Source organism: Mesorhizobium sp. M5C.F.Ca.ET.164.01.1.1, assembly GCF_004792125.1.
Classification (GTDB): domain Bacteria; phylum Pseudomonadota; class Alphaproteobacteria; order Rhizobiales; family Rhizobiaceae; genus Mesorhizobium; species Mesorhizobium wenxiniae.
On sequence record NZ_SRTG01000001.1, the window covers coordinates 1,790,525 to 1,846,456 of the forward strand.

At 62.3% G+C, this 55,932-nt stretch carries 57 protein-coding genes and 1 pseudogene (2 of these 58 only partly in view); 37 read left to right on the top strand and 21 right to left on the bottom strand.

Annotated features, from left to right (window positions below; translation table 11 throughout):
• The 3 genes in view from EN807_RS08815 to phnG are tightly spaced (at most 1 nt apart) and all read right to left on the bottom strand, a layout consistent with a single transcriptional unit that may run on beyond the window.
• Positions 1 to 487 carry the beginning of a carbon-phosphorus lyase complex subunit PhnI gene (locus tag EN807_RS08815; RefSeq protein ID WP_135934638.1) on the bottom strand. Its footprint begins 626 nt before the window's first position, so only the first 487 of its 1,113 coding nucleotides appear in the window; its start codon is at positions 485 to 487; its stop codon lies off the left edge, out of view.
• A gap of 1 nt (position 488) precedes the next feature.
• Positions 489 to 1,100 carry a phosphonate C-P lyase system protein PhnH gene (gene phnH, locus EN807_RS08820; protein ID WP_135934639.1) on the bottom strand — a complete coding sequence of 204 codons (612 nt, stop codon included), beginning with the start codon at positions 1,098 to 1,100 and terminating at the stop codon, positions 489 to 491.
• Positions 1,100 to 1,561, bottom strand: coding sequence for a phosphonate C-P lyase system protein PhnG (gene phnG / locus EN807_RS08825; protein ID WP_135935818.1), 462 nt, complete (start codon positions 1,559 to 1,561; stop codon positions 1,100 to 1,102). Before phnG ends, phnH begins: the two co-directional genes overlap by 1 nt.
• A gap of 122 nt (positions 1,562 to 1,683) precedes the next feature.
• Between phnG and phnF the strand changes: the two genes are divergently transcribed.
• Positions 1,684 to 2,433: a phosphonate metabolism transcriptional regulator PhnF gene (phnF, locus tag EN807_RS08830; RefSeq protein WP_127317938.1), complete on the top strand. Its 750-nt coding sequence runs from the start codon at positions 1,684 to 1,686 to the stop codon at positions 2,431 to 2,433.
• A gap of 122 nt (positions 2,434 to 2,555) precedes the next feature.
• Here phnF and EN807_RS08835 read toward each other — a convergent pair whose 3' ends face one another.
• The 6 genes from EN807_RS08835 to EN807_RS08860 all read right to left on the bottom strand — a co-directional run bounded on the left by EN807_RS08835 (position 2,556) and on the right by EN807_RS08860 (position 10,208).
• Positions 2,556 to 3,572, bottom strand: coding sequence for a zinc-binding alcohol dehydrogenase family protein (locus EN807_RS08835; RefSeq protein ID WP_135934640.1), 1,017 nt, complete (start codon positions 3,570 to 3,572; stop codon positions 2,556 to 2,558).
• Positions 3,573 to 3,639: 67 nt separating this feature from the next.
• Positions 3,640 to 4,605: an ABC transporter permease gene (locus EN807_RS08840; protein WP_135934641.1), complete on the bottom strand. Its 966-nt coding sequence runs from the start codon at positions 4,603 to 4,605 to the stop codon at positions 3,640 to 3,642.
• A complete protein-coding gene (locus tag EN807_RS08845; protein WP_135934642.1) occupies positions 4,602 to 6,155 on the bottom strand; it encodes a sugar ABC transporter ATP-binding protein in 1,554 nt (517 codons plus the stop codon). The genes EN807_RS08840 and EN807_RS08845 overlap by 4 nt, the downstream gene beginning before the upstream one ends.
• A gap of 149 nt (positions 6,156 to 6,304) precedes the next feature.
• Entirely contained in the window at positions 6,305 to 7,300 is a 996-nt protein-coding gene (locus EN807_RS08850; RefSeq protein ID WP_135934643.1) for an ABC transporter substrate-binding protein, read from the bottom strand.
• A 342-nt stretch (positions 7,301 to 7,642) separates the two neighbouring features.
• On the bottom strand, positions 7,643 to 8,641 hold the full coding sequence (locus EN807_RS08855; RefSeq protein ID WP_135934644.1) for an aldo/keto reductase: 999 nt from the start codon (positions 8,639 to 8,641) through the stop codon (positions 7,643 to 7,645).
• A gap of 61 nt (positions 8,642 to 8,702) precedes the next feature.
• Positions 8,703 to 10,208 carry an altronate dehydratase family protein gene (locus EN807_RS08860; RefSeq protein WP_135934645.1) on the bottom strand — a complete coding sequence of 502 codons (1,506 nt, stop codon included), beginning with the start codon at positions 10,206 to 10,208 and terminating at the stop codon, positions 8,703 to 8,705.
• Here EN807_RS08860 and EN807_RS35450 point away from each other — a divergent pair.
• From EN807_RS35450 to gndA, 7 genes are all read left to right on the top strand, one after another.
• A complete protein-coding gene (locus EN807_RS35450) occupies positions 10,189 to 10,371 on the top strand; it encodes a hypothetical protein (RefSeq protein ID WP_135934646.1) in 183 nt (60 codons plus the stop codon). The genes EN807_RS08860 and EN807_RS35450 overlap by 20 nt on opposite strands.
• A 90-nt stretch (positions 10,372 to 10,461) precedes the next feature.
• Positions 10,462 to 11,364, top strand: coding sequence for a GntR family transcriptional regulator (locus EN807_RS08870; RefSeq protein WP_135934647.1), 903 nt, complete (start codon positions 10,462 to 10,464; stop codon positions 11,362 to 11,364).
• Between the two features lie 118 nt (positions 11,365 to 11,482).
• On the top strand, positions 11,483 to 11,836 hold the full coding sequence (locus tag EN807_RS08875; RefSeq protein ID WP_135934648.1) for a DUF2946 family protein: 354 nt from the start codon (positions 11,483 to 11,485) through the stop codon (positions 11,834 to 11,836).
• A gap of 105 nt (positions 11,837 to 11,941) precedes the next feature.
• Positions 11,942 to 12,481 (top strand): copper chaperone PCu(A)C, encoded by a 540-nt coding sequence (locus EN807_RS08880; protein ID WP_135934649.1) that lies wholly within the window; start codon positions 11,942 to 11,944, stop codon positions 12,479 to 12,481.
• 41 nt (positions 12,482 to 12,522) lie between these two features.
• On the top strand, positions 12,523 to 13,041 hold the full coding sequence (locus tag EN807_RS08885) for a YcnI family protein (protein WP_135934650.1): 519 nt from the start codon (positions 12,523 to 12,525) through the stop codon (positions 13,039 to 13,041).
• 56 nt (positions 13,042 to 13,097) lie between these two features.
• On the top strand, positions 13,098 to 14,723 hold the full coding sequence (locus tag EN807_RS08890) for a copper resistance CopC/CopD family protein (RefSeq protein WP_135934651.1): 1,626 nt from the start codon (positions 13,098 to 13,100) through the stop codon (positions 14,721 to 14,723).
• Positions 14,724 to 14,888: 165 nt separating this feature from the next.
• On the top strand, positions 14,889 to 16,316 hold the full coding sequence (gene gndA / locus EN807_RS08895) for an NADP-dependent phosphogluconate dehydrogenase (RefSeq protein ID WP_135934652.1): 1,428 nt from the start codon (positions 14,889 to 14,891) through the stop codon (positions 16,314 to 16,316).
• Here gndA and EN807_RS08900 read toward each other — a convergent pair.
• Positions 16,313 to 17,359, bottom strand: a complete 1,047-nt coding sequence (locus EN807_RS08900) for a LacI family transcriptional regulator (protein WP_135934653.1) — start codon at positions 17,357 to 17,359, stop codon at positions 16,313 to 16,315. The two genes, gndA and EN807_RS08900, sit on opposite strands and share 4 nt — an antisense overlap.
• Before the next feature lie 406 nt (positions 17,360 to 17,765).
• Between EN807_RS08900 and EN807_RS08905 the strand changes: the two genes are divergently transcribed.
• The 11 genes from EN807_RS08905 (at position 17,766) to EN807_RS08955 (ending at position 30,156) form a co-directional block, all read left to right on the top strand.
• Positions 17,766 to 19,004 (top strand): ABC transporter substrate-binding protein, encoded by a 1,239-nt coding sequence (locus EN807_RS08905; RefSeq protein WP_135934654.1) that lies wholly within the window; start codon positions 17,766 to 17,768, stop codon positions 19,002 to 19,004.
• A gap of 103 nt (positions 19,005 to 19,107) precedes the next feature.
• Entirely contained in the window at positions 19,108 to 20,001 is an 894-nt protein-coding gene (locus EN807_RS08910; RefSeq protein WP_135934655.1) for a sugar ABC transporter permease, read from the top strand.
• Positions 19,994 to 20,929, top strand: coding sequence for a carbohydrate ABC transporter permease (locus EN807_RS08915; RefSeq protein WP_127318026.1), 936 nt, complete (start codon positions 19,994 to 19,996; stop codon positions 20,927 to 20,929). The genes EN807_RS08910 and EN807_RS08915 overlap by 8 nt, the downstream gene beginning before the upstream one ends.
• A gap of 2 nt (positions 20,930 to 20,931) precedes the next feature.
• Positions 20,932 to 22,029 (top strand): ABC transporter ATP-binding protein, encoded by a 1,098-nt coding sequence (locus tag EN807_RS08920; RefSeq protein WP_127318032.1) that lies wholly within the window; start codon positions 20,932 to 20,934, stop codon positions 22,027 to 22,029.
• 51 nt (positions 22,030 to 22,080) lie between these two features.
• Complete coding sequence (locus EN807_RS08925) at positions 22,081 to 22,827, top strand: sugar phosphate isomerase/epimerase (protein WP_135934656.1); 747 nt, start codon at positions 22,081 to 22,083, stop codon at positions 22,825 to 22,827.
• A gap of 12 nt (positions 22,828 to 22,839) precedes the next feature.
• Positions 22,840 to 24,003, top strand: coding sequence for a Gfo/Idh/MocA family oxidoreductase (locus EN807_RS08930; RefSeq protein ID WP_135934657.1), 1,164 nt, complete (start codon positions 22,840 to 22,842; stop codon positions 24,001 to 24,003).
• A 150-nt stretch (positions 24,004 to 24,153) separates the two neighbouring features.
• Positions 24,154 to 25,200 carry an L-glyceraldehyde 3-phosphate reductase gene (gene mgrA / locus EN807_RS08935; protein WP_135934658.1) on the top strand — a complete coding sequence of 349 codons (1,047 nt, stop codon included), beginning with the start codon at positions 24,154 to 24,156 and terminating at the stop codon, positions 25,198 to 25,200.
• 229 nt (positions 25,201 to 25,429) lie between these two features.
• Positions 25,430 to 25,834 carry a Fur family transcriptional regulator gene (locus tag EN807_RS08940; RefSeq protein WP_126034730.1) on the top strand — a complete coding sequence of 135 codons (405 nt, stop codon included), beginning with the start codon at positions 25,430 to 25,432 and terminating at the stop codon, positions 25,832 to 25,834.
• Between the two features lie 265 nt (positions 25,835 to 26,099).
• Positions 26,100 to 26,435 carry a Rid family hydrolase gene (locus EN807_RS08945; protein ID WP_246684038.1) on the top strand — a complete coding sequence of 112 codons (336 nt, stop codon included), beginning with the start codon at positions 26,100 to 26,102 and terminating at the stop codon, positions 26,433 to 26,435.
• A 336-nt stretch (positions 26,436 to 26,771) separates the two neighbouring features.
• A complete protein-coding gene (locus tag EN807_RS08950; RefSeq protein WP_135934660.1) occupies positions 26,772 to 27,128 on the top strand; it encodes a hypothetical protein in 357 nt (118 codons plus the stop codon).
• An 811-nt stretch (positions 27,129 to 27,939) separates the two neighbouring features.
• Positions 27,940 to 30,156 carry a tetratricopeptide repeat protein gene (locus tag EN807_RS08955; RefSeq protein WP_135934661.1) on the top strand — a complete coding sequence of 739 codons (2,217 nt, stop codon included), beginning with the start codon at positions 27,940 to 27,942 and terminating at the stop codon, positions 30,154 to 30,156.
• Positions 30,157 to 30,219: 63 nt separating this feature from the next.
• Here the strand turns inward: EN807_RS08955 and EN807_RS08960 are convergent, their stop codons facing one another.
• The 5 genes and pseudogenes from EN807_RS08960 to polA all read right to left on the bottom strand — a co-directional run bounded on the left by EN807_RS08960 (position 30,220) and on the right by polA (position 35,664).
• The gene (locus tag EN807_RS08960) at positions 30,220 to 30,729 is read right to left on the bottom strand and encodes a YHS domain-containing (seleno)protein (RefSeq protein WP_135934662.1); all 510 of its coding nucleotides are present in this window, start codon (positions 30,727 to 30,729) and stop codon (positions 30,220 to 30,222) included.
• Positions 30,730 to 30,754: 25 nt separating this feature from the next.
• Positions 30,755 to 31,417 (bottom strand): ankyrin repeat domain-containing protein, encoded by a 663-nt coding sequence (locus EN807_RS08965; RefSeq protein WP_246684040.1) that lies wholly within the window; start codon positions 31,415 to 31,417, stop codon positions 30,755 to 30,757.
• 367 nt (positions 31,418 to 31,784) lie between these two features.
• Positions 31,785 to 32,009: pseudogene (locus tag EN807_RS08970) on the bottom strand (IS481 family transposase); the annotation flags it as partial.
• Between the two features lie 57 nt (positions 32,010 to 32,066).
• The gene (locus EN807_RS08975) at positions 32,067 to 32,696 is read right to left on the bottom strand and encodes a LysE family translocator (RefSeq protein ID WP_210239970.1); all 630 of its coding nucleotides are present in this window, start codon (positions 32,694 to 32,696) and stop codon (positions 32,067 to 32,069) included.
• 1 nt (position 32,697) lies between these two features.
• Positions 32,698 to 35,664, bottom strand: coding sequence for a DNA polymerase I (gene polA / locus EN807_RS08980; RefSeq protein ID WP_135934664.1), 2,967 nt, complete (start codon positions 35,662 to 35,664; stop codon positions 32,698 to 32,700).
• 403 nt (positions 35,665 to 36,067) lie between these two features.
• Between polA and EN807_RS08985 the strand changes: the two genes are divergently transcribed.
• From EN807_RS08985 to EN807_RS09020, 8 genes are all read left to right on the top strand, one after another.
• Complete coding sequence (locus tag EN807_RS08985) at positions 36,068 to 37,453, top strand: M20/M25/M40 family metallo-hydrolase (RefSeq protein WP_135935820.1); 1,386 nt, start codon at positions 36,068 to 36,070, stop codon at positions 37,451 to 37,453.
• A 93-nt stretch (positions 37,454 to 37,546) separates the two neighbouring features.
• Positions 37,547 to 38,167: a ribonuclease D gene (locus EN807_RS08990; RefSeq protein ID WP_127318010.1), complete on the top strand. Its 621-nt coding sequence runs from the start codon at positions 37,547 to 37,549 to the stop codon at positions 38,165 to 38,167.
• 51 nt (positions 38,168 to 38,218) lie between these two features.
• Positions 38,219 to 38,467 carry a hypothetical protein gene (locus EN807_RS08995; RefSeq protein WP_135934665.1) on the top strand — a complete coding sequence of 83 codons (249 nt, stop codon included), beginning with the start codon at positions 38,219 to 38,221 and terminating at the stop codon, positions 38,465 to 38,467.
• A 105-nt stretch (positions 38,468 to 38,572) separates the two neighbouring features.
• A complete protein-coding gene (locus EN807_RS09000; RefSeq protein ID WP_095488341.1) occupies positions 38,573 to 38,827 on the top strand; it encodes a GlsB/YeaQ/YmgE family stress response membrane protein in 255 nt (84 codons plus the stop codon).
• A gap of 24 nt (positions 38,828 to 38,851) precedes the next feature.
• Complete coding sequence (locus EN807_RS09005) at positions 38,852 to 38,998, top strand: hypothetical protein (protein WP_135934666.1); 147 nt, start codon at positions 38,852 to 38,854, stop codon at positions 38,996 to 38,998.
• Between the two features lie 206 nt (positions 38,999 to 39,204).
• Entirely contained in the window at positions 39,205 to 39,594 is a 390-nt protein-coding gene (locus EN807_RS09010; RefSeq protein ID WP_127318004.1) for a hypothetical protein, read from the top strand.
• Between the two features lie 470 nt (positions 39,595 to 40,064).
• Entirely contained in the window at positions 40,065 to 42,320 is a 2,256-nt protein-coding gene (locus EN807_RS09015) for a transglycosylase domain-containing protein (RefSeq protein ID WP_135934667.1), read from the top strand.
• A 104-nt stretch (positions 42,321 to 42,424) separates the two neighbouring features.
• Positions 42,425 to 43,177 (top strand): SDR family oxidoreductase, encoded by a 753-nt coding sequence (locus tag EN807_RS09020; RefSeq protein WP_027153080.1) that lies wholly within the window; start codon positions 42,425 to 42,427, stop codon positions 43,175 to 43,177.
• A gap of 185 nt (positions 43,178 to 43,362) precedes the next feature.
• Here the strand turns inward: EN807_RS09020 and EN807_RS09025 are convergent, their stop codons facing one another.
• Positions 43,363 to 43,812, bottom strand: coding sequence for a host attachment family protein (locus tag EN807_RS09025; protein WP_135934668.1), 450 nt, complete (start codon positions 43,810 to 43,812; stop codon positions 43,363 to 43,365).
• Positions 43,813 to 44,128: 316 nt separating this feature from the next.
• On the opposite strand from EN807_RS09025, the gene EN807_RS35455 reads away from it, so the two are divergent.
• Together EN807_RS35455 and EN807_RS09030 are read left to right on the top strand one after the other, a co-directional pair.
• Complete coding sequence (locus EN807_RS35455) at positions 44,129 to 44,299, top strand: hypothetical protein (RefSeq protein WP_156768434.1); 171 nt, start codon at positions 44,129 to 44,131, stop codon at positions 44,297 to 44,299.
• Positions 44,292 to 44,765, top strand: coding sequence for a cupredoxin domain-containing protein (locus EN807_RS09030; RefSeq protein ID WP_135934669.1), 474 nt, complete (start codon positions 44,292 to 44,294; stop codon positions 44,763 to 44,765). The genes EN807_RS35455 and EN807_RS09030 overlap by 8 nt, the downstream gene beginning before the upstream one ends.
• Positions 44,766 to 44,848: 83 nt before the next feature.
• Here EN807_RS09030 and EN807_RS09035 read toward each other — a convergent pair whose 3' ends face one another.
• Positions 44,849 to 45,043 carry a hypothetical protein gene (locus EN807_RS09035; protein ID WP_135934670.1) on the bottom strand — a complete coding sequence of 65 codons (195 nt, stop codon included), beginning with the start codon at positions 45,041 to 45,043 and terminating at the stop codon, positions 44,849 to 44,851.
• Here EN807_RS09035 and cysG point away from each other — a divergent pair.
• The 6 genes from cysG to EN807_RS09065 all read left to right on the top strand — a co-directional run bounded on the left by cysG (position 45,042) and on the right by EN807_RS09065 (position 50,573).
• Complete coding sequence (cysG, locus tag EN807_RS09040) at positions 45,042 to 46,493, top strand: siroheme synthase CysG (RefSeq protein WP_135934671.1); 1,452 nt, start codon at positions 45,042 to 45,044, stop codon at positions 46,491 to 46,493. The two genes, EN807_RS09035 and cysG, sit on opposite strands and share 2 nt — an antisense overlap.
• Positions 46,490 to 46,795, top strand: coding sequence for a DUF2849 domain-containing protein (locus EN807_RS09045; RefSeq protein ID WP_135934672.1), 306 nt, complete (start codon positions 46,490 to 46,492; stop codon positions 46,793 to 46,795). Before cysG ends, EN807_RS09045 begins: the two co-directional genes overlap by 4 nt.
• Before the next feature lie 46 nt (positions 46,796 to 46,841).
• The gene (locus tag EN807_RS09050) at positions 46,842 to 48,512 is read left to right on the top strand and encodes a nitrite/sulfite reductase (protein WP_135934673.1); all 1,671 of its coding nucleotides are present in this window, start codon (positions 46,842 to 46,844) and stop codon (positions 48,510 to 48,512) included.
• Positions 48,487 to 49,251: a phosphoadenylyl-sulfate reductase gene (locus tag EN807_RS09055; RefSeq protein ID WP_135934674.1), complete on the top strand. Its 765-nt coding sequence runs from the start codon at positions 48,487 to 48,489 to the stop codon at positions 49,249 to 49,251. The genes EN807_RS09050 and EN807_RS09055 overlap by 26 nt, the downstream gene beginning before the upstream one ends.
• A 27-nt stretch (positions 49,252 to 49,278) precedes the next feature.
• The gene (locus tag EN807_RS09060) at positions 49,279 to 49,815 is read left to right on the top strand and encodes a DUF934 domain-containing protein (protein WP_135934675.1); all 537 of its coding nucleotides are present in this window, start codon (positions 49,279 to 49,281) and stop codon (positions 49,813 to 49,815) included.
• 137 nt (positions 49,816 to 49,952) lie between these two features.
• Positions 49,953 to 50,573 (top strand): DJ-1/PfpI family protein, encoded by a 621-nt coding sequence (locus EN807_RS09065; RefSeq protein WP_023797428.1) that lies wholly within the window; start codon positions 49,953 to 49,955, stop codon positions 50,571 to 50,573.
• 44 nt (positions 50,574 to 50,617) lie between these two features.
• Here EN807_RS09065 and EN807_RS09070 read toward each other — a convergent pair whose 3' ends face one another.
• Together EN807_RS09070 and EN807_RS09075 are read right to left on the bottom strand one after the other, a co-directional pair.
• On the bottom strand, positions 50,618 to 51,640 hold the full coding sequence (locus EN807_RS09070) for a fatty acid desaturase (protein ID WP_135934676.1): 1,023 nt from the start codon (positions 51,638 to 51,640) through the stop codon (positions 50,618 to 50,620).
• Between the two features lie 149 nt (positions 51,641 to 51,789).
• Positions 51,790 to 52,026 carry a hypothetical protein gene (locus tag EN807_RS09075; RefSeq protein WP_135934677.1) on the bottom strand — a complete coding sequence of 79 codons (237 nt, stop codon included), beginning with the start codon at positions 52,024 to 52,026 and terminating at the stop codon, positions 51,790 to 51,792.
• A gap of 238 nt (positions 52,027 to 52,264) precedes the next feature.
• Here EN807_RS09075 and grpE point away from each other — a divergent pair, with 238 nt between their 5' ends.
• A complete protein-coding gene (gene grpE, locus EN807_RS09080) occupies positions 52,265 to 52,900 on the top strand; it encodes a nucleotide exchange factor GrpE (RefSeq protein ID WP_127319844.1) in 636 nt (211 codons plus the stop codon).
• A gap of 113 nt (positions 52,901 to 53,013) precedes the next feature.
• Positions 53,014 to 53,646 (top strand): trimeric intracellular cation channel family protein, encoded by a 633-nt coding sequence (locus tag EN807_RS09085; RefSeq protein ID WP_095520339.1) that lies wholly within the window; start codon positions 53,014 to 53,016, stop codon positions 53,644 to 53,646.
• A gap of 78 nt (positions 53,647 to 53,724) precedes the next feature.
• Here the strand turns inward: EN807_RS09085 and EN807_RS09090 are convergent, their stop codons facing one another.
• Together EN807_RS09090 and EN807_RS09095 are read right to left on the bottom strand one after the other, a co-directional pair.
• A complete protein-coding gene (locus EN807_RS09090; RefSeq protein WP_135934678.1) occupies positions 53,725 to 54,612 on the bottom strand; it encodes a GNAT family N-acetyltransferase in 888 nt (295 codons plus the stop codon).
• Between the two features lie 164 nt (positions 54,613 to 54,776).
• Positions 54,777 to 55,932, bottom strand: the 3' portion of a protein-coding gene (locus tag EN807_RS09095; protein ID WP_135934679.1) for a PAS domain-containing hybrid sensor histidine kinase/response regulator. The gene runs 1,133 nt beyond the window's last position; only the last 1,156 of its 2,289 coding nucleotides appear in the window; its start codon lies off the right edge, out of view — the gene reads right to left on this strand; the stop codon is at positions 54,777 to 54,779.

Genomic DNA, 55,932 nt, shown 5'->3' on the forward strand with positions numbered 1-55,932 from the left:
CCTCGCGGGCGAGGATCGCGGAGACGCGCGGCATGGCTTCCGCCTCGCTGGCACGCTGCAGCGGCTCGGCGACATCGCCGCCCGCGGCGAGTTCGGGATCGAGCAGCCGGTGAGTGTAGTCGAAGGTCGGGCCGAGCAGCTGGCCGCCGGGTAGGTCCTTGTAGGTCGCCGAAACGCGCCGCTCGACCAGCATCGCGCCGGTGTCGATCGCGTTGGTGTAGCCAAAGCGTGGCAGCGTCGTGCGATAGGCGCGGACCAGGAAGATCGCCTCGATCATGTCGCCGCGCGCCTGAACGATGGCTAGTGCCGCCAATTCCCGGTCGTAAAGCGAACCTTCGCTCATCACTCGGTCGACGCCGAGCGCCAGCTGCTCGACGATCTGGTCGAGGCGAAGCGCCGGCACGGAACGGTCGCCGCGTCGGCGGTCGGCGAGCAGGGAGTGGGCGTTGGCAATGGCCGCTTCGCCGCCTTTTACCGCGACATACATATCACGCCTCCATCGTCTTGATGCGCGTCGTGCGCGGCAGGCAGGCAACGCCGTCGGGGGTGGCAAGGATGATGTCGACGCCACGCGGAAAGCGCTGGTTGTTCTGCTTCCATTGTTCGACGAAGTGGCGCGGCATCTGCGCCGGCGCGATGGTTGCAGTCTTTTCGATGCCGGGACCTTCGAGCAGCAGAGGGGCGCCTGAAACGAGATCGCTCACCTGCAGGATCAGCGTCGTGGAGCGGTCGGGATAGTCCTGGGTGCCTTGTGAAAAGCCGTCGAGCGCCATCATCTCGGCCGGCGTGGCGATCAGCGCGAAATGCGCATCGGCTGGCGTGTTGGCCAGTGGCGTGCCGGTGTGGAAGCCGAGCCAGAATTTCACCGCTGCTGGGGCCTGCAAAACGAGGTCGAACCAGAGCGGCGTGTCGTTGTCGCACAGCGCCAGCGCGATAGCACCCGCGGTGGCCGACAGCGGCGCCGGCGGGCGGGCAAAGACCGGGAGGGGCTGCAGGGTGCCCGGCCGCGCCATCGCGTCCATCACGGCGCGGAATACCGTCTGGGCGTCGAATACCGGATCGGCAAAGCCGCCCTCGATCGCTTGCGTTGCGATGTCCATCAGTCTTCTCCGCGTACCATGGTGAAGAAATCGACCTTCGTTGCCGCCGTCTCGGCGCGCCGCCGTTCACGTGCGCTGGCCAGTGCGGCCTGCAACGGCGCAATGAGTTTGGTCTCGACCTCGTTACGGCGGGTGGGATCCTGCCAGAGCGCGTCGGCTATCGCCGCCAGCCTTGCTTTGTGCTTGTCACGGCCGAGCGCGTAGCAATGGCCGATTTCTCCTGAGGCAAGCCGCACCGTCGCGCGGGTGACCGTCGCTTCGCCGACATTGAACGGCGCGCCGCCGCCGCCGATGCGGCCACGCACGGTGACCAGGCCGGTTTCGGGACCGCGCAGGAGTTCCGCTTCCGAAGGCAGGCCGGCTTGGTTCCAGAGGCGGACGATATCGTCGCCGGTCGATTGCGCTAGGGTCGCCATGACGGCCTTGCGCTCAGCCTGATCGCGCGCTTCCTGTCCTCGCATGGCAGCCATTCCTTCTCGTTCCGAATTTGTATAATGATGTAGACAATTATACAAATTATACCTATTCTCTAAAGCGTGTCCATGACGGATCGATGACAGGGGCGAAAAGATTGGGGCAAGAGATGATCGGTCAGCAGATGGCCAGCAGCTTAGAGCGGCGCACCGGCATCTCGCTGTGGCGGCAGATAGCCGACCAGATCCTCCATTCGATCGCCGTCGGCGACTTTGCCGAGAATGCTGCGCTGCCACCGGAAGTCGCACTGGCCGAGCGCTATGGCGTCAACCGCCATACGGTGCGCAGCGCCATTGCAGCACTGGTGCAGGATGGCGTGCTCAGGGCCGAACAGGGGCGCGGCACTTTCGTGCTTTCGCGCAAGCGCCTGTCCTATCCGATCGGCGCCCGCACCCGTTTTTCAGAGGGCTTGCAAGGGCAGGCGACGGAGCGCCGCAGCGTGCTGCTGGAATCGGCGGTCGAGCCGGCCAGCCGGCGTGTCGCAGAAGGCTTGGGTCTCGCCAAGGGTTCCAGCGTCATCCGCCTCGAAACACGCGGCGAAGCCGACGGACAGTCGGTCTCGCGCGCCACCGGCTGGTTCGATGCGAAACGCTTCGCAGGCATCGAGACCGCTATCGCGGAAACTGGATCGGTGACCGCCTCGCTCCAGCGTTTCGGCATCAGTGACTATCTCAGGCAATCGACAGTGCTGTCGGCGCGCCACGCAGATGCCGCCGATCTCGCCGATCTCGATCTGCAGTCCGGCGCCATCGTGCTGGTCACGGTCGCCGTCAACGTCACGCCGGACGGCCAGCCGATCCAGTTCGCCGAAACGCGCTTTCCGGCTGAGCGCGTCGAGCTCAAATTATCGGCGCGGTAGGTAGGTGCGCGTCTAGCGGTTCATCGTTTCACGGAAACGCTGAACCGCTCTATCTCTTTGTTTTTACGCAATTCCGGACGGAAAACTGTTCACACTTTTCCTGGAATTGCGCTAGCCCGGTCTCATCCGACCTGAATGACCGCCTTGATCAGGCCGGATTTCTCATGCGCCCAGCGGGCAAGGTCGCGCGGCGTGTCGCCAAGCGTCGTGCGATGGGTGACGAGCTTTGCCAGCGGCACAGCACCATCGCGGATCGAAGCGGCGACATGGTCGAAGTCGGCGCGCAGCGCGTTGCGGCTTCCGATCAGCGTCATCTCGCGCTTGTGGAATTCGGGATCGGAAAAGACGATATCGTCCTTGACGACGCTGACCAGGACCAGCGTCCCGCCATGCGCGACATGGGCGAACGCCGAGTGGACGGACTGGGTGTTGCCGGTGGCATCGAAAACCACGTCGAAGCCTTCGCCGCCGGTCGCCTCCCGCACCAGATCGATTGCCGATCCCTTCGAACCGTCGAGGGTGGCAAAGCCGAGTTCGCTTGCGGCGAAATCCAGCCTCTCGGCACTCGTGTCGAGCAGCGTCACGTGGAGACCGGCGATGCCGGCAAACAGCGCCGTGCCGAGCCCGATCGGCCCGGCGCCGATGACCAGCGTGCGCGCGCCGGGATCAGCCAGCGAGCGCCGCACGGCATGCGCCCCGATCGCCAGGAATTCGACGGCGGCGGCATCCGCCAGCGACAGGCCGTTTGCCGGATAAAGATTTCGCGCCGGCACCAGGATCCGTTCGCACATGGCGCCGTCGCGGTGGACGCCGAGCACCTCGATCTTCACGCAGCAATTCGGCTTGCCTTGCCGGCAGCCGATGCATTTGCCGCAAGCGAGATAGGGATTGATGATCACCGGTTCGGCGCCGGCGAGATCGACGCCTTCGCCGGCCTCGATCACAGTGCCGGAAACCTCGTGGCCCATGATGCGGGGATAGGCGAGGAACGGATGCTTGCCCTCGAAGATATGATAGTCGGTGCCGCAGATGCCGACATGACTGACCGCGACCAGCGCCCAGCCAGAGGGCGGAGTGCCTGGCGCCGGGCGGTCTTCCAGAACAAGCTCACCGGGCGAGCGGCAGACGACGGCTTTCATACTTCAATCCAGTCTGTTCATGAAACCGCCGGCCCGCTAGCGCCGGGCCGGCGGTTGTTAATATGGACTACTTGCCGCGGCGGCGCAGGCCGTCGAAATAGACGATGACGATAATCAGCACGCCGGTAATGATGCGCTGCCAGAAGGCATTGACGTTCAAGAGATTGGCGCCGTTGTTGATGGTGGCGAGGATGAAGGCGCCGAGCAGCGGTCCGTGCACCGAGCCGACGGCGCCGAACAGCGAGGTGCCGCCGATCACCGACGAGGCGATCGCCTGCAATTCCCAGCCCTCGGCCTGCGTCGGATTGCCGATGCCGATGCGCGACGCGAGCAGCACGCCAACGAAAGCCGCGCACAGGCCAGACAGCGTATAGGCCATGTAGATGGTGCGCTGGACGTTGACACCGGACAGACGCGATGCCTCGGCATTGGAGCCGACCGAGAACAGATAGCGGCCCCAACGGCTGTGATGCAGGAAGACATAGGCCGGGATACCGACGAGGATCACCATCCAGAACAGGTTGGGGATGCCGAGGAAGGAACTGCGCGAGAAAAGCTGGAAGGCATCGTTGTTGAGCGAAATCGAGTTGCCGTTGGTCATCAAAAGGCCGATGCCGCGCAAAGATGTCAGCGTCGCCAGCGTGATGATGAAGGGCGGCAGGCCCATCTTGACGATGCCGAAGCCGTGAAACAGGCCGATGGCGACACCGACCAGCAAGGTGAGCAGGACGGCGAGGAAGATCGGCACGCCGGCATTGATCAGCATCGCAGCGATGACGGTTGCAAAGCCAACGACGGCGCCGACGGAAAGGTCGATGCCTCCGGTGATGATGACAAAGGTCTGGCCGACCGCCAGGATCGCGATCATCGAACCTTGCCGCAACAGGTTCGAGATGTTGTTGGCGGAGGCGAAGCTCGGCGTCGCCACCGACAGGATGACCCACAACAGCACCAGCAGCGCCAGCAGCGTCAGCCCGAACAGGGCGTTGTAGTTGTGTTTCGGCCTTTCGGCCGGGATCGCCTCGGTGCTCATATCTGTCCTCCCGGTTTTTCTTGTTTCTCGGCCAGCGCTTGGGTGAGGATCTCCTCATGGTCGGCAGTGCGGAAACCATGAGTGGCCACCAGTTTGCCGCGCCGGAACACATGCAGTGTGTCGGCCAGTTCATAGACCTCGGGCAGATAGGACGAGATGAGGATGATGCCGGCGCCATTGGACAAAAGCGCACTGAACAGGCGGTAGATCTCTGCCTTGGTGCCGACATCGACGCCAACTGTCGGCTCGTCGAAGATGAACAGCTTGGCACCGTGAGCCAGCCACTTGCCGATGACAATCTTCTGCTGGTTGCCGCCGGACAGGCTGGAGGCGAGCGCGTTGCGCGTCGGCGTCTTGATCCTGAGATTGGCGATCTGGCGGTCCGCCTCGGTCCTCTCCTGTGCGCCGGAGATCAGCAGATTGCTGGAGATGCGCTTGTAGATCGGCAGATTGAGATTGAGGCCGACCGGCAGGTTGAGGCAGAGGCCCTGGTCGCGGCGGCTTTCCGGCGCCAGCGCCATGCCGAGCCTGATAGCGTCATGCTCGGAGTTGACATGAACCTCCTTGCCCTCCCAGAGGATCTGGCCGGCCGACTTGCGATGACGGCCGTAGAACGTGGTGACGAACTCGCTGCGCCCGGCGCCAATCAGGCCGTAGAGCCCGACGATTTCGCCGGCACGGACCGTCATCGAGACATTTTCGAAGCCGTTGCCGGAGAGATTTCTGGCTTCGAGGAGCGTCGCGCCCGGGGTAAAATGCTCCTTGTGATAGACTTGCTCGATCGAGCGGTTGATCATCATTTTGACCAGCTCGGCGTCGTTGGTCTCGGCGATGTTCCTGGTGCCGACAAGCGTGCCGTCGCGCAGCACCGAGACGCGGTCGGCGAGCTCGAACACCTCTTCCATGCGGTGGCTGATGTAGATGATGGTGACGCCTTCGCCCTTCAGCCGGCGGATCAGCGTGAACAGCTGGGCGGCCTCCTTGCGCGTGAGGTAGGCTGTCGGTTCGTCGAAGATGAGGAATTTGGTGCCGCGCACGGTGGCTCGGGCGGCGGCGATCAGCTGCTGCTGGCCTATGGTCAGGTCACCCAGCACGACATGCGCCGGCAGATCGAAGCCGAGATCGTCGATGATCTTCTGCGCTTCCCTGACCATGGCACGTTGCTGCAGGATGCCGAAGCGGGAATCCTCCTCGCCGAGGAACATGTTGGCCGCGACAGTGAGATGGCGGCACAGAACGACCTCCTGATGCACGGCATTGATGCCGAGCGCCATCGCCTCATGCGGCGTCGCCAGCGCTGCCGGCTTGCCCTCCCAGATGACGTCGCCGGAGGTGCGCGGCATGACCCCGGTCAGCAGCTTGATCAGGGTGGATTTGCCGGCACCGTTTTCGCCGACAATGGCGTGAATTTCGCTGGCCTTGAAGGCGAGGTTAACCGGCTTCAGCGCGTGCGTGCCGGGATATCGCTTCTCCAAGCCCTTGAGTTCGAGGATCGTCCTGCCCGGTTCCAGCGTTGGGGCCGGATGCAGTTCCTGCGCCGTCGACGTCATGACAATCCTCCCAGATTGGCCTCACGATTGGCACGTAGCGATGCTGGCCGAGTCCATCGTCAAGGGTATTGAGGCCGGCTGATTTCGAAGCACTTTCAGGGTGTTTCCGGGGCAACGAGGCCCCGGAAACGGGGCGCCAATGCCGGTGCTCAGTCGAGCTTCGGATTGAGCAGCGCGTCGATCTTCGGATCCTTCATATTGGCCTTGGTGACGAGGTTGGCGCCGGTGTCGACATTGGCCTCGACCTTTTCGCCTTTCGAGGCCGCGAGCGCCGTCTTGATGCCGTCATAGCCCATGCGGTACGGATCCTGGACGACGAGACCGGAAATGACGCCGTCGTTGAGGAACTTGACCAGCTTCTCGTCGCTGTCGAAGCCGATCAGTCCGACCTTGCCGGCAAGGCTGTTCTCGGCGATCGCCTGACCGACGCCCTGCGCCATGATCAGGTTGGAGGCGAAGATGCCCTTGAGGTTCGGGTTGGCGGTGATCAGGTCGGTCGCGATGTTGAGGCCGGTGGTGGCCTGGCCGTCGGCGTATTTGTCGGCAATGAGCTTGAGGCCGGGATATTTGGCGGCAAGCTGTTCCTTGAAGCCCTGGGCGCGCTGTTCGAGCGAGCCAGCGCCCGGAAGCGCGGTGATCAGGGCGACGTCGCCCTCGATTTTGCCGCCATTGGCTTCGCCGATCGCGGCCGCCAGCCCGTCAGCGGCGACGCGGCCGCCCTGGATATTGTCTGTGGTCAGGAACGAGGTGAAGGCCTTGGAATCGGCGCCGGAGTCGATGCCGATGATCTTGACCTTGGTGGCTGCCTCATCGATCGGCTTGCCGAGCGCCTTGGCTTCGGTCGGTGCGATGACGACGGCAGCCGGGGTGCCGGCGACCGCGTTTTCAAGGATCGAGATCTGGCCGTTGACGTCGGTCTCCGCCTGGGCGCCGAGTTCCGGCACATTGACCCCGAGGTCCTTACCTGCCTTGCGGGCGCCAGCCAGGACGATCTGCCAGTAGAAAGAGGTGGTGTCCTTGACGATGATCGGAATGGTTACGTCCGCCGCCGAAGCCGGCGCCGAATGCATCACGCCGCCAAGCATCGAGGCGGCGGCGAGCGCCACGAAGGCGCGGCGGTTGAGAATGCTGGTCACGAATTTCATTAGGCTTCCTCCCTATGTCGCCCGGTGAACGTTGTTGAAGCTCGGTTTGGATAGGCGCTGCCCAAACGGAACTTTATCAATAAAAAACATTTACCGCATTTTGATAGTGCATAGGTTGGGTCGACGCAAGCGGTGTTTCGTATCGGTCTCGGGATGGCTAGACCGAAAGAGAGCGCCCTTGCCGATCCTCATTGCCAACCCTACAGATCCTCTCCGAATGGTATGGAATATTAATTCCACCAACCAGTCAGATGGAATATTCATTCTTTTTGGGCATACGATTGTTACGCCTTCTATCGCATCGTCCGGCGTTTAACCGACGAAGGCGAAGGTCGCAGCGCATCAGCCGAGTTTCTGTACGACCGTATAAGGATCATATTTGGAGAATTCGGTTTCGGGCACCTGGATGTCGAGCAGTTGGAGATTTCGCGTCAGGTTGGTCGGCTTGGCGGTGCCCGTCAGCACGGAGGCTACCACAGGCTCGTGCAACGGGAACTGGAATGCCGCCGCGGCAAGCGGATAGTCGCCCTCGGTGGCGATTTTTTCCATGGCGCCGACGCGGTCGAGAATGTTCTGGGTGGCCGGCAGGTAGTCGAAATGCGCACCCGGCACCGGGCCGGTCGCCAAGATGCCGGAATTGAAGACGCCACCGATGATCAGCGAAGTCTGCCGTTGCCGGCAAAACGGCAGCAATTCGGCTTCGGCGGTGCGATCGAGCAGCGAATAGCGGCTGGCGAGCAGGATGCAGTCGAGCGGCGCCTGGCGCAGCACATCGAGACAGATCTGCACCTCGTTCACACCAAGGCCGTAGGCGGAAATGGCCCTGGACGACTTCAGCTCTTCCAGCGCCTTCAGCCCGCCATCCATCAGCTGGCGGAAATGCAGCTTCGTTTTCTCGACGCCATGCGTGTAGACGCCGATGTCGTGGACGAACAGGATGTCGATCCGATTGAGGCCAAGCCGCGCATAGCTGAACTCGACCGAGCGCATGATGCCGTCGTAGGAATAGTCGTAGTCGAGCGCAAAGGGCAGCGGATCGACATAGGAATGGTCCGGGATCTGGCCTTCCGGCACCGGCCGGAACAGGCGCCCAACCTTGGTCGACAGCACGTAGGAGTCCCGCGGCTTGTCGCGCAAGAAATCGCCGAAGCGGCGTTCCGAGAGGCCGAACCCGTAGAAGGGCGCCGTATCGAAATAGCGCAAACCGGTATCCCAGGCGACCTGCAGCGTCTGCATCGCCGCCTCGCGAGGGCAAGCTCGGTAGAGGCCGCCGATCGCCGCGCCGCCGAAGCTGACCTCGGTTATTTCCAGCGCGGTGCTGCCGACACGGCGTTTCTTCATGCAAAGCCTCCCGCCGGCCATTTGCCTGGCGCGTCTATGTCTAAGTCAGTTAGTGGCTGCTCTAGAGGGTCGCGCCGAGGTGCCACGGCACGAACTCGTTATCGCCGTAGCCGAAGTCCTCGCTCTTGGTCTTGCGGCCGGAAGCCGTCTCGACGATCAGTTCGAAGATCTCGCGGCCCATGCCGGCAATGGTCTTTTCGCCCGAGGCGATGACGCCGCAATTCACGTCCATGTCCTCTTCCATGGTGTGGTACATGGTCGAGTTGCTGGCGACCTTGATCGACGGCGTCGGCCGGCAGCCGAAGCAGGAACCGCGGCCGGTGGTGAAGACGATGACATTGGCGCCGCCTGCCACCTGGCCGGTGGCGGAAACCGGGTCGTAGCCGGGCGTGTCCATGAACACCAGCCCGTGGCCGCTGACCTTTTCGGCATAACCGAAGACGCCGTTGAGCGGTGTCTGGCCGCCCTTGGCGACCGCGCCAAGCGACTTTTCCAGGATGGTGGTCAGGCCGCCGCGCTTGTTGCCGGGCGAAGGATTGTTGTCAATGGAGGCGCCATGCTTGGCGACATGGTCTTCCCACCATTTCACATAGCCGTCGAGCTTGGCGGCGATCTCCGGCGTCGCCGCGCGATAGGCGAGCAGATGCTCGGCGCCGTAGATTTCGGTGGTCTCGGAGAGAATGCCGATGCCGCCGACGCCGGCCAGGATGTCAACGGCGGCGCCCAACGCCGGATTGGCGGTGATGCCGGACATGCCGTCCGAGCCGCCGCATTGCAGGCCGACGACGATCTCGCTGACCGGGATCGGCTCACGCTCAAGCTTGCCGACCTCCTCGGCGATCTCTCCCAGCACGACCATTGCCTTCTCGACCGATTTGCGCGAGCCGCCGGCTTCCTGGATGTTGAAATGGCGTTTTCCCGCGGCGACGCCCTTCTGGCCATAGAGGGTGAGCTGGTTGACCTCGCAGCCAAGCCCGACCATCAGCACGCCGCCGAAATTCGGATGGCGGGCATAACCGGCAAGCGTGCGGTGCAGCACCATCATGCCGTCGCCGGTGGCGCTCATGCCGCAGCCCTGGCCGTGGACGATCGGAACGAAGCCGTCGATGCCGGGGTATCTGGGTAGAAGCGTGCGGTTCGCCTCGTCGGCGATGGCGTGGCAGACGGTGGCCGAGCAATTGACGCTGGCGAGAATGCCGATGAAGTTGCGCGTGCCGGCACGGCCGTCGGCGCGACGGTAGCCCATGAAGGTGCGGCTGCGGTCGGACTCGGTCGCGTGCACGGCTTCGCTCGGCGGCACCACCGGTAAACGCCCGGACTCGAAGACCAGATTATGCGAATGAACATGCTCGCCGGGCGCAATGTCCTGCGTGGCGCGACCGATCGCCTGGGCGTATTTGACCACGGCCTCGCCGGCGGCGATCGGCTTGATCGCAACCTTGTGGCCGGGTTCGATCAACGCTGTGGCAACGGCGCCGCCCGGCAGCACCGCGCCGATGTCGATGCGGCCATTGGCAACCGCGACATTGTCGGCGGGAGACAGAAGAATGCTGTTTGCGGCGTTCACGGGCAGTTTCCTGGGTGTTCCTGGGATGTGCGAGCGGATTGACACGCGCCTGTTAAAAGATAATGTCTTTTATCGTGAAAAAACAGTTTTGCGTCAATTGTTTTTTCGCGAAAGCGTCGCGCGTAAATCCGGAAGGGCAGAGGACCCTGATCCTGGAAGGTGATTCCACTTTTTTTTGAGGGCGCGCGCTAGGAACTTTTATCATATCGCGCTTCAAACTGGCCGCTGCAAGCGCCGGCGCAACGGGGCAGGGATGTCTAAGAGCAACAACGTCTACAAAGACGCCTACAATCGCGGTCTGCGGCTGCTCGACGAAACGAAGAGCCTGCCGTCGGAGCCCGAATTGGGTGCGCTGCTCGGCGTCAGCCGCACGACGATCCGCACCATCCTCGCGCGCATGGAAGAGACGGGGCTGATCGCCTGGAACAAGCGCAGCAAGACGGTTTTGCGCGTGCCGCGGGCGGACGACTTTTTCCCCGAGGAAGAGACCGACACGCTGTCGCAGATCATCGAGCGCTCCTTCATGCGGCGGCTGCTTGCCGGCGGTGCCGAGCCCGGCATGCAGATCAACGAGCTCGAGCTGGCGCGCGAGATCGGCGTCGGCACCACTAGCGTGCGCGAGTTCCTGATCCGCTTTTCCCGCTTCGGGCTGATCGAGAAGCGCCGCAACAGCCATTGGGTGCTGAAAGGTTTTACCCGCGCATTCGCGCTGGAATTGACCGAAATCCGCGAGATGTTCGAATTGCGCTCGGCCGCCGCCTTTGCCGCCCTGCCGGAAGCAAGTCCGGTCTGGGCCGACCTCGACCTCCTGGAAGACGAGCATCGCCTGCTGGGGCGCGAGATCGCCACGCGCTTCAACGAATTTTCGGAGCTCGACGAGCGCTTTCACCGGCTGATCCACCGCGCGTCGCACAATCGCTTCATCGTCGATTTCTACGACGTCATCGCGATGATTTTCCACTACCACTACCAGTGGAACAAGGCGCAGGAGCGCGAGCGCAACGAAGTGGCCGTCGCGGAACACCTGGCCTATATCGCGGCACTCAAATCGCGCGATCTCGGCAAGATCGACGCCGCCTGCCGCAAGCATCTGAAGTCGGCGCGCAATACGCTGCTGACCTCGATTCCGGAAGGCCAGCACCCGCAACGGGCCTAAAGCGCGCGTTGCCGCAGCAGTGATTTGACGATTTTCCGCCCGCCGGCCGCGTGCTAGATATATGGCCGTTGCTGCGTGAGGAGGCAGGTCTTTGAATATCCGGCGGAGACGATGGAGCATGCCGGCCGCGTTCGCCGCGGCCTATTTTCTCGTGCTCCAGTCGGCGCTTGGCGCGTTCGCCTTCGGCTTGAGCCCAAATGCTTCGCAACTCGACGCTTTCGGCAATGTCATCTGCACCCAGGAGGGCGCGGCCGAGCTTCCAGGCGGCGATTCACACCAGCACATGCCGGCTTGCTGCATGCTTGGCTGCGGTGTGGCCTCGTCTGCCTATGCGCCGCCACCCGCTGCCGCCATGGTGCCCGGCAATTTTCCCGTCGAAACCGTCGCTTTCGTGCTGCCGGCGTTCAGGCATCTCGACTTTGCCCGCGACCGCTCTCCGTCGAATCCGCGCGCCCCGCCGGCGACGGCCTGATCCGTTCCAGTTCGCCTTGCGGAAACTTTTCGCGGGCGCATTCATTCAACATCGAAACTGTTCGCGACCGGCCGACGGCGCGATTTGTCAGTTCTTGGAGCTATCATGTCTCACGCTTTCCGCGCGCGGTTCGGCCGCAACAGCTCGTTCTTGCGCCACTTCGAGGAGCGACTCGGCATCACCGTGTTCCTCCTTGCCCTCCTGTTCGTCGGCGCCCAGGCCGTTTTCGCGCATGAGTTCAAGGTCGGCGACCTCGAGATCGTGCATCCCTGGTCGCGTGCCACGCCGCCCGGCGCCAAAGTGGCTGGCGGCTATTTCACCGTCACCAACACCGGCAGTTCGCCGGACCGGCTGCTGTCGATCTCCTCTGAAATTTCGGCCAAGGCCGAACTGCACGAGATGGGTGTCAAGGACGGCGTCATGACCATGCGGCCGGTCACCGGTGGCCTTGAAATCCCGACCGGCGGCAAGGTCGCGCTGGCACCCGGCGGCTATCATCTGATGTTCGTCGGGCTGAAACGGCAACCGAAGCAAGGCGAGACGTTTCCAGCCACGCTGATTTTCGAGAAGGCCGGCACCGTCACTGTCGACTTCGCCGTGGAAGGCATCGGCGAAACGGGCGGTATGGACAATCACGCCAACTGACCCGGCCAGATCCGCACAATTCGAAAATCTGAGGGACCATCATGAACAGGTGTCTCTTGTCGGCCGGCGCGATTTTCGTCTTGGGGACAAGCGCGGCCTTCGCCCACGTCACGCTCGAAACGAAGGAGGAGGCGGTCGGTTCGACCTACAAGGCTATCCTGCGCGTGCCGCATGGCTGTGAGGGCAAGGCGACGACCGCCGTGCGCGTGCAGATCCCGGAAGGGGTGATTTCGGTGAAGCCGATGCCGAAGCCGGGCTGGACGCTGCAGGTCAAGAAAGGCAGATACGAGAAATCCTACCAGCTATATGGTGAGGCGGTGACATCAGGCGCTAGGGAAGTCGATTGGAGCGGCGGCAGCCTGCCGGACGAATTCTACGACGAGTTCGTCTTCCGCGGGACACTGGCGGCGGATCTGCCGGCCGGCCAAATGCTCTACTTCCCGGTGGTGCAGGAATGCGACGGCGCCGCCGAACGCTGGATCGAGATTCCCGCGGCCGGCCAGGATGAGGATGCGCTGGAATATCCGGCGCCCGGCCTCAAGCTACTGCCGAAGAAGTGATCCTTACGCGGCGCGCTCTAGCCGAAAGAGCGCGCCGCTGTCTTTATGGCGGTGACATGAGCGCGGCATCCATCCTGCGAACGGTCTGCACAACCGGCCGTCTTGCTATCGGCCTGGCGGCTGCGATCGTGCTGCTTGCCGCGATTGCCGCGCCAAGTCAGGCCTTCGCCCATGCGGCGCTGGTCACAACCGACCCGGAGGACGGCGCCGTGCTGGCGCAGAGCTCCGCGCAATTCTCGCTGACCTTCAGCGAACCGGTATCGCCGCTAGTTCTGACCTTGGTGCAGCCTGACGGGACGCCGGTTCCACTGACGTCCTTTCGGCTCAGTGGCCAGACGGTCGAGATCGACAATCCGCAAAGGCTCGGGTCCGGCACGCATGTGCTGAGCTGGCGGGTGATTTCCGCCGATGGCCATCCGGTCGGCGGCTCGGTGCTGTTTTCCATCGGCGCGCCGAGTGTTGCGCCGGCCGTCTCCGAAGTCGTCGACCGGGGTCTGAGATCGGCTATCTGGATCGGCAAGATCTTTCTCTATGTCGGCCTCTTTCTCGGCGTCGGCGGCGCCTTTGCCATCGCCTGGCTGGCGAAGGGCGGGCGTTCCGGCCGGCGCTTCGTCATCACCGCAATCCTGTGCGGCCTTGTCGCGGCGCCCTTGTCCCTCGGCTTCCAGGGACTGGACGCGCTCGGCGCACCGCTCGTCCGGCTGGCGCAGCCGGGCGTCTGGCAGGCCGGGCTCGGCACCAGCTTCGGCCGGACGGTGCTGGTCGCGCTGGTGGCGCTCGGGCTTGGCCTGCTGACGCTGGTCGGGCCGCGCGGCGGGGCAAAGCTGTTTGCCCTTGCCGGCTTGGCCGCTGTCGGTGCCGCCCTCGCCGCCAGCGGGCATGCAAGTGCTGCCGAACCGCGATGGCTGACAAGGCCGATGATGTTTCTGCACGGTGCCGGCATTGCCTTCTGGGCCGGGGCGCTGACGCCGCTCGGTCTCGCCATGAGATGGAAGCCGGTCGAGGCCGCGCCTTTCCTGCGCCGGTTTTCCCAGGCGATCCTGCCCGTCGTGGCCGTGCTTGCCGCCACCGGCATCGTGCTGGCTGTCATCCAGGTGCAGGCGCCCGCAGCTTTGCTCGAGACCGCCTATGGCCGGCTGCTGCTGATCAAGCTGGTGCTGCTGTTCTTTCTGTTCACGCTGGCCGCGACCAACCGCTGGAAGCTGACCGGTCCGGCCGAAGCGGGAGAGACGGAAGTACAGAGGAGGCTGGTCCGCTCGATTGGCATTGAAATGCTGATCATTCTGGCGATCTTCGGCATTGTTGCCGGCTGGCGCTTCACGCCGCCGCCACGCGCCCTGGCGATCGCAGCAGCGCAGCCGGCATCGGTGCATATCCACACGCCGAAGGCGATGGCCGACGTCAGCATCACGCCCGGCCATGTTGGGCCGGTTGCCGCCTCGATGGTCATCATGACCGGCGATTTCGGCCCGCTCGACGCAAGCCAAGTGACGATGGTGCTGTCAAAACCCGATGCCGGCATCGAGCCGATCAAGCGCGCGGCGACAATGCGCGGCGACGGTACCTGGCGCGTCGACGATCTCGTCATCCCGGTCCCCGGGCGATGGACGGCGCGGCTCGACATCCTCATCTCGGATTTCAAAATCATGAAGATCGAGGCGCCGATCGACATCAGGCCGTAAGGACAAGCTGACGGTCTGGAACACAATTCAGCGAGGCGGTTGACGCAGCTCTGAAGGCCCGTCATTCATTTCGGCAAGATTGGTATCTCGATAAGAATGGCATCCCGAGAAGTTTGGGCGTCGCCACAAATCGCCGCCTCAACAAAAGATCACAAGGAAGAAACGATGGAAAAAGCCGAAATCGGCCTGATCGGCCTTGGCACGATGGGCTCCAACCTGGCGCTCAATATCGCCGAGAAGGGGCACCGCATAGCCGTCTTCAATCGCACCGCCGCGCGCACCGACGCCTTTGTCGAGAATGCCGGGGCGCTGAAGAACATGGTCGTGCCCTGCTACAGCCTGGAGGAACTCGCCGCCGCCATCCGGCCGCCGCGCCCGATCATCATCATGGTGCTGGCCGGCAAGCCGGTCGACGAGCAGATCGCGGCGCTGCGCGGCGTGCTCTCGGCCAACGACATCGTTGTCGATGCCGGCAACGCCAATTTCCGCGACACAATGCGACGCTTCTCCGAGCTTTCCGATTCGGGTCTCACCTTCATCGGCATGGGCGTGTCCGGCGGCGAAGAAGGTGCGCGCCATGGACCGTCGATCATGGTCGGTGGCACGGAAGAGTCCTGGAAACGCGTTGAAAAGGTGCTGACCGCCATTTCGGCCAAGTTCAGGGATGAGCCCTGCGCGGCATGGCTCGGCACCGATGGCGCCGGGCATTTCGTCAAGACCATCCACAATGGCATCGAATATGCCGACATGCAGATGATCGCCGAGATCTACGGCATCTTGCGCGACGGCTTGAGCATGGGGCCGAAGGAGATCGCACAGGTGTTTGCCGGCTGGAACAAAGGCCGGCTCAACTCCTATCTGATCGAGATCGCCGCCAAGGTGCTCGCCGCCGACGATCCGAAGACAGGCAAGCCGGTGGTCGACATCATCCTCGACCGCGCCGGCCAGAAGGGCACCGGCAAATGGTCGGTCATCGAGGCGCAGCAGCTCGGCATTCCGGCCACCGCGATAGAAGCCGCGGTGGCGGCGCGCGTGCTGTCATCGATCAAGGACGAGCGCCTGGCCGCCGAAAAGGCCTATGGCAATGGCGGCGTGACCAAGATTTCCGGAGACAAGGGCGCGCTTCTCAACGATCTCGAGCTGGCGCTGTTCGCCGGCAAGATATCAGCCTATGCGCAAGGTTTCGCGGTGATGAGCGGCGCGTCGAAGGAATTCAACTGGAACCTACCGATGCCGACAATCGCCAAGATCTGGCGGGCCGGCTGCATCATCCGCTCGCAATTGCTGGACACGATGGCGGAAGCCTTCGGCACCGGCGGGGCGGCCACCAATCTGCTGATGGCACCGGCTTTCATCGCGATGATGCAGGAGGCGCATCCATCGCTCCGGCGGATCGTGGCAAGGGCGTCGGAAGCCGGCTCACCGGTCCCGGCACTGTCTTCGGCACTCGCCTATTTCGATAGCTACCGCCAGGGCCGCGGCACCTCGAACCTGATCCAGGCGCAGCGCGATTTCTTCGGCGCGCACGGGTTCGAGCGTATCGACGGGCAGGGCGCGTTCCATGGCCCGTGGGGAAGCGGAGCGGCAGGCTAGTCGCGGCGATACGCCAGAACCTCGGTCGGCATGCTCAGGCTCTGCAAGGAGCCAGGTGCTGCGCCGCCGATCCAGCCCAACACTGAGCGGGCAAGCTCGGCGCCGGCCAGCCGGAAGTTCTCGTTGACCACCAGCAATTCCCTACGGAACAGGTGGAGCAGGTCGGACGACTGCTTGGACACCACGTCGACGTCCCGGCCGAGCTTGAGGCCGGCGTCCTCGATGCCGGCGACGATGGCGAGTGTAGCGGCGGCGGCACTGCTGACGAAACCGTCGGGCCTGGCGTCGCGGCGCATCAGCTGTGCGGTCCTCATTCTGATCTGCTCGATCGAATGGTCGATCGAAACGGTGTTGAACGGGATTTCGCTGGCGCCGACCTCGCTCAGCGCATCGGTGAAGCCGTTCAGCGTATGACTGTGGTAGGTCAGCTCGACTGGCGGCGCCAGCAGAGCCAGCCTGCGGCGGCCGACGCCGGCCAGATGGCGTACAGCCTCGGTCGCGAACGCGTAATTATCGAAATCATGATAGGGATGGATCAGCCCCATATCGGTGCGGCCATGCGTGGCAAAGGGGATGCCACGCTCCAGCATGTAACGGGCCCTGGGGTCATTCGGCTGAGTCCGCGAAATGATGACGCCGTCGGCGGAGCCGGTTTCCACCAGATAACGTATCGGGTCCAGGGGATCCTGAGAGCGTGAATAGGGCGTAACGATCAGGTGATAGGGTGTGTCGGCGATGACTTCCGAGACGCCGTAGATGATGTCCGAGACGAAGCTCATGATCTCGCGCTCGGTATTGAGCACGAGGCTGATGACGTTGGTCTTGCCGGTCCGCAGGCGCACACCGGCACGGTTGGGGCGGTAACCGATCTGCTTGGCGACGAGCTGGACGCGCCGTCTTGTTTCGGCGCCGATCTCGGGCGCGTCCTTCAGCGCCCGCGACACGGTGGTGACGCCCAGCCCGGTCATGAAGGCAAGCGTCTTCAGCGTCGGCCGGCCCTGTCCCGACGCCTCGTCGTCCTTTTCCGTCTGATGTCTGTCCATTCATCCCGCCCGTCAGGCGCATAGCAGTTGTCGTGCAGGCCGGCAATTGGCGGATTGCAGCTTGCCCGCGACTCTCCGCCCATGAACACCCTATATACTGAAACGTTACAGATTGTCACTTGCCATCGCACGGCGGTTGGTGGCAGGTTCTTTGCGCAGAGCGACGCTCCATTCGACGGCAAGTCGCTGGACGTCGTCAGGGCGTGCTCGCGCAACAAGATTCGCTGAATTTCCAGCATCCTTTTTGCGGTGCAACCTACCTGCTGCGGTGCGGCAGGCAGGTTGCGTGAGTGAATTTGTTCGCGCCTCAAAAAAATATTGAACCGCTTCCTATTCAGGGGTTGCGCGCCTCACGCAATTGCCGTATCGAAAATCTGTAACGTTTCAGATTCTGGGAGGAGCCGAAATGCGATACCAATTCATGACCGCTGCGTTGGCAGTGACAACCGCGCTGCCTTTCGCCGGCCCGGCGGCAGCGACGGATCTGGAAGTCACCCATTGGTGGACTTCGGGCGGCGAGGCGGCGGCGGTCGCCGAATTCGCCAAGGCGTTCGACGCGACAGGTAATCATTGGGTCGACGGCGCTATCGCCGGCTCCGGCGGCACGGCGCGGCCGATCATGATCAGCCGCATCACTGGCGGCGACCCCATGGGCGCCACCCAGTTCAACCACGGCCGGCAAGCGGAAGAACTGGTGCAGGCCGGTCTGATGCGCGACTTGACGGATCTCGCCACCAGGGACAAGTGGGCGGAAATCGTACAGCCGAAGAGCCTGCTCGACGGCTGTACCCTCGACGGCAAGATCTATTGCGTGCCGGTCAACATTCACTCCTGGCAGTGGCTGTGGCTGTCGAACGCGGCCTTCGAAAAGGCCGGTGTGCCGGTGCCGAAGAATTGGAATGAATATGTTGCAGCCGCCCCGGCGCTGGAGAAGGCAGGCATCATACCGCTCGCGGTCGGCGGGCAGCCCTGGCAATCCTCGGGGGCCTTTGACGTGCTGCTTACGGCGGTCGGCGGCACGGACACTTTCTTGAAGGTCTATCGCGACAAGGACGCGGAATTCGCCGCCGGACCCGAGGTCGCCAAGGTATTCAAGGCCGCGGACGATGCCCGCAAGATGGCGAAGAACACCAATGTGCAGGACTGGAACCAGGCCACCAATCTCGTCATCTCCGGCAAGGCCGGCGGCCAGATCATGGGCGACTGGGCGCAGGGCGAGTTCCAGGTTGCCGGCCAGACCGCCGGCAAGGACTATACGTGTCTTCCCGGCCTTGGCCTGAACGAGGTCATCGCCACCGGTGGCGACGCCTTCTACTTCCCGCTGCTGCAGGACGCTGAAAAGTCCAAAGCGCAGGAAGCGCTGGCCGAAGCGCTGCTCGATCCCAAGACGCAGGTCGCCTTCAACCTCAAGAAGGGTTCGCTGCCGGTGCGCGGCGATATCGACCTCAAGACGGCGAACGACTGCATGAAGAAAGGGCTCGACATCCTGGCCAAGGGCAGCGTCATGCCCTGGACGGACCAGCTGCTGTCACAGGACACTCAAAAGCAGAAGGAGGACCTTTTCTCCGAGTTCTTCGCCAAGCCTGATATGACCGTGGAAGAGGCACAAAAGCGCTTCGCCGATATCGTCGCTTCGGCGGACTGACGATCGACGAACCGCTCGCTCCCGGTACGCGACCGCGGGGCCGGGAGCTTAGGGTCAAGGTCTTGACCCTCCCGCCCTTACCCGATCCAGCCCGGCTGTGCAGATGAGCAAGAGCGAACGTCCCAATCAACTCTTCCGCAACCTTAACGCCAAGGTCGCCTCTATTCCGATGGTCCTCACCGCACTGGTGATCTTCGTCGGCGGCAGCGCGTGGACGGTGCTCTATTCCTTCACCAATTCGAAGCTCCTGCCGCGGCTGAACTTCGTCGGGCTCGATCAGTATTATCGGCTGTGGTCGACGCCGCGTTGGCTGGTCTCGATTGAGAACCTCCTGGTCTACGGCGTGCTCTCGCTGGTGTTTTCTCTCGTCATCGGCTTCATGCTGGCGGCGTTGCTCGATCAGAAGATCCGCTTCGAAGACACGTTCCGCACTATCTTCCTCTACCCATTCGCGCTTTCCTTCATCGTCACCGGTCTTGTCTGGCAATGGCTGCTCAACCCGGAGTTCGGAATCCAGGGGGTGGTGCGCGGCCTCGGCTGGGAAAGCTTCAACTTCGATCCGCTCTACAATTCCGACATCGTCATCTACGGCATATTGATCGCCGCGCTCTGGCAAGGCACCGGGCTCATCATGTGCCTGATGCTGGCGGGCCTGCGCGGCATCGACGAGGATATCTGGAAGGCCGCGCGGGTGGATGGGATACCCACGTTGAAGACCTATCTCTTCATCATCATTCCGATGATGCGACCGGTCTTCATCACCGCGCTTGTCATCATCGCTGCCGGTATCGTCAAGGTCTATGACCTGGTTGTCGCCCAGACCAGCGGCGGTCCCGGCATCGCCTCCGAAGTGCCGGCCAAATATGTCTATGACTACATGTTCTTCGCCCAGAACCTCGGCCAGGGCTTCGCCGCCTCGACGATGATGCTGCTGTCGGTGGTGGTCGTCATCGTGCCGTGGGCCTATCTCGAGTTCGGAGGCAGGAAGCGTGTCTGACCATGCCGTTTCCCTGACTGCCGGTACGGGCCTCATCAGGCTCGAAGCATCCGGGCCGCGAGGACCGAAGCCGCGGCATGTGTTCTCGCGCCGCAACATCTTCCTCTATGGCACGCTCCTCGTGGTGGCGCTGTATTATCTGCTGCCGCTCTATGTGATGGTGGTGACGTCGCTCAAGGGCATGCCGGAGATCCGCCTCGGCAACATCTTCTCACCGCCGCTCGAGATCACCTTTGAGCCTTGGGTGAAGGCCTGGTCCAGCGCCTGCACCGGTCTCAATTGCGACGGGCTCTCGCGCGGCTTCTGGAATTCGGTGCGCATCACCGTTCCGTCGGTCATCCTGTCAATTGCGATCGCTTCCGTGAACGGCTACGCGCTTGCCAACTGGCGCTTCAAGGGAGCCGATACCTTCTTCGTGATCCTGATCGTCGGCGCCTTCATCCCTTATCAGGTGATGATCTATCCGATCGTCATCATCCTGCGCGAAATCGGCCTCTATGGCAGCCTGAGCGGTCTGGTGATCGTTCATTCCATCTTCGGCATGCCGATCCTGACCCTGTTGTTCCGCAACTATTTTTCTTCCATGCCGGATGAACTGTTCCGGGCGGCGCGCGTCGACGGCGCCGGCTTCTGGGGCATCTATTTCCGTATCATGCTGCCGATGTCGCTGCCGATCTTCGTCGTTGCGATCATCCTGCAGGTGACCGGCATCTGGAACGATTTCCTGTTCGGCGTCGTCTACACCCGCCCCGACACCTATCCGATGACGGTGCAGCTCAACAACATCGTCAACTCGGTGCAGGGCGTGAAGGAATACAACGTCAATATGGCCGCCACCATCCTGACCGGCCTCGTACCGCTCGTCGTCTACTTCGTTTCCGGCAAGCTCTTCGTGCGTGGCATCGCTGCCGGCGCGGTGAAAGGATGATGATGACAAGAATGGAAAATCCCAGTGTCTCGATCCAGGACCTGTCGCTGAATTTCGGCGCAGTGTCGGTGCTGGAGACGCTTAACATCGATGTCGCCGAGGGCGAGTTCATCGTGCTGCTCGGCCCGTCCGGCTGCGGCAAGTCGACCTTGCTCAACTGCATCGCCGGCCTGCTCGACGTTTCGGACGGCCGCATCTTCATCAAGGGCAAGAACGTCACCTGGGAGGAGCCCAAGGACCGTGGCATCGGCATGGTGTTCCAGTCCTATGCGCTCTACCCGCAGATGACTGTCGAGAAGAACCTGTCCTTCGGGCTGCGCGTTGCCGGCATCCCCAGGGACGAGATCGCCAAGCGCATCGCGCGGGCCGCAGAAATCCTGCAGATCGAACCACTGCTGCAACGCAAGCCGTCGGCGCTTTCGGGCGGCCAGCGCCAGCGTGTGGCCATCGGGCGGGCGCTGGTGCGCGACGTCGACGTCTTCCTTTTCGATGAGCCGCTCTCCAATCTCGACGCCAAGCTGCGCGCGGAACTGCGTGTTGAAATCAAGCTGCTGCACAGCAAGCTGCAGAACACCATGATCTATGTCACCCACGATCAGATCGAGGCGATGACGCTGGCCGACCGTATCGCGGTGATGAAGGGCGGCGTGATCCAGCAGCTCGACGCACCGCAGACGATCTACAATCGCCCGGTCAACCGGTTCGTCGCCGGCTTCCTCGGCTCGCCGGCGATGAATTTCCTCGACGGCAGGCTGGAGAAGGACGATGGCAACTGGCACTTCGTCGCCGAGGATGTGCGGATTCCGCTTGCCACCTACGCTTTCGAAAAGGAGCCCGTGCCGGGGGCGGCCGTCTTCGGTATCCGGCCCGAGCATGTCGCGTTCAACAGCGGCGCTGGATGGCCTTTCACAGCCACGGCTAATGTCGTGGTCGTCGAACCCATGGGTTCCGACACGCTGGTCTGGCTGAAGCTCGGAAATCAGAATTTCACCGTGCGGGTGACATCTGAGCGCACGCCAAACAATGCCGACACGGTGAGCATCGGTTTTGACCCGATGCGCGCTTCGCTGTTCGACGCCGCCACCGGCAACCGCCTCTAATTCCAAGAACTTCACCTCAAGCACATCCATCCCAGAGAACGGACAGAGACGATGAACTGGTCATTCCAACTTTACAGCGCGCGAAATTTCCAACCTTGGAAAGGGGTGCTCAAGATGCTGGGCGAGCTCGGCTACGCGCAAGTCGAGGGGTTCGGCGGCGTCTATGACGACCCCAGGGCATTTCGGGCCGAACTCGACAAGAACGGGCTCGCCATGCCGACCGGCCATTTCTCGATCGATGCGCTCGAGAAGGATTTCGATGGCGTGCGCAAAATCGCCGACGCGCTCGGCATCACGCTGCTCATCTGCCCCTATCTGGTCGCCGAGAGCAGACCAACCGACACGGCCGGCTGGCGCGGCTTCGGCGCGCGCCTGGCCAAGGTCGGCGAGGCGGCTGGCAAAGCCGGCTACGGCTTTGCGTGGCACAACCATAATTTTGAGTTCAAGAAGCTTGCCGACGGCTCGATGCCGCAGGAGCACATCCTCGCGGCGGCACCCGATATTGGCTGGGAGATGGACGTGGCTTGGGTGGTGCGCGGCGGCGGCGATCCGCTGCCCTGGATCGAGAAGTATGGCAAACGTATCGCCGCCGTCCATGTCAAGGACATTGCCAAGCCTGGCGAGGGCCTTGACGAGGACGGCTGGTCCGATGTTGGCCACGGCACGATCGACTGGGCCGGCCTGATCAAGGCGCTGCGCGCCAAGAGTGCCGCCAAATACTACGTCATGGAACAGGATAATCCCAACGACATCGAGCGTTTCGCCCGCCGCTCGATCGCAGCCGCCAAGACCTATTAGGAGCAAATCAGCATGGCAAGAAAACTTGGGATCGGCGTTGTCGGCTGCGGCAACATTTCGAAAGCATATTTTTCCCTGGCGCCGCTGTTTCGCGGCATCGAGATGCGCGCCTGCGCGGATATCAACATGGATGCGGCCAAGGCGCGGGCGAAGGAGTTCAAGCTGCGCGCCGAGACAGTCGAGGGGCTGCTCAAGGCCGGCGACGTCGACATCATCGTCAATCTCACCATTCCGGCGGTGCACTACGAGGTATCGAAACAGATCCTCGATGCCGGCAAGCACGTCTATTCGGAAAAGCCGTTCGTGCTGTCGGTCAAGGAAGGGCTCGATCTGAAGAAGCTGGCGGAGAGAGACGGACTGCGCATCGGCTCGGCGCCGGACACTTTCCTCGGTGGCGCGCACCAGCTTGTCCGCAACCTGATCGACACCGGCAAGCTCGGCAAGATCACCAGCGGTACATGTCACGTGATGAGCCATGGAATGGAACATTGGCACCCCAATCCGGACTTCTTCTTTCAGCCTGGCGCTGGCCCGGTGCTCGATATCGGACCCTATTACATCACCAATCTGATCCAGCTGATCGGGCCGGTGAAGCAGGTAGCGGCCTTCGCTTCGATCCCGAAGACAGAACGCACGATCTCGTCCAAGCCTCGCGCGGGCGAAAAAATCCTGGTCGCCACGCCGACGACGATTCACGGCGTAATGGAGTTCGAGAATGGCGCCGTGGTGACGCTCAATACCAGCTGGGACGTGTGGAGCCATGGCCACGCGCCGATGGAACTCTACGGCGATTTGGGCACGGTGTTCTTGCCGGATCCGAACTTCTTCGGCGGCGACGTTCGTTTTACCGACGCCGCCAAGCCGGTCAAGAAGCTGCCGAAATGGAAGCATCCGTTCGGCGTGGCCAACCAGATGCATTCGCACGGCATGATGGCCAACTATCGCACCGCCGGTCTCGCCGACATGGCGCTGGCGATCACGGAAGGCCGGCCGCATCGGTGCTCGATGGAACTTGCGCTGCATGCCGTGGATGTGATGACCGGCATGTTGCGGTCGGGCGCGAGCGGAAAGTTCGTTGCCATGCAGACCACCTGCGAACGCCCTGCGGCACTGGGCGTCAAGGATGCGGAAGCGCTCTTGGCGAAGAAGAAAGGGATCCTGGCGAAGAAGAAATAGGGCATGCGCTTCAGTGATTGCGACACGTGCTGTTTACCGTCGACCCCTCTCCCCATAGAAACGGCGAGACGCTAAGGCTGAGGGGCAGAGCCGACTCACCCTTTTTTGCGGTGGCAACTGCCGGGCTCGCTTTGATCTAAAGGATTTCCCATGCCCTATGTTCCCGCCGAAAACCGCTACGAGAAAATGATCTACAATCGCTGCGGGCGATCCGGCCTGAAATTGCCGGCGATCTCGCTCGGGCTCTGGCACAATTTCGGTGACGACACGCCGCATCGGACCAAACAGGCGATCGCGCGCAAGGCCCTCGATCTCGGCATCACGCATTTCGACCTCGCCAACAATTACGGCCCGCCGCCCGGTTCGGCGGAAACGGCTTTCGGCGAAATCCTGCGGACGGATTTCTCCTCCTATCGCGACGAGCTGATCATCTCGACCAAAGCCGGCTACGAGATGTGGGCCGGGCCCTATGGCGAGTGGGGCGGGCGCAAATATGTGCTGGCCAGCCTCGACCAGAGCCTGAAGCGGATGGGGCTCGACTATGTCGACATCTTCTATTCGCACCGTTTCGATCCCGATACTCCGCTGGAAGAAACGATGGGTGCGCTCGATCATGCGGTGCGCTCGGGCAAGGCGCTTTACGCCGGCATCTCTTCCTACAATTCGCAGCGCACGCGCGAGGCCGCCGACATTTTGAAGCAGCTCGGCACGCCTTGCGTCATCCATCAGCCGAGCTATTCGATGCTCAATCGCTGGGTCGAGGACGATGGTTTGCTCGACACGCTGGAGGGGCTCGGCGTCGGCTCGATCGTATTCACGCCGCTGGCGCAAGGCATGCTGACCGACAAATATCTCGGCGGCATCCCTGAGGGCAGCCGCGCCAGCCAGGGCAAGTCGCTGAGGCCGGCCTTCATCAACGACAAAACCATCGCCAACATCAAGGCGCTGAACGCGATTGCGGACCGGCGCGGCCAGACGCTGGCGCAGATGGCGCTGGCCTGGGTGCTGCGCAAGGGCAGGGTGACCTCGGCGCTGATCGGCGCCAGCCGGCCGGAACAGGTCGAGGATTGCGTCGGCGCGCTGAAGGCGCTCGACTTCAGCGATGCCGAGCTCGCGGAAATCGACACGTATGCGCGCGAAGCCGACATCAATCTGTGGGCCGCCTCCGCAGAGCGCAAGGGTCCACCACGCAAGTGATTCACCAAGTTAGCCGAACAGGTGCGGCGGGAACTGCTTCCGCCGTTTTTTTTTACTCGGCCGCCAATGTCTGCTTCGAAATTTGGGCGTGCTCGGTTTGGCCGCTTCGGGGCCAAGCCGGCACAGAAACAGTAGCAAAAAAGCCCGCTCGTCGCTATTTGGATAGGATTGGAACCGCTTGCATGCGGAAATGATGTGTGAGCGGCGCAAAAGGGTTGGAACCAGGATCATGGCGGCAAGGGATGTGCTGACGAAAAACCAGTTGTGCGTGCTCGAGAAACTCGAGGCCGCCAGCGGGCCGCTCAGCGCCTATACATTGCTTGACCAGCTTCGCGAGCGCGGTTTTCGCGCACCGCTGCAGGTCTATCGCGCGCTCGACACGCTGGTTAAGTCCGGTTTCGTGCACAGGCTCGAAAGCCTCAATTCCTTTGTCGCCTGCGCCGAGCCGCACGACCACAGCCATTCGATGACCGCCTTCGCCATCTGCGACACATGCGGACAGGTGACCGAGTTCTCCGACCATGATGTCGGACACCGGCTCGACGAATGGGTGCGCTCGACCGGCTTTGCCGCCAAGAAGGCGGTGATCGAGTTCCGCGGCACCTGCGCGAAATGCCGGGCCGAGGCGGCTTAGGCGCTAGTGGTGAAAATCTAACACTTGGTGCCCACGCCAGATTCCCGCTTTGGGTGGAAAGTTGCCGCTCGGTTCATCTGCCAGAACGAGCACGTTGCGCCATTAGCTGCCGTTCGTGGCGTTTCTCCATTGCGGTCGTTCGCGCGACGGCTGGTGTCGACCCGTTGCTGCCTTTGCGCAGCAAGGGCTTTGATGCTACGCGGGGTGGATGACTAAGAGGGCGATAGTTCCGCCGAAGATGAGATCCTTATGCGAGGACTGGCGCATGTCGCCGGCGGTGGAACGCAATGGCTTGGTCTTCCTGACCGGATTCAACGGGGTCCCGCTGGAGGGTGAGCTATCATACGACCCCGCGACACAGATTCGGGCAGCCTTCGCGCAAGTAGACATGGTTCTGCAAGAAGGTGGTATGAGCTTCGACGATCTCGTTGAGATGACCTCCTACCATGTCGGCCTGAGGAATCATTTGGAACTGTTCAAGAAGATACGCGCAGAGCATGTTCGTGAGCCGTATCCTGCTTGGACGGCGATCGAGGTTGCAGGATTTGCCTCCGAAGGCGTCATTGTCGAGTTGAAGGTCGTGGCAAGAAGACCGTCCTGAGCCGTCACATTCGACTGAGTTTCACCACGCTGTGGCACTTACGGGGACGGTCAGGACGGGCCCTTCGACAACGTGAAGAATCGACCCAAAGCGGCCCCACGGCCGGATGGGAAACATCGATTTTCCCGAATGGCGGTGGTCTCGGGCGGTCGACCGATGGTGTTCAATATCAGATGAGCGGCAGCACCTAGATCGCTTGCATAACACTCAACGCCGCTCATAATAGCCGACAACCTAAGGCACCTCCATCGAATTGCTAGAAGCCCAACGGGATAAATGAACAAACCAGATCGCTAAATTCTTCATCGCTAAATTCTTCTTGGAACCGGCATTTAAATGATCCAATCCTCCCATAAATTCCGGGAACGCACATTTCTTGAAATCGCGGAATCGGTTTTGGCGGCTATTCTAGTTTTGTGTCTCCTCGCTGCCATTTTCGCCTTCCTCCATTACAACCCTGAAGTCCGATCAGCTATCGCTGAGGCTATTCGGCCGTCAGATAGTTTCATCGAGGCTGTGGAAAGTGACCCTTTTGCTGTTCTCGGCGTCGTCAGCCTTCCCATAGTTGTCTTTGTCGCAATTCTGCTTTTCCTTTTTACAGCTTGGTTCATTTCAAAGAAATGCATTCACTCGTTAATTGAGCAATTCTTCATATCTGACAACTGCAGTGTTGAGTTGGATAAAGACCATTGAACGCGTGGTCGATCTCTCCAATGGGAGACGTCAATATGCCGTCTCCTGATAACTTGGCTCGGCATAGCCGCTTGACCACTGGTCTTTTGAAGGGGGTGCGTCAGCTTTCCACCCGATCCAGCCGTACAGCCCATTCGGACCCAAATTTGGCTGACGCGGGTCCGGTCGCCTCGACAGCGCCATTTCGTAACCTTTGCGGACGCCGTCAGCAAGGTCCGGTCCCTGACACGTTCTACCTTCGGAGCGCGCGACGACGTCCAGAACCCTTAAGCGTGGCTCCGACTCGCAGCCCCGAGCTAGTGCCGGGTCGGCCGCGGCAGAATCTGACGGAGCACGGCTTGGCACCGCAACCGGTCTCGCTGCATGCCGATTGGGGCGGCCCGCTCGGTGACAAAGCAATGCCGCAGAAGGCAGTCGAAGCCCGGCGACGCTGCCGATCGCGCAATCCTCTTCGCATTGCTGCATGCGGCGCGTTGCGGGCGCGTCCCGCGATAGTGCGAGCAATTGGTGAGGTCAGCGTCGCAATCCAAACAACCACGTATACCTGGGGTCGCGTCTCTGCGAAGCTACATGGCGTCGCGTCTCCCCTTCGGTCCGCGCGGGCCGCCTGCTTCGAAATCGGCGGTGCCGGATCGGCGTTCGCGATCCCTGCAATGCTGCACCAAAACATGTGTGCTAAACGATTTAGCACAAAGGTTCTCGCATTCAGCGTTTTCAAAGACTTAGCTTAGTGCTCGACGTGTAGCATTTTCCGGCTCCTTTGCCGCGCATATATGGTCTTGCCATAGGGCTTTCCCTATAGTCATACGCAATGGAACAGGTTCAGCATCTCGAACGGAAGCTAGTCGCTATCCTCGCCGCCGACGTGGTGGGATACAGCCGGCTGATGGGGCTGGACGAGACGGGCACGCTCACCCGGCTCAAGGCGCTTCGCCGCGAATTCATCGAACCGTCGATCGAGGGGTACCATGGCCGCATCGTCAAGCTGATGGGCGATGGGGCTTTGGTCGAATTCGCCAGCGTCGTCGATGCGGTGGCTTGCGCCGTCGAAATTCAGCGGGTCACCACGCAGCAGAACCTCAGTCTTCCCGAAAATAATCGGATCGTGTTCCGTATCGGGATCAACCTTGGTGACGTGATCATCGACAAGGAGGACGTCTACGGCGACGGTGTCAACATCGCGGCCCGGCTGGAGGGGCTGAGCGATCCTGGCGGCATCGTCATCTCGGGAACGGCCTACGATCAGGCCCACAATAAGCTCGGCTTGACCTTCAAGTCGCTCGGCGAACAGCGCCTCAAGAACATTCCAGAGCGGGTCCGCGCCTATCGCGTTCTGCTGGAAAAGAGCGCCAGGTCGAGGAAGCCTTTCGGGCGCCGATTGGCCTGGATCGCCACGGCGCTTCTGGTGCTGCTGGCAGTGGGCGTTGGGCTCACTCAATGGCCGCAGGCGATTGCTCTACTTCGAGGCCCCGCTTCCAACCCCGCCGGCTTGGCAGCAGGCAAGCCTTCGATCGCCGTGCTGCCGTTCGCCGATCTCGGCGAGAAGGCGGCGGAGGATTATTTCGCCGAAGGCCTGACCGACGATCTCATCACCGACCTGTCGAAGATTTCCGGGCTGCTGGTCATTGCCCGCAATTCCGCGTTCTCGTTCAAGGACAAGCCGGTCGACCTCCGGCAGATCGTGGAGCAATTGAACGTGCGCTACGTCCTCGAGGGCAGCGTCCGACGCCTCGGGGAGGCAGTGCGCATCAACGTGCAACTCATCGATGCGACGACCGGTAGCAACATCTGGGCCGAGCGCTACGACGGCGACTACTCCAAGATATTCGTCCTGCAGGACGAGGTGATCGGGCGCATCGTCGAGGCGCTGTCGGTTCGGCTAACGGAAGGCGAGAAGGCCCAGATTGCCCGCTTGCCGACCCGAAATCTCGAAGCATACGACTTCTACATCCGCGCCGAGCAGAATGCGTATACGGTCGACTTCAGGTCTCTCGGGGAAGCTCTGTCCTTGTATCAAAAGGCCATCAAGCTCGATCCGGCGTTCGCGGACGCCTATTCTGGATATGCCCGGGCCACTGTGGACGTGCTCGGCTTCGATTTCCAGCGCCTCATGCTCAGCGCAGTCGCACGTCAGCGCGCCTACGAAGCGGCGGGGCGGGCGCTGGAGCTCAATCCGCAGTCCTCGCGAGCCTATGCCGTGCTCGGCATCCTGCAGATGCTGGACGGCGAGATCGACGAGGCCCTCGCGTCCGTCCGCAAAGCCGTCTCGCTCGATCCGAACGGCGCGGAGGCAGAGCTCAACCTGGCGATCGTGCTGACGTATGCCGGGCAGAACCCGGAGGCACTGGCGGCTATGGAACGGGTGCTGCAGCTCGATCCCAAGCCACGGGCGCAGGTCTACGACTATTACGGCTTCATGCTCTACATGAACAATCAGTACGAGAAGGCGCTGCAGGCACTAGGCAAGGTTCAGCCGGAAGAGCGCAGCGACCTCGGCCTCGAGGCGCTCGCCATGGCAAATGCGCGCCTGGGCAGAATGGCGGAGGCGCGCGACGCGGTTGCAGCAATCCTAAAGAAGATTCCCGTGCAGAATCTCGCCGGCTTTCGCGTAGTATATGCCCACCACCGGCGGCAGCAGGATCTCGATCATCGGCTGGATGCTCTTCGCCTGGCCGGGTTTCCGGAGCGCGCCTTCGATTTTCGTGCACAGGAGGAGGACCGCCTGGACGCCGAGGCCGTGCGAGCCTTGACGGGCGATCGAACCTGGGCGGGACGTCAACACAATGGCGCACCGTTCGTGATGGAGCTGAGTGCGAACGGAGATTTCGCCCTAAGCTCCCAGAACAGCATCATCACCGGTACGTTCACGCTCGAAGGCAACCTCTTCTGCACGCAGTCCGCAGCGACGTTGCTCGGCCGCAAGTTCTGCGGCCCTGTCTACCGCAATCCCGCGGGGAGCAGCGAAACGCAGGACGAGTATATTTGGCCGGACTCGGTCACGGTTTGGTACTTCTCGGTGTCCCCGTGACACGCGCGATTCAACACGCAGGACCGCAACGTCGCGCCTGCGCCGGAGCTGAGTTATGTCACCTTAGTTGGCGGCCGCTCTCGCTTCGAATTCTTTCGTTTCGACTGCCGGCCATTCGGCGTCGGCTTTTGCAAGGATAGCGGCCGGGTCGGCATCGAAGTCTTCCTCCAGGCCCTCCTTCCCGGAGAAGAGGAAGAGCTTGCCGTCGACGATACGCCAGGCTTCCGGGTCAATGTTCGCCGCGGCTTGGTCGAATGCTGCCCCCAACGTGCAGAAACCGCCATACTGAGGAGCGTAGCGGACCGGTTCGGAAGCGAAGGCATCGCGATGTTCGACGCTGGCGAAATACCACGTCGCGCCGAGCCACTTCTTCGAGATCTTGGGCGAACCCATGGTCGCACGACCGTCAGTGAAATACGCCACCGGATCGTAGCCCAGTATGGCGACGTTGCCGAAGTACCCGGTGTTCACTCCATCGACAGCGTACGATGCGCCAGTGCCAAGCAGGAGGGACGCGGCCGCTACTCCCGCGCGAAGAAAACTGTCAAACGCTCTGGAACGGTGTTGTGTCATGTTTCTCTCCAGTAATCTCGGGAGGTCAGTTTCCCGCGGCCATGCAATCCTTGTACGCCGCCCCGATCGTGGGTTGGCATTTCGCCCCGTGCTGCTTGAGTAGAACCATCACCTGCGTGCTCTGGAAGAACGTCGCGCGGCTCAGAGGTGTAAACCCGTACTCCTGGATTGCCTCGACCTGTGCCCCACGCGCGATCAACAGCTCCGCGATGGCCGCCTGGTTTTCTTCGGCCGCGACGTGCAGCGGGGTGATCTTGTGCGTGCTCAACGCATTGACTTCGGCCCCGTGGCCGAGCAGCAATTCTGCTATCTCCAGGTTTCCTGAATAGGCCGCTGCATGAAGCGCGGAGAACCCGCGGTCGTTGCGGGCGTCGATGTCGGCCTTGGCGTCGATCAGCACCGTGGCAACTTCCAAATTGCCGGTAAGTGCCGCGGCGATGAGCGGCGTCTCGCGGTTCTCGTCGCGGCCGTTCACGTCGACGCCTTGCGCCAGGAGGTCGGCGACCTTGCCGGCGTCGCCCTCCCGCGCAGCCTCATGAAGGGGCCCCGCGATCGCCGGCCCGGCGGCAAACCAGGAAATGAAAGTAACGACGAGAGCCCGACAGACAATACGAAGCCAGCCGGTTCCGAAACGCCTGACCCGCATCGGGAAGGCCCTCGGCAGCAACAATCGCCTGGAGACCGTCATCGTCTAACCCTCCGGGCGCCCTCGCCCGCGGATGGACGTGTATAAGGTCACTCTAATACATTCGGCGCACCGAAGCCATAGGGGTCCCACGTCGTGCGCGAGTCGAAGTCGCAGCGAGACGTTTGGGGCGAAGGTAAAGATCACTGGACGCCCGACGGCAACCGAAGGTCTGCCTTCGGATCCCGTTTTGGACTTTTGAGAGCGGACCATGATGGTCTGTCTTGGGTCGAAAGCGGCATTTCCCTTGGGTACCAAACGTCAGGCTTTTACCACTAGCTAACTCTACTAGAACAGCATAGCCAAATTTGAAAGTGTGACAGCGGAGGGAGACGTTTTGACTCTCACGAACACAAAAGATCCGCTCGGGAAAGGCGACGACAACCGCCTCTTCCTCGACCGAGAGCACCGTCGATCGCGGCTCTCTCGGGCCGGTCGGAAGATCGGCCGCCGAAGTCCGCCCCTTCCACTTCGCCACGGTCTTCTGATTGATCCCGTAGCGCTTAGCCAGCGTCCTCAGGCTCGCTTGACTATGTTGTATCGCTCGACGGATCGCCTCTGTCGTCGTGGCGCTCCCATGCAGAACCTGGCCCATAGCGCTTCCTTTGATTCGGAACTCAAAGGTGCACCATCAAAGCCTGGGATCAAACATCTAGCGCGCCGTCGACCAGGCGAACCAGAGCGCGACGAGCGCCAGCAAGGCGGAAAGCAGGCGCCGGCTGATCCGTTCCCGCCGGGGATCGTTGAGGAATGGTTCCAGTGTTCCCGCCAGCACGACGATCATTCCATGTATGGCTGTTGCGATTACCACATAGACGACCGTGAGCAGGGTGGTCTGGGCAAGTATAGGGCGCCCGGCCTCGACAAAGGTCGGCAGCACGGTGACGTAGAAGATTGCCGCCTTCGGGTTGAGGAGATTGGTGACAAGCCCGCGCATGAAGTATTTGCCGCCTGGGTTGCCACTGCTCGAAACCACGTCGGTTCCAGCGGTCCAGCCCTCCCAGGCAAGGTAGAGGAGGAACAGCGTGCCAGCCCACCGAAGTCCCTCGTAGAGCAGGGAAGACGCCTGGATCAGTTCGGCGACACCAAAGGATGCGATGCCACCGATGACGGCGAGGCCCAATGCAATGCCCGCCACGGTGGCAAAGCCGGCACGGCGGCCGTCATTGGCCGAAACCAGCGCCAGATAAGTCATGTTCGGACCTGGTGTCAGTTCAATCAGAAGGGCTGCAAGCGCGAAAGAGAGGAATGTGGCCGTTGAGAGCGGCAATATTTCACTCACCTCAATGCGCCTCTTCCCAATTGTTGGCGGCGCGGGCGTCGACATGCAGCGGCACCGACATCGACACCGCCGGCATCGCAGCGTTCTCCATCACATGGCGCACGACGGGGATCGTCGCCTCGACCTCCGCTTCGGCCGTCTCGAAGACCAGCTCGTCATGCACTTGCAGCAGCATACGGGCGGAAAGCTTCGCCTTTTCCAACGCATCGTCCATGCGTATCATGGCGCGGCGGATGATGTCGGCCGCGGTGCCCTGCAGCCGCGCGTTGATCGAGGCGCGCTCGTTGAAGGCACGGACTGACGGGTTTGACGACCGTATCTCCGGATAGTGGATGCGGCGGCCGAAGATCGTCTCGACGAAGCCGTATTCGCGGGCATAGGCTTTGGTCGCGTCGATATAGTCGCGGATGCCCGGGAAGCGTTCGAAATATTTCTTGATATAGGCGCCGGCCTCTTCGCGCGGGATCGAGAGCTGGTTGGCGAGACCAAAGGCGGAAATGCCGTAGATGATGCCGAAATTGATCGCCTTGGCGCGGCGGCGTATCTCCGAGGGCATGCCCTCGACCGGCACGTTGAACATCTCCGACGCGGTGATGGCGTGGATGTCGGCGCCGTCGGCGAAGGCCTGTTTGAGCTGCGGGATCTCGGCGACATGGGCGAGCACACGCAGCTCGATCTGGCTGTAGTCGGCGGAAACCAGCTTGTTGCCCTTGTCGGCGATGAAGGCCGTCCTGATCTTCCGCCCCTCGATGGTGCGTACCGGAATGTTCTGCAGATTGGGATCGGAGGACGACAGCCGTCCCGTCGTTGTCGCGGCAAGGGCGTAGGAGGTGTGGACGCGCTTCGTATCGGGATGGACGAAACCGGGCAGTGCGTCGGTATAGGTCGATTTCAATTTGGTCAGCTGGCGCCAGTCGACGATCTTGCGCGGCAGCTCGTGGCCTTCGGCGGCGAGGTCTTCCAGGAGCTGCGCCGAGGTCGACCATTGGCCGGTCTTGGTTTTGGAGCCGCCGGGCAGGCCCATCCTGCCGAACAGGATGTCGCCGAGCTGTTTTGGCGAGCCGATATTGATGCGCTCGCCGACGAGCTGATAAATTTCATCCTCCAGCCGCGCGGCGCCCTGTGCCAGTTCGCCGGAGAGCCGCGACAGGATCTGCCGGTCGACGGAGATGCCGCGCTGCTCCATCCTTGCCAGAACCGGCACCAGCGGCCGTTCCAGCCGCTCGTAGACCGAGACGAGGCCCTTGGCCGCAAGCCGTGGCTTCAGCACCCGCCAGAGCCTGAGTGCGACATCGGCGTGCTCCGCGGCATAGGCTGTGGCCTTGTCGATGTCGATCTGGTCGAAGCCGACAAAGCTTCTTCCAGAGCCGGCCAGATCCTTGAGGGCAATGGTCGAGTGGCCGAGCCACCTTTCCGACAGAGCCGCCATGCCGTGGCCGCCGGACGTGCCTGCGTCGAGCACGTAGGAAATCAGCATGGTGTCGTCGAAGGGGGCGACATCGATTCCGTGGCGGCTCATGACGACGAGGTCGTATTTCAGCTCCTGCACGATCTTGAGAACCGATTTGTCCTCCAGCAACGGCTTCAGAATGCCAAGCGCCTCTCGGATCGGGATCTGGTTTTCGACCACTCCGCCGCCGAGCAGGTCGCCGTTGCCGCTTTTGTGGGCGAACGGCACATAGGCGGCGCGACCGGGCGCGGTGGCTATGGACAGGCCGATCAGCTCGGCCTGCATCGGATCGGCTGACGTGGTCTCGGTGTCGAATGCGACGATGCCGGTCTCCATCGCCTCGGCCACCCATGCCCTCAGCACCACTGTGTCGCGGATGGAGCCGTAGGCGCTGGTGTCGATCTTGCTGGCAGTGGCGCCCTCGAAGCGAAGCGCCGAGAGAAGCGAAGGGGTGTCGCCTTCCTTGGGTTCCACCTTGATAATGGCCGGCACTGCTTCCCCGGCTTCGTCTGTCACTGTGTCTGCCGCTCTTTCGGCGGCTGCCGGCACCCCAAACCCGACATCGGGACCATGCGCGGTGTCGGCGCGCTCGATAATGACGGGAACGGCCTTGACGTCAGCCGCTTCCGTTCCGGTCGCTTCCGCCACGCGGCGGGTCAACGAGGAGAATTCCATCGTCTTGAGAAAGCCGATCAGCCTGGGACCGTCGGGCGCCTGCAACACGAATTGGTCGAGCCCCTCGCTCACCGGAACGTCTTTCTTCAGCGTCACCAGCTCACGCGAAATGCGCGCCTTGTCGGCATTGGCGATGATCGATTCGCGCCGCTTGTCCTGCTTGATCTCGCCGGCGCGGGCGAGCAGCGCGTCGAGATCGCCGAACTGTTCGAGCAACTGCGCCGCCGTCTTCGGACCGATGCCGGGCACGCCCGGCACATTGTCCACCGAGTCGCCGGTCAGAGCCTGCAGGTCGATCATCTTTTCCGGCGGCACGCCCCATTTTTCGATCACCTCGGGAACGCCGATCTGGCGGTCCTTCATCGGGTCGTACATAGCGACCGTCGGGCCGACCAGTTGCATCAGATCCTTGTCGGAAGAGATGATGGTGGTGTCGGCGCCGGCTTCGCAGGCAAGCCGGCAGTAGGTGGCGATCAGGTCGTCGGCCTCGTAGCCCTCGGTCTCGATGCAGGGCAGGTTGAAGGCCCTGGTTGCTTGGCGGATCAGGCCGAATTGCGGGATCAAATCTTCCGGCGGGGCCGAGCGGTTGGCCTTGTATTCGGGGTAGAGATCACTGCGGAAGGTTTTCGACGAATAGTCGAAGATGACGGCGAAATGCGTCGGCACGATGCCGACATCGGTGTTGCGGGCGTCCTGCGTCAGCTTCCACACCATGTTGCAGAAGCCGAGCACGGCACTGGTCGGCAGCCCGTCGGATTTGCGGGTCAGCGGCGGTAGTGCGTGATAGGCACGGAAGATGTAGCCGGAACCGTCGACAAGGAAGAGATGATCGCCTTTTTTCATGGGACGAAGGGATAGCGCGGCGCAGCGTTGTGGTCCATGCCAAAGGCGGCCTCAACCGCCGGTTCCGGCAACATCCCTGACAGTCGATCCGATCACGGGTATGTTACGAAAGTGTAATCTTCGTGCCCTTGAATCGCCACGTTCGGAGACACAGATAAGCGCCATCGGCATTTTTCGCCGAGGTCCGGAGCAAGGCCCGTCCCCCGCCTATCCCGGACACTTGCGGCAGCCTAATCCCCCCTCTCCGGGCTGCCGCATCGTTTCGAGTAAAGGCCGCCGTGGTTCCCCTCCACCACGGCGGCATTTTTTTGCCTTTCGACGCCCGTGGTCCAACGACCGCCGGCTTTTCGTTTCTGCCTTGCAGCTTTAGGGTTGCTGCTCAGAATCGAAAGGCTTGATGAAAATGTCCAGAATTTCTCCCGTCCTCGATCGTCTCGACAAAAACCTCGACGAGAACCTGGAACGCCTGTTTGGCCTGCTCAGGATCAAGTCGATCTCGACCGATCCGAGCTATGCCGCCGATTGCCGCAAGGCGGCGGAATGGCTGGTGGCGGAGCTCAAGCTGATCGGCTTCGACGCCAGCGTGCGTGACACGCCAGGTCATCCGATGGTGGTGGCGCACCATGTCGGGCCGGCGGGCGCACCGCATGTCCTGTTCTATGGCCATTACGACGTGCAGCCGGTCGATCCGATCGAGCTCTGGGAAACCGACCCGTTCGCGCCTTCGGTGAAGGAGATCGCGTCCGGCCACCAGGTGATCACGGGACGTGGTTCGGCCGACGACAAGGGGCAGCTGATGACCTTCGTTGAGGCTTGCCGCGCCTGGAAGCAGGTGCATGGCGGGCTGCCGTGCCGCATCACGATCCTGTTCGAAGGCGAGGAGGAGTCCGGCTCGCCATCGCTGAAGCCGTTCCTCGAGGCAAATGCGGCCGAACTCAAGGCCGACTTTGCGCTTGTCTGCGACACTGGCATGTGGGACCGCGATACGCCGTCCATCTGCGTCGCGCTGCGCGGGCTGGTCGGCGAGGAGATCACGGTGAAGGCCGCCGATCGCGACCTGCATTCCGGTCTCTATGGCGGTGCTGCTGCCAATCCAATCCGCATCCTGGCCAGGATATTGGCCGACATCCACGACGAGGACGGCCATGTCACCATTCCGGGATTCTATGACGGCGTCGAGGAGACGCCTTCGCAGATCCTGAAGTCATGGGAGGCGCTCAGCGAAACCGCCGAGACATTCCTTGGGCCTGTCGGCCTGTCGATTCCGTCCGGCGAACAGGGGCGCTCGGTGCTCGAACTCACCTGGGCGCGGCCGACGGCCGAGTTCAACGGCATTATCGGCGGCTATACCGGCAAGGGGTTCAAGACGGTGATCGCGGCGGAAGCCTCGGCGAAAGTGTCCTTCCGCCTCGTCCACAAGCAGAATCCCCAGAAGATCCGAGCCGCTTTCCAGGCCTTCGTCAGGGAGCGCATCCCTGCCGACTGCTCGGTCGATTTCCACCCGCATGGCGGCTCGCCGGCGATCCAGCTTTCCTACGACTCGCCGTTTCTCGCCAAGGCCAAGGACGCGCTGTCCGACGAATGGCCGAAACCGGCGGTGACGACGGGAAGCGGCGGCTCGATCCCGGTGGTCGGCGATTTCCAGACCTATCTCGGTATCGAATCGTTGCTGGTCGGTTTCGGGCTCGACGATGACCGCATCCATTCGCCGAACGAGAAGTACGAGATGAGTTCGTTCCACAAGGGCCAGCGCTCTTGGGCGCGCATTCTCGATGCGCTGACACGCTGAGGGGGTGAGAATTCAACTTTCTGTTGATTTTTCATCGGATCGCGGCAAGGACGGGCTAGAGCGACGTGCGTCCAGCCGCGACCGGAGAATACGATGAGCGATATCCGCTTCCATAAGAACGACCTGCCGGGGCTCTTGCACTACGACGTCGGGGCGGTCGCCATCGACACGGAGACGCTGGGGCTCAATCCGCATCGCGACCGGCTTTGCGTGGTGCAGATCTCGCCGGGCGACGGTTCCGCCGACGTCATCCAGATCGCGCCCGGCCAGAAGAAGGCGCCAAACCTCGTCAGCCTGCTCAAGAACCGCAGCATAACCAAGCTGTTCCATTTCGGCCGTTTCGATCTCGCCGTGCTCTACCACGCCTTCGGCGTCATGCCGGAGCCGGTGTTCTGCACCAAGATCGCCTCGCGGCTTACCCGCACCTATACCGACCGGCACGGGCTGAAGGACATCTGCTTTGAGCTTCTCGGCGTCAGCCTGTCGAAAGCGCAGCAGTCATCGGACTGGGCGGCGGAGACGTTATCGCCCGAACAACTCGAATACGCCGCCTCCGACGTGCTCTATCTGCACCAGCTGCGCGATGTGCTGACAGCGCGGCTTGCGCGCGACAACCGGACCAGGGAGGCCGAAGCCTGCTTCCGCTTCCTGCCGACGCGTGCGAAACTCGACCTGATGGGCTGGGATGAGGCAGACATCTTCGCCCATAGCTAAGGCGGAACCTGGTGTTCGCCGCGACGTTCTGTCGCTCCGTGGAGGGATGAAATGGCTGCCAGAAAACCAATCGAAACAGCACCCAAGGATGGCTCCAAGGTCACCGTCTACTGGAAGGACAGCGACGGTGTGATGAACGAATCGATCGCGCAGTACCGGTCGCTCGACCGGCTGAAAGCGGCCGGCGGCGACTGGGACGAGAACGACACCGGCTGGTGGGCCTATACGGACGGTCATACGCAAAGGAAGGTCGAGCCGATCAGTTGGCGGCCTGCATCCGGGGATGGCGACGACGAATGACGCCGCTGGCGGCGCCGGCTCCTTTCCAATAGGTTGGACATGTTGCAATCGGAGGTCGATTCGGAGCTCTCTGCTCCGCGACCATTCGCTCGGGAGGGATCTGCAATGGGTACTGAGAGTCTGCTTGTCTTCATCATCATCGGTGCCATCGCCGGCTGGCTCGCCGGCCTGATCGTCAAGGGTTTCGGCCTCGGGCTGGTCGGCAATATCGTCGTCGGCATCGTTGGTGCCTTAATAGCCGGCTGGCTCTTCCCAAGGTTGGGGTTCGCCATAGGCGGCGGAATATTTGCCTCCATCATCCACGCCACGATCGGCGCGGTGATCCTGCTCGTGCTGATCAAACTGGTGAAGCAGGCCTGATCCTCGAAGCATCAAGAGCGCGCCATGAAGCAGAACATGCTCTATCTCATCATCGGCGCGCTCGTCGTCATGGTCATAGCGCTCGGCGCCTATGTCTATCGCGAGCAAACCAGGCCGAAGGGCGTGGAACTCAAGATCGACGACAAAGGCATTTCGATCCAGCAGAACTGAGCGGCATTGGGTTGGCGCGGCAAAGGTGCCGATGACCTGCCCCATCGGGCCGAAAATTGAGCGCCAAGGCAGGGCCGCTCCATCCTTCGATGCACCCGGAGAGAAGCCAAGCTGGCTACGGAATGAGAGTGACGTATCGACACATCCGCGGTATGATCTTGGTACAGGGAGTTTGGGGCCAACCCACCTACTATTAGGAGGTTGCCATGAGGCACCAAACACTGGACCAACTGCATACGGTGGCAAAGGTACACAGAGACCCAACACCTCCTAGAATGGACCGAACCCAGCGTCTCGAACGTTGGTCAAAACTTCTTGATCGGCAGCCCAGCCGACTCCTTACCGCACTTATCGGGACCGAATATCGTTCGTCACCCGAGCGCGAGATTATGCGTGGCGAAGGCTCGCCAATATCGGTTGCCTTCGAGGATCAGATCCTGCGCGATGAGGGGCTGAAAGACGATACTTATGGCGAAGCAAAACGTTTCTTCGAATTGACCGACGATGAGCTCCACGAAATTGTCTGCTACTGCCATGTGGGCGAGACGATGCAATCATCCTGGGCAGCGCTTTCCGTTCGTGCTGCGATTGGCTAACGCATGATCCACGAAGGTTGAATGACTTTGGTGGCAAGGTCATGTGCAGATTCAACGGTTTAGAGCGCGATCGAACGCACTTTACCGATCGCGCTCTAATGACTTACTGATCGCGATCACCAGCATAAATTGCGGCCACCTTGCTATGGGCGGTCAGCGACGACGACGGCGGCTGAGCGGTTGATGCTGAAATGCGAGAAGGCTCCGCCGTCTCGCGAGGGACGCCATTGTTGCAAACCGCCAGAAGCAAGGAACGCAGCGGTGACGTCCCGTAACGCATTGAATTGACTTTGAACCATTTAACCCGCCCTTAAATCGCCGCATCTACTCTTCACCCGAACGCCATGGAGCGACGTGCGTCCGTTCGGACGCACAGAGTACGCTCTAAGACTTTGAAGCTTCGCATCGTGTTTCCGAAAATCGCGATTTTCGGGCCGATGCGATAGGCATCGGGACAGACAGCACAGCGCATGGCGAACCGCAGAGACAGCCGCATCGAACCCAGCTTCGAGGGACCGCCACGGGCGAAATCCTCGGCCGGTTTTTCTGTGAGCGAGGAGGATCGCGTCGTGCCAAGCAACCGCAAGACCTCTGCAAAGCGCCAATCGGCCAGGACAAAATCGTCGCGTCGCGGACGCGGCAGAAGCCGACGCGGCCTGTTCGGCGTGCTCGGCCGGTTGGCCTACTGGTGCTTCGTATTGGCCATCTGGGGCGGCATCGCCACCGCCGGCATCGTCGTCTATTACGGTGCGAAAATGCCGGCGGCCACCACCTGGGCCATTCCCGACCGCGCACCCAATATCAGGATCGTCTCGGTCGACGGAAAACTGCTCGCCAATCGCGGCATGAGCGGCGGCGAAGCCGTCGGCCTGCATGAAATGTCGACCTATATTCCCGAGGCCGTCATCGCCATCGAAGATCGCCGCTTCTATTCGCATTTGGGCATCGATCCGATCGGTCTGTCCAGAGCCATGGTGGCCAACGTTCTCGGCGGGCGTTTTTCGCAGGGCGGCTCGACACTGACCCAGCAATTGGCGAAAAACCTGTTCCTGACGCCTGATCGCACGCTGGAACGCAAGGTGCAGGAAGTGCTTCTGGCGCTGTGGCTCGAGCACAAGCACACCAAGGACCAGATCCTCGAAATGTACCTCAACCGGGTCTATTTCGGCTCCGGCGCCTATGGTGTCGAAGCGGCCTCGCGCCGCTATTTCGGCAAGAGCGCACGGGATGTCACGCTGCCCGAGGCGGCACTCCTCGCTGGCCTGTTGAAAGCGCCGTCGCGTCTGTCTCCGGCGCGTGACCCGAAGGCGGCCGAGCAGCGCGCGCAACTCGTTCTCGCCGCCATGCGCGACGAAGGCAAGATCAGCGCCAAGGAACTGACCACGGCGATGAGCGCGCCTGCGTCGCGGGTGGCATCCTACTGGACGGGCTCGGAAAACTATGTCGCCGACGCAATCGTGGAAGAACTGCCCGACCTGATCGGCGATGTGCGGGGCGACATCATCGTCGACACCACCGTCGACCTCACGCTGCAGAAGCTCGCCGAACAATCGATCCGCCGGCTGATCGACGGGAGCGGCAAGAAGCTCAATGCCAGCCAGGGTGTGCTGGTGTCGATCGACAATTCCGGCGCGGTGCGTGCCATGGTCGGCGGCTATGATTATTCGACCAGCCAGTTCGACCGCGCCTCGGAGGCGCGCCGCCAGCCGGGCTCGGCGTTCAAGCCCTTTGTTTACATGGCGGCGCTGGAGGCCGGCCGCACGCCCGACAGCGTGCGCAATGACGCGCCGATCAAGATCGGTAAATGGACGCCAACCAATTACGGCGGCAAGTATTTCGGCAAGGTGACGCTGGCGACGGCGCTGGCGAAATCGCTGAACTCGGTGGCCGCCCAATTGACCATGGAAGTTGGGCCTGACGCCGTGGTCGAGGCGGCGCATCGCATGGGCGTCCGGTCCGACCTCACGGCCAACACCTCGATCGCGCTCGGCACCTCTGAAGTGACGCCGCTGGAACTGACCTCGGCCTATGTCCCCTTCGCCAATGGCGGCTACCGGCCGGACGTCCATTTCATCCGCCGCGTGACGACGGCCGGCGGCAAGGTGCTCTACGACAACAATGGCGGCGGCGCCCCGCGCGTCATCAAGCCCGAGATCGTCGGGATGATGAATTCTATGATGACCGGCACTGTCGAAATCGGCACTGCCAGGAAGGCGGCCTTTGCCTGGCCGGCCGCCGGCAAGACCGGCACCAGCCAGAATTCGCGCGACGCCTGGTTCATCGGCTATACCGCCAATCTCACCACCGGCGTCTGGTTCGGCAATGACGATGGCGGTCCGATGAAGAAGGTCACCGGCGGCGCGCTGCCGGCGCAGGCCTGGCATGAATTCATGGTCGCCGCTCATGAAGGTGTGCCGGTGCGGCCGCTGCCTGGAACATGGAGGTCGACGCCCGCGGATACGATCGTGCAGGACGAAATACCGTCCAACGCGGCGCAACCGGCCCCGGTGCCGTCCGCTTCGGTTGGCCAATCCGCGCCGTCCGCCCAAAAAGCGTCGCCGCCTCGCGCCGTGCGTCCCGCCGAAACGGTCGATGCCGCAGGCTTCGGCATGCCGGGCGGTGGCGGCACCACCGCATCGATCAAGCGCCCGGTGCCGCCCGGCGATGTTGGCGGCCCGGTCAAGAAGCGGCAGACCTCGATCCTCGACATCCTCACCGGCGGCTGACCCCCTCGTCATCGCTGCCGTGTTCCGCTACATCTCCGGGTTAAAAGTGCTAGAGCGTACTTTGTGCACCCAAAGGGACGCACGTCGCCCTAAAGAGATCGCGAATGGCCGAAACCGACACCAGAAAGACAATCGTGCTGACCGGCGCCAGCCGCGGCATCGGCCATGCCACGGTCAAGCGCTTTTCGCGCGAAGGCTGGCGCGTCATCACCTGCTCGCGCCAGGCCTTTGCCGAGGACTGCCCGTGGCCGGCCGGTCCGGAAGACCATATCAAGGTCGATCTCGCCGACCAGGAGGATGTCGGCATCGCGATCTCGGAAATCCGCCATCGGCTGGAGGCGCATGGCGGCCAGCTTCATGCGCTGGTCAACAATGCCGGCATCTCGCCGAAGCTCAAGGACGGCAACAGCCGCATGAATTCGATCGACACGCCGATGCATGTCTGGCGCGACGTGTTCCAGGTGAATTTCTTCGCGCCGATCATGCTGGCGCGGGGATTGTTCAGGGAATTGGCGTCGGCCAAAGGCTCGATCGTCAACGTCACCTCGATCGCCGGCACCCGCGTGCATCCCTTCGCCGGCACCGCCTATGCGACGTCGAAGGCCGCGCTCGGCTCGCTGACGCGGGAAATGGCGCATGATTTCGGCCCGCACGGCATCCGCGTCAACGCCATCGCACCAGGCGAGATCGACACGGCGATCCTGTCGCCCGGCACGGAAAAGATCGTCGAGACGATTCCGCTGCGGCGGCTGGGCACCACGGCGGAAGTCGCCGACATCATCTTCTTCCTTTGCTCGCAGCAGGCGTCCTATGTGACGGGTTCCGAAATCCACATCAATGGCGGCCAGCACGTGTGAATGGTGTTTCGCTCCACTCTCTGTCCGTGAGGTAACCCGGCATCGCCATCAAAAACAGTGAAGCGATTCATGCGACGCGCTTAAGTTCGTTCTTTCGTATACCGGTATCCAAACCTCGGCGCACTTTTGGGCGCCATGCATCAAGCCGGGCAGTTGACGGAATTGATTGAAAGTGGTCGCCGCGATCAGGCCGCCTGCAGCAGGTTCTCGATGTCGACGATGGTGTGGTTGGTCAGTGTCTTCGGAATTTCCACTGTGATCTTCTCGGCAACTTCCTTGTGCAGTTTTCGGCGCATGTCGCCCAGCACCTGCGGCGGTGCGATCAGCACCATCTCCCTGAAAGCGCCGCGGTGCGCGAGCTTGTACAGCCGCTCGGCAATTTCGTCGGCGAAACGCTCCTTGCCGAGACGATGCCAGTCAGTGTCCTCGACTGCGCTGCGGTGGACGGAAGGGCCGTCGCTGTAGCGGCCGGGGCGGTCCGAACCTTGCTCTCGCGTCGCCGGATTTGCCTGTTCCATCTCCTGCACGACCTGAAGGTCGGGATATTGGGTATCACCACGGTTCTCGAGGAACAGCGCCTTCTCGCCGTCGGCCACCACGATCCACAGTCCGCGTTTTAGCTTGAGGTTGTTCACGGAGCGCTCCTTTTTCCTGTTTTTCATGGTTTTCTAGGCCCGTCTCTGGAGCTATTGCCGCAGCCGAACAGCCAGGCTCGGGTTCGCAGGGCAAACGCGCGCCGAGGCAGGAATGTTCCGGTGACGACAAGAACAGCGAGCGAGCCAACCAACCAGCCAAGGATGACGGTGTTCGGCCACGACATCGAAGCGGGCTATCATGTAGCAGTCTTCGTGCCCGAGACGGTGGCAGTGGAGCACTCACTCGCCACAGGGGCAGCCTGCTTGACGGGCTGCGTCTTAAGGCTGGAAGAATCCGGCGTTTGGAATCGTTGATATGGCGATACACCCGTTTGAGGTGATCCCCATGCAAGCACGATTGATCGTCAGCCTGGTGTCCTTGCTTGTCGATGCGCGCCTTGTGATCGCTCCCGCCTTTTCGGCCGGTGGCGGTGGCAGCGCGCGTTTCACAGTGGATAACAACATCAAGGGAGGTCCAAATGTTTAAGTCTAGCACAACCGCGACGCTGCTTTCGTTAGGTGTGGCGCTGAGCGCGGCGGCGTCGGCCGATCTCGCGCAGGCGGCGAAACGCACCATCACCATGGTCGCGGTCGAGGCCAAGGGCGGGACGACCGTCGACAAGGAGCCGTTCCCGACCGCGGGCCTACCAGAAGGTAAGGGCTACGAGCTCGAAGCGCCCAACGCCGAGGGTCGGTGGGAGGTATCGGCCTACCGCTGGGAGCCCAATCAGATCATCGTGAACCAGGGCGACGAAGTCACGCTCGAAATCCTGGGTGTCAATGGCGCGGAGCATCCGGGGGTGATCGACGGCTACGATGTCAGCTTCACTGTCAAGCGCGGCCAGCTCACCACCGTAACCTTCACCCCCGATAAGACAGGTGTGTTTGAATTTCGGTGTGGGACTCATCAGCCGTCGATGGTGGGCGAGTTGATCGTGCTGGCAGGCGGTTGATCAGTGTTCGGCGCTTGGTGACTTTAATCTACTAGATTGGTAGAATTTAGAAAAAAGTGTTTTGTGATAAACCTCGCTTGCCGCTAGAACGGCGGCAGATCAAGGCGCGCAACAGCGGCTTGGATCCGCTCCATTCGTGGGTGTGGAATTTTTTTCTCCTGCCTTCGGTGCTTGCGGAAAAGCGATTGCTTCGCACGAAGCGATGCGCGAGTGCGTTCCTTCTGCTTTTTCGCGCCCGCGCGTAAAACCGACAGCGTATTCAGGATTCCGCTCGCCATGCCGCAGGCCACCTCCAAGCTCAACGCCTTCCCCGTCTTCATGCGGGTCGAGGGCGAAGCCGTGGCTATCGTCGGCGGCGGCGAGGAGGCTCTGGCCAAGGCGCGGCTGATCGGTCAGTCGAGCGCCGTGCTGCGCATCGTCAGCGATGCCGCCGAGGCCGAGTTGCTGGCCTTCATCGCCGCGAATGGCGCCATCCACATCGCTGCCGCCTATGATGCCACGCATCTCGAAGGCGCGGTGATGGTGTTTGCCGCCAGCGGCAATGAGGCGCTCGACCGGCGCGTTGCCGAAGATGCGCGCCGGCTGGGCATTCCGGTCAATGCCGTCGATCGGCCGGAGCTGTGCGATTTCTTCACCCCAGCGCTGGTCAACCGCGCGCCGGTCGCCATTGCCATCGGCACGGAAGGGGCAGGCCCGGTGCTTGCCCAGATGCTGCGCAGCCGCATCGACCGCATGCTGTCGCCGTCGCTCGGGCCGCTTGCTTCGCTTGCTGCCTCGTTGCGCGGCACCGCTGAGAGATTGCTGCCGAAAGGCAATGCCCGCCGGCGCTTCTGGAGCGACTTTTTCGGCGGCGCACCGGCTCGCGCCATGGACGCCGGCCAGCTTTCGCAGGCGCATGACGCCGCCGTCGACCTGTTGCTTTCGAACGCGCCGGCATCGGGTCACATTGCCCTGGTTGGCGCGGGTCCCGGCGCCGAAGACCTGCTGACGCTGCGCGCCCACCGCCTGCTGATGGAAGCCAATGTCATCGTCCATGATGCGCTGGTGCCGGAGGCGATCGTCGCCATGGGCCGTCGCGACGCCGAGCGTCTGCCGGTGGGCAAACGCAAGGGCTGCCATACCAAGAGCCAGGCCGAAATCAACGCGCTGCTGATCGAACTCGGCCGCGACGGTAAGCGCGTCGTGCGGCTGAAATCCGGTGATCCGCTGGTGTTCGGGCGGGCGGGTGAGGAAATGGCAGCGCTGCGCGATGCCGGCATCGCCTATGAGGTGGTTCCGGGCGTCACCGCGGCCTTCGCCGCCGCCGCCGATTTTGAGCTGCCGCTGACGCTGCGCGGCGTGTCGTCGTCGATGGTGTTCACCACCGGCCACGACCTCAAGGGAAATTCGCTGCCCGACTGGGCCAAGCTCGCCATTTCCGGCGCCACGGTCGCCGTCTATATGGGCCGCTCGGTCGCGGCCGAAGTTGCCGGCCGGCTGATCGAGGCCGGCCTGTCGCCGGATACGGCGGTCGCCGTGGTCGAGAATGCCAGCCTTGCCAACCGCCGCCGGTTCCACGGCACGCTCGCCGACCTGCCGTCGCTGGAGGTCCGCGCCGACCTTGTCGGCCCAGTCATGACGATCATCGGCGATGCGGTTGCCGGCGCCAACTTTGAACGTTCCGAGCCGCTCGCGGCACACAGGCATGAAGGCGCGGCCCAAACAGCCGCCGAAGGAGCCGAACGATGAAAGTTCTGACCGCAAACCGCCTCGCCGATGGCGAAGCCGTCTGGTACGCCAACGGCGGCTGGGCCGAGATCATCGACCATGCCGACGTCGCCCATGACAAGGCGGCTGAAGACCGGCTGGAGGCGATCGGCGCCACGGCCTATGCCAACAATGAAGTGGTCGACGTCAATCTGATCGACGTGACCGTCGCCAATGGTGTGGTCGAGCCGGTCCGGCTGCGTGAAAAGATCCGCGCCGCCGGCCCGACCAATCGCAATGATCTGGGCAAGCAGGCCCGACCGGTAGCCGCCCGGGCGGCGTAAACGACAAATTTGATGAAACGGGCGGACGCGCCCGGAAAGACCAGACATGTACCGTTACGATGAGTTCGATCACGATTTCGTCCAGGCCCGCGTCGCCGAGTTCAGCGATCAGGTCACGCGGCGGCTTGCCGGCGAGATCACCGAGGATCAGTTCCGGCCGCTGAGGCTGATGAACGGCGTCTACCTGCAGTTGCACGCCTACATGCTGCGCATCGCGGTGCCTTACGGCACGCTGAACAGCAAGCAGCTGCGCATGCTCGGCCACATCGCACGCAAATACGACAAGGGCTACGGCCACTTCACGACGCGCCAGAACATCCAGTTCAACTGGCCGGCGCTGTCGGATATTCCGGCGATCCTGGCCGATCTGGCGAGCGTCGAAATGCATGCCATCCAGACCAGCGGCAATTGCATCCGCAACGTCACCGCGGACCACTTTGCCGGTGCCGCCGCCGACGAGGTCGCCGATCCGCGCCCCTATGCGGAAATCCTGCGCCAATGGTCGTCGGTGCATCCGGAGTTTTCGTTCCTGCCAAGAAAATTCAAGATCGCGGTGACCGGCGCCGAGCGCGACCGCGCCGCCATCCAGACGCATGACATCGGCCTGCATTTGAAGAAGAACGCTGCCGGTGAACTCGGTTTTGCCGTCTATGTCGGCGGCGGTCAGGGCCGTACACCGATGATCGCCAAGAAGATCCGCGACTTCCTGCCCGAGGCGGACCTTCTGTCCTACTGCACGGCGATCCTGCGCGTTTACAACCTCTACGGCCGCCGCGACAACAAATACAAGGCGCGAATCAAGATCCTCGTCCACGAGACCGGCGTCGAGGAGATCACCCGTCAGGTCGAGGCCGAATGGCAGGAGCTGAAGGATGCGGATCTAAAGCTGCCGGAAGCCGATATCCGCGCCATCGATACCTATTTCGCGCCACCGCCTTTGACCGACCGGCCGGAAGGCGACGAGGCGGTCAAGCTTGCCCGCCTCGATTCCAAGAGCTTTTCGGAATGGCTCGATCAGAACGTGGTCACCCACCGTCATCCCGATTATGCCGCTGTGACCATCTCGCTCAAGGGCATTGGCGAAGCGCCAGGCGATGCCTCCGACAGCCAGTTGGAAGCGGTCGCCGACCTTGCCGAAAAGTACGCTTTCGACGAGCTGCGCGTCAGCCATGAGCAGAACCTGATCCTGCCGCATGTCGCGCGCGCAGACCTAAAGGCGGTCTATGACGCTCTGGTCGACATCGGACTGGCGACGGCCAATTCCAGCCTGATATCGGACATCATCTCCTGCCCCGGCCTCGATTATTGCGCGCTGGCCACGGCGCGTTCCATTCCGGTGGCACAGGAAATCTCGCTTCGATTCGCTTCGCTTGAGCGGCAGCGCGAGATCGGCGAATTGAAGCTGAAGATTTCCGGCTGCATTAACGCCTGCGGCCATCACCATGTCGGCCATATCGGCATCCTCGGGGTCGAGAAGAAGGGCGCCGAACTCTATCAGGTCACACTCGGCGGCTCGGCCGACGAGAACACCTCGGTCGGTGAGATCATCGGCCGCGGCTTCAGCTCGGAAGAGATCACCGACGCTATCGAGCAGATCGTCGAGACCTATCTCGGCCTCCGGCTCGACAGAAATGAAAAATTCATCGACGCCTACCGCCGTGTCGGTCCCGCGCCGTTCAAGGAGGCGCTCTATGCTGGCGAAGCCAAGGCCGCTTGATCGTATCGTCGACGTCGAGGCTGGCATCGCCGCCGAAGCGGCGGGGCTCGATGCGCTCTATGGTCATCTGAAGCCGCTTGAGATCGTCGAGCGGTCGGCCCGGGAGTTCTTTCACGGCGAAATCGCCGCGGTTTCGTCCTTTGGCGCGGATTCGGCGGTGCTACTGCACATGATCGCCAAGATCGACCGGACGCTGCCGGTGATTTTCCTCGACACCGGAAAGCACTTCGAGGAGACGCTCGGCTATCGTGACGCGCTCGTTGCCGATTTCGGGCTGACCGACATCCGGGTGATCACGCCCGAAGAAGCGGCACTCGAACGGATCGATCCGACCGGCAATCTGAACGAGACCGACACCGACGCCTGCTGCGGTGTTCGCAAGGTCGAGCCGCTGGCGCGCGGTGTCGAACCGTTCCGCGCCTGGTTCACCGGCCGCAAGCGTTTTCAGGCGACGACGCGGGCAGCGCTTCCGGTGTTCGAAGCGGTCGGCTCGCGCATCCGCATCAATCCGCTGGCGCATTGGACGACCACTGACCAGGCCAACTATATGCGCGCGCATGCGCTGCGTGAAAATCCGTTGGTTGCCTATGGCTATCTGTCGATAGGCTGCTTCCCATGCACGCAACCGGTGCAACCGGGCGAGGACGCGCGCAGCGGCCGCTGGGCAGGGCACGCCAAGACCGAGTGCGGCATCCATTTGTCGGGGCTGGAGAAGTCGCTGACCGACGCATCGCTTTAGGATCTTTTTGAGCTTTAGGATTTTTTGATGACCGAACTGACGCCGGAGACTGTTACCCGCCTCTGGACCCCGAAGGGTTTTAGCGAGGACGAGTGGACTCATGCCGAGAGTGCCGACGCGCTGTCCGGCAATGGCCGCTTCATCCTGCCGCTGCAGGCGTTTCTCAACCTCGACCCAGCGGCGCGCCGGTCGGCGAAGGAACGTCTGGGCGTGCTGCTTCAGCCCGGTGACCAACTCGAAAAAATCGCCGACCTGCTCGACCAGATATCGCTGGTGGCGTTGGCCTTCCCGGCTTTCAGTGACGGCCGTTCCTTCTCCAAGGGAGAACTGCTGCGCAGCCGCTACCATTTCGAGGGCGCGGTTCGCGCCACCGGGCAGGTTCTGGTCGACCAGCTACCGCATATGCTGCGCCTCGGCTTCGACGAGTTCGAAGTGTCGCATCCGGTGCTTTTGAAACGGCTCGAGGAAGGCCGCACCGGCGGCCTGTCGCTGTATTATCAGCCGACCGAGAAGCCGGAGGCCAAAGGCCCTAAATATTCCTGGCGGCGGGTGCGCGCCGGCTGATCGCCTGCGAGAGCAGATCGCCGCATCTGGTCCGGCCACCTTGCAGATTCAGTCTTTTATTTTCGGTGCCCGGCCCCTAGGATAGGCTTATTATTTCGCGCTCCGAAATAAATATCGCCGCTAAGGGAGGAACCGGAATGGCTGGTAAGAAGATATTAATGCTCGTTGGCGAGTTCAGCGAGGAATACGAGATTTTCGTCTTTGAACAGGCCATGCATGCGGTTGGCCACACTGTCCATGTCGTCTGCCCTGACAAGAAGGCGGGCGATATCTTGAAGACTTCGCTGCACGACTTCGAGGGCCACCAGACCTATACGGAAAAGCTCGGCCACGACTACATCCTCAACAAAACCTTTTCCGAGGTGAACCCGGCCGAATACGACGCCGTCTATGCGGCGGGCGGGCGCGGCCCGGAATATATCCGCATCGACAAGCGCGTGCAGGCGCTGGTGCGGCATTTCCACGAGACCGGCAAGCCGATCTTCACCATCTGCCATGGCGCGCAGATCCTGATGGCGGTCGACGGCGTGCTGCGTGGCAGGGAAGTCGCGGCGCTGCAGTATTGCGAGCCGGAAGTCACGCTCGCCGGCGGCACCTACATCGATGTCGCGCCGACCGGCGCCCATGTCGACGGCAATCTGGTATCGGCCAAGGGTTGGCCGGGCCTCGCCGCCTTTATGCGCGAATGTCTGAAGGTGCTCGGCACCGAGATCCGCCACGGCGAGATCCTGATGCGCGACGAACGCAAGGCGGCTTGAGCCAGGTCTTGGAAAACCGCCGCACCTGTGGTGCGGCGGTGCGTTTACGCAGTCATCCGCGCTTCGCGAAACGACACCAGCTTGCTGCGGCTCTCATCCCACAGCGCCAGCTTGACGCAGCGCAGGCTGTCGAGAAGCGTGACGCGGCCGATTTCGCGCAGTTCCGGATAGTCCCTCAGGACCTCCTGCAGTCGATAGCACGGCACCTTGGCGGAGAGGTGATGCACGTGATGGACGCCGATATTGCCGGTGAACCAGTTCAGCACCGGCGGCAGGTCATAATAGGACGAGCCGTGCAGGGCGGCGTGCTGAAACTCCCATTCGGAGTCCTTTGCCCACTCGGTCTCTTCGAACTGGTGCTGGACGTAGAACAGCCAGATGCCGGCGGAACCGGCCAGAACGACGATGGGCAAATGGACAACCAGGAACGCTTCGAAGCCGACGAACCAGACGAGGGCGGCGGCGGCGACCGCGATGGCCACGTTGGTGGCCATTGACGACACCCAGGGCGTGAGGCCGCCTCGCATCATGCCGACCGGCAGTCTCTGCTCAAAGATGAAAAGCCAAATGGGGCCGAGGCCGAACATGACGAGCGGGTGGCGATAGAGACGATAGGCAAGGCGGCCCCGCCAGGACATTTGCCGATATTCCGCGACAGTCAGCGTCTTGATATCGCCCGTGCCGCGCTCATCGAGATTCCCGGCGCTGGCGTGATGGGTGGCGTGGGCACGCCGCCAGCAATCGTAGGGCGTCAAGGTCAGGATGCCCAGCCCGCGGCCTATCCAGTCGTCGGCGGTGCGGTTGGCGAAGAAGGAACCGTGGCCGCAATCGTGCTGGATCATGAAGATCCGCACCAAAAAGCCGGCGGCCGGAAGGATGAGGATCAGACCCCACCAATGACCATGGGCATAGGCAACCGAGGACAGTGCCCATAGCGTGGCAAAGGGAACGAGGGTGATGGCAAGTTCGACGGCGCTGCGCCGCCTGTCAGGTTTCTTGTAGCGCGCCAGGATCTTCAACCAGGCACGTTTGCTATTCGCCACAGCTTCGGGGGAAATCATGTTCATCAGGAATCATAGACAGACCATTCCGTCGCCGCAAGGCAGGGATCACGCAGAGTTACTGCGCGTAATTGTCGCGCGACTCGCAAGGTGCTGCAATGTGGAAGGGCATGCTTGGTTTCCGGCGGCGCGCAACGACAGGCGAATGTGTTGGTCTACCGCCGGTGGCCACCGGCGGCTACGCTGCTCTCGATGCCGTCCAGGCGGTCGAGCAATTCCCTGAAACGATCGGGAATGTCGTTCTCCGTCCGGAACGCCGGCAGCGCACGCAGAAAGCGCGTCGTTGCCTCGGTGCCGAACTGGCGCCTGATGCCGGCCGCGAGCCTTTCACGTCTTTCGTCGTTGTTGCGGGCGCGATTCTTGTTATGGTCGCCGTTGTTGCGGGTCGTCATCTCAAAATCCTGTGTCGGCTTCGAAACTCTTCCAGCAGACGAATGGTTCCCCCATCGCAGCATCTTGGCAAGCAAAGCCGGCGGTTACAGTAAAATTTGAATTAATATCGAAAGGTCTTCATGATGCGTCGTCGAAGCGCGGGCGGCCTCTTCAGTACCGCTTGCCCCTTGATTTTTGGCCGCCAAACCTCGATATCGGGCACAAAATCCACATCATTCGAAATGACGGGAAACGGCGATGAGCGACCAGGCAAAAGACGAACGCGCGCCCGATGAAGCCGAGACGACCGGGGCTGCTACCGAACATACGGAAGGCAGCGTCGACGGCGACTACGAGGCGCTTGTGCGGCTGCTGAAGGAAAACGACGAGTTGAAGGACCGCGCGCTCCGCGTCGCGGCCGAGATGGAGAATCTGCGCCGCCGTACCGCCCGCGATGTGCACGACGCGCGTGCCTACGCCGTTGCCAATTTCGCCCGGGAAATGCTGTCGGTGTCGGACAATCTGCGCCGCGCGCTGGATGCGATTCCGGCTGAGGCCAAGGCGTCGGGCGATGCCGGCTTCAAGGCGTTGATCGAGGGTGTCGAGCTCACCGAGCGCGCCATGCTATCGGCGCTGGAGCGGCACGGGGTGAAGAAGCTCGAGCCGGAGGGCGAGAAATTCGACCCGAATTTCCACCAGGCGATGTTCGAGGTGCCCAATCCGGATGTGCCGGCCAACACAGTGGTCCAGGTCGTGCAGCCAGGCTATTCGATCGGCGAGCGGGTGTTGCGGCCGGCCATGGTCGGCGTTGCCAAGGGCGGTCCCAAGCATGTGGCTGGTGAAGCGCCGGTCGAGCCAGGGCCGGTGAATGAGCAAGCTGAGAAGGATGCGTGAATAGGCAGAAAGGGAGTAGGGCAGTAAGGGACTAGATAGAGGAGCCGTACCAATCGTGCGGCTTCATGCTATTCATACTCCCTATTCACCCACTCCCTTACTCCCCTATGTCCTTGAACCCAATCGAGCTTCTCGACTATGCCGGCGTCGCCGTTTTCGCGGCGACCGGTGCGCTGGCCGCCTCGCGCAAGCAACTCGACATTATCGGTTATCTGTTCCTGGCCAGCGTCGCCGGCATCGGTGGCGGCACGTTTCGCGACGTCATCCTCAACGTGCCGGTGTTCTGGGTCGGAAACCGCGACTATGTGCTGATCTGCGCGGCGGTGGCGGTCTTGGTCTTCTTCAGCGCACACCGTGTCGAATCCCGCTACAAATTGCTGCTCTGGCTAGACGCCATCGGCCTTGCCGCCTTTTCGGTGATGGGCGCGGCCAAGGGGCTGGCGATCACCGGCTCGCCGGCGGTTTCGATCGTTACCGGCATGCTCACCGCCACCCTCGGCGGCATTCTTCGCGATCTGTTGACCGGGGAGCCTTCAGTGCTGTTGAGACCGGAGATCTACGTTACCGCAGCACTTGCGGGCGCCGCTCTCTACACGCTTGGTGATTTTGCCGGGCTGCCCCCGCTCGCCTCGGGCCTGGCAGGCTTCATGGCTGCTTTCTGCGTGCGTGGCGGCGCGCTCAAATTCGGCTGGGCTTTTCCGTCCTACAAGAGCAGGCCTGGTCGGCGACCGGAAGATATTCCGTGAAATGAGAAGGAGTAGCAATAGCGCGAGTTGGCGGAACTCCCGCTACTCGCTACTTCCTATTCGCTACCCCCTGGAAACTCACGCGGCGAAGCGCTGGGCTTCCCCGCCATAATAGTTGACGTAGCGGGCGCCGATCTCCTGGACCGGCATCACTACGAACACGTCGACCGTCGAGAATTCGCGATCGATGACGCAGCCGTCGCCGATGCGCGCGCCGACGCGCAGATAGCCCTTGACCAGCGGCGGCATCGCCGCGATCGCGGCCTTGGCGTTGACCGCCTCGATCGGCATCAAATCCATGGAACAGTAGCGCCCGGCGACCGCACGCACGTCCCAAGCCGAATTCGTCCGGCAGTGATGGGCGAGATAGGTTAGCGCTTCGGCGTGCGCCGCCGGCACGATCCCGTGGAACGAAGCGCAACCGGTCATCACGCCGATCCCGTAATGGTTGATATAGGCCCAAATACCTTGCCAGAGCGCCTCGATGGTGCGCTTCGAGCGGTATTCCGGCAAGACGCAGGAGCGGCCGAGCTCAAGGAAACGCTGGCCGGGGTGGCGGGCGATAAGATTGGTCAGCTCGAATTCGCCCTCGGAATAGAAGCCGCCGGCCGCTGCCGCGATTTCCTGCCGCAGCAGGCGGTAGGTGCCAACAATGCGGCGATGCTCGGGACCGGACAGTGACGTGTCGAAGACGAGCAAATGATCACAAAGCGGATCGAAATGGTCGGCGTCGCGGCGGTCCTGCACCTGGAACAGGTTCTTCCTGGCGCCAAGCTCGTCATAGAACACCCGATAGCGCACTTCCTGCGCGGCGGCGATCTCGGCCTCGTTGCGGGCGAGCCGCACTTCGAGGTTGCCGATACGGCCGAGCGCTTCGCCTTTTGTGACGGCATCGACGTTCCGCCCGGTGAGCAAAGCACCGCTGCCGTTCGGCCGAGCGTCACATTCCGGCATAACTGTATGCACGAGTGATTCTCCTTCGAGCCATCCCTCTTGGCACGGGGATACGGTGTAGGTGCAACAGGATTGTGACAGTACCGTGATACGGTGCTGCGGGCAATACTTCGTCGGCTGGGTAATCCTTCAACCGGCTATGTTACGCGGGGAAGTCAGGAAGGACAGCCGGCGGATCACGCGGCCACGTGGCCCTCGATCGCATGGACAAGCGCGTCGGGGTCGAGCGGCTTGGTGACGAAGCCGCTGGCGCCATGGGCGAGCACGGCGTGGCGGGTCTTTTCCTGACTGTCCGCCGAAAGTACCATGATCGGAACCGGCAACGCGGCGGTTTCCTCCTCATGCCGGCGGATCGCGGCTATGGCGTCCAGCCCGTCCATGACAGGCATGTGCAGGTCCATCAGCACCACGTCGAAGCGGTGCTTGTGGCCGGTGCCAGTGACGGCCTCGACGGCGGCCTTGCCGTTGCCGACCACTTTCACGCGATGCCCGGCCTTCAGCAGCGTGGCGCGGGCAAGCATGGCGTTGATGTCGTTATCCTCGGCGATCAGCACCGACAGGCCCTGCTGGGGGCTGCCAATGGCGCGGACGGATGGTGCGCCGCGCTTTTCCGGCTGTGGCTGGGTGAGGGCAGGTACGCTGCGGGTCAAAAGCACGCGCAGCAACGTTTCGCCACGCACCGGCCTTGCCAGGAAAGTGGCGTAGCCGCTGGCGCGGAACTCGCTCAGCATGCCGCGGTCGGTCGGCGCGATCAGCGTGATCGCCTCGCAATCGGCAAAGCCGCTCTGGCGAAGGCGGTTGAGCAATCTGCCGTCGCCCTCCTCCATGGCCGCATCGACCAGGAGTACTTCGCAGCCTTCTGCGAAGGACGCTGCCTGCGCGGCGGTCGCGGCCAGATCGACCTTGCCGCCATTGGCGCGGATGGTGCGGGCGATGGCGTCGGCCTCGATGGCGTTATTCGACAATATCACTGCGCGCAGCCCTGACAGCACATTCTGGCGGGTCTGCGGCGGCTCGGTGGCCGATATTGCAGGGATCTCGAAGACGAACTCGGAGCCTTGGCGGAGCCGGCTCGAAACCGAAATCGTGCCGCCCATGGCGATTACCAGGCGCTTGGAGATGGCAAGACCAAGCCCGGCGCCGCCATGCGCGCGGGTCGACGTGCCATCAGCCTGTTCGAATTCCTCGAAGATACGGTCCATATCGTCCTCGTGCAGGCCGGGACCGGTATCGGCGACGGTGAAGCATATGCGGTCGGTGGTTTCGGTGCGGGTACGAGCGATGCTCACCAATACGCCGCCGCTGTCGGTGAATTTGATCGCGTTGCCGATC

Coding starts and splice junctions, on each gene's coding strand:
- phnH (WP_135934639.1), bottom strand. CDS start 1,100: ATGGACATCGCAACGCAAGCGATCGAGGGCGGCTTTGCCGATCCGGTA.
- phnG (WP_135935818.1), bottom strand. CDS start 1,561: ATGCGAGGACAGGAAGCGCGCGATCAGGCTGAGCGCAAGGCCGTCATG.
- phnF (WP_127317938.1), top strand. CDS start 1,684: ATGATCGGTCAGCAGATGGCCAGCAGCTTAGAGCGGCGCACCGGCATC.
- EN807_RS08835 (WP_135934640.1), bottom strand. CDS start 3,572: ATGAAAGCCGTCGTCTGCCGCTCGCCCGGTGAGCTTGTTCTGGAAGAC.
- EN807_RS08840 (WP_135934641.1), bottom strand. CDS start 4,605: ATGAGCACCGAGGCGATCCCGGCCGAAAGGCCGAAACACAACTACAAC.
- EN807_RS08845 (WP_135934642.1), bottom strand. CDS start 6,155: ATGACGTCGACGGCGCAGGAACTGCATCCGGCCCCAACGCTGGAACCG.
- EN807_RS08850 (WP_135934643.1), bottom strand. CDS start 7,300: ATGAAATTCGTGACCAGCATTCTCAACCGCCGCGCCTTCGTGGCGCTC.
- EN807_RS08855 (WP_135934644.1), bottom strand. CDS start 8,641: ATGAAGAAACGCCGTGTCGGCAGCACCGCGCTGGAAATAACCGAGGTC.
- EN807_RS35450 (WP_135934646.1), top strand. CDS start 10,189: ATGCTGTTTGCGGCGTTCACGGGCAGTTTCCTGGGTGTTCCTGGGATG.
- EN807_RS08870 (WP_135934647.1), top strand. CDS start 10,462: ATGTCTAAGAGCAACAACGTCTACAAAGACGCCTACAATCGCGGTCTG.
- EN807_RS08875 (WP_135934648.1), top strand. CDS start 11,483: ATGCCGGCCGCGTTCGCCGCGGCCTATTTTCTCGTGCTCCAGTCGGCG.
- EN807_RS08880 (WP_135934649.1), top strand. CDS start 11,942: ATGTCTCACGCTTTCCGCGCGCGGTTCGGCCGCAACAGCTCGTTCTTG.
- EN807_RS08885 (WP_135934650.1), top strand. CDS start 12,523: ATGAACAGGTGTCTCTTGTCGGCCGGCGCGATTTTCGTCTTGGGGACA.
- EN807_RS08890 (WP_135934651.1), top strand. CDS start 13,098: ATGAGCGCGGCATCCATCCTGCGAACGGTCTGCACAACCGGCCGTCTT.
- gndA (WP_135934652.1), top strand. CDS start 14,889: ATGGAAAAAGCCGAAATCGGCCTGATCGGCCTTGGCACGATGGGCTCC.
- EN807_RS08900 (WP_135934653.1), bottom strand. CDS start 17,359: ATGGACAGACATCAGACGGAAAAGGACGACGAGGCGTCGGGACAGGGC.
- EN807_RS08905 (WP_135934654.1), top strand. CDS start 17,766: ATGCGATACCAATTCATGACCGCTGCGTTGGCAGTGACAACCGCGCTG.
- EN807_RS08910 (WP_135934655.1), top strand. CDS start 19,108: ATGAGCAAGAGCGAACGTCCCAATCAACTCTTCCGCAACCTTAACGCC.
- EN807_RS08920 (WP_127318032.1), top strand. CDS start 20,932: ATGACAAGAATGGAAAATCCCAGTGTCTCGATCCAGGACCTGTCGCTG.
- EN807_RS08925 (WP_135934656.1), top strand. CDS start 22,081: ATGAACTGGTCATTCCAACTTTACAGCGCGCGAAATTTCCAACCTTGG.
- EN807_RS08930 (WP_135934657.1), top strand. CDS start 22,840: ATGGCAAGAAAACTTGGGATCGGCGTTGTCGGCTGCGGCAACATTTCG.
- mgrA (WP_135934658.1), top strand. CDS start 24,154: ATGCCCTATGTTCCCGCCGAAAACCGCTACGAGAAAATGATCTACAAT.
- EN807_RS08940 (WP_126034730.1), top strand. CDS start 25,430: ATGGCGGCAAGGGATGTGCTGACGAAAAACCAGTTGTGCGTGCTCGAG.
- EN807_RS08945 (WP_246684038.1), top strand. CDS start 26,100: ATGTCGCCGGCGGTGGAACGCAATGGCTTGGTCTTCCTGACCGGATTC.
- EN807_RS08950 (WP_135934660.1), top strand. CDS start 26,772: ATGATCCAATCCTCCCATAAATTCCGGGAACGCACATTTCTTGAAATC.
- EN807_RS08955 (WP_135934661.1), top strand. CDS start 27,940: ATGGAACAGGTTCAGCATCTCGAACGGAAGCTAGTCGCTATCCTCGCC.
- EN807_RS08960 (WP_135934662.1), bottom strand. CDS start 30,729: ATGACACAACACCGTTCCAGAGCGTTTGACAGTTTTCTTCGCGCGGGA.
- EN807_RS08965 (WP_246684040.1), bottom strand. CDS start 31,417: ATGACGGTCTCCAGGCGATTGTTGCTGCCGAGGGCCTTCCCGATGCGG.
- polA (WP_135934664.1), bottom strand. CDS start 35,664: ATGAAAAAAGGCGATCATCTCTTCCTTGTCGACGGTTCCGGCTACATC.
- EN807_RS08985 (WP_135935820.1), top strand. CDS start 36,068: ATGTCCAGAATTTCTCCCGTCCTCGATCGTCTCGACAAAAACCTCGAC.
- EN807_RS08990 (WP_127318010.1), top strand. CDS start 37,547: ATGAGCGATATCCGCTTCCATAAGAACGACCTGCCGGGGCTCTTGCAC.
- EN807_RS08995 (WP_135934665.1), top strand. CDS start 38,219: ATGGCTGCCAGAAAACCAATCGAAACAGCACCCAAGGATGGCTCCAAG.
- EN807_RS09000 (WP_095488341.1), top strand. CDS start 38,573: ATGGGTACTGAGAGTCTGCTTGTCTTCATCATCATCGGTGCCATCGCC.
- EN807_RS09005 (WP_135934666.1), top strand. CDS start 38,852: ATGAAGCAGAACATGCTCTATCTCATCATCGGCGCGCTCGTCGTCATG.
- EN807_RS09010 (WP_127318004.1), top strand. CDS start 39,205: ATGAGGCACCAAACACTGGACCAACTGCATACGGTGGCAAAGGTACAC.
- EN807_RS09015 (WP_135934667.1), top strand. CDS start 40,065: ATGGCGAACCGCAGAGACAGCCGCATCGAACCCAGCTTCGAGGGACCG.
- EN807_RS09020 (WP_027153080.1), top strand. CDS start 42,425: ATGGCCGAAACCGACACCAGAAAGACAATCGTGCTGACCGGCGCCAGC.
- EN807_RS35455 (WP_156768434.1), top strand. CDS start 44,129: ATGGCGATACACCCGTTTGAGGTGATCCCCATGCAAGCACGATTGATC.
- EN807_RS09030 (WP_135934669.1), top strand. CDS start 44,292: ATGTTTAAGTCTAGCACAACCGCGACGCTGCTTTCGTTAGGTGTGGCG.
- cysG (WP_135934671.1), top strand. CDS start 45,042: ATGCCGCAGGCCACCTCCAAGCTCAACGCCTTCCCCGTCTTCATGCGG.
- EN807_RS09035 (WP_135934670.1), bottom strand. CDS start 45,043: ATGGCGAGCGGAATCCTGAATACGCTGTCGGTTTTACGCGCGGGCGCG.
- EN807_RS09045 (WP_135934672.1), top strand. CDS start 46,490: ATGAAAGTTCTGACCGCAAACCGCCTCGCCGATGGCGAAGCCGTCTGG.
- EN807_RS09050 (WP_135934673.1), top strand. CDS start 46,842: ATGTACCGTTACGATGAGTTCGATCACGATTTCGTCCAGGCCCGCGTC.
- EN807_RS09055 (WP_135934674.1), top strand. CDS start 48,487: ATGCTGGCGAAGCCAAGGCCGCTTGATCGTATCGTCGACGTCGAGGCT.
- EN807_RS09060 (WP_135934675.1), top strand. CDS start 49,279: ATGACCGAACTGACGCCGGAGACTGTTACCCGCCTCTGGACCCCGAAG.
- EN807_RS09065 (WP_023797428.1), top strand. CDS start 49,953: ATGGCTGGTAAGAAGATATTAATGCTCGTTGGCGAGTTCAGCGAGGAA.
- EN807_RS09070 (WP_135934676.1), bottom strand. CDS start 51,640: ATGAACATGATTTCCCCCGAAGCTGTGGCGAATAGCAAACGTGCCTGG.
- EN807_RS09075 (WP_135934677.1), bottom strand. CDS start 52,026: ATGACGACCCGCAACAACGGCGACCATAACAAGAATCGCGCCCGCAAC.
- grpE (WP_127319844.1), top strand. CDS start 52,265: ATGAGCGACCAGGCAAAAGACGAACGCGCGCCCGATGAAGCCGAGACG.